Source organism: Streptomyces sp. NPDC002793, from assembly GCF_040295485.1.
Classification (GTDB): Bacteria; Actinomycetota; Actinomycetes; order Streptomycetales; family Streptomycetaceae; genus Streptomyces.
This window is the reverse complement of record NZ_JBEOVL010000043.1, coordinates 1-57,671: the sequence shown is the minus strand read 5'-3', so window position 1 is coordinate 57,671 and position 57,671 is coordinate 1. Positions and strand designations below refer to the sequence as shown.

Sequence of the window (57,671 nt, the reverse complement as noted above, 5' to 3'; positions counted from 1 at the left end):
CCTCGGTCTTGCGGACCTCGGCCTGGAGGTGCGAAAGCTTGCTGGTGATCTTCTGCGCCGCCTCCGGGTCGTCCCAGAGGGACGGCGCCGCCGCCTGCTCCTCGAGCGCGGCGATGTCAGCCCTCAGCGCATCGAGGTCCAGGACGGCCTCGATCGACCCCATGGTCGAGGAGAGGGACTTCAGCTCTTCGGAAATATCGACGACTGCCACGGGTCCAGCGTAACGGCTGGACGAGTGAACCTGCCCCTCCCCCGGACACCGGCCCCTGCCGGGCGCCTCTCAGGGGCCCGCGGGCGCCGAATTCCGGGTGTCCTCGGGCGTGGCGCCCTCGTCGTCGCCGCTCAGGGCGAGCCAGCCGCCCACCCCTGTCGCCGCGCAGAGGACGACCGCGGCGAGGCCCACCGTGATCCGGCGCTTGCGGACGGCCGCCGACTTGTTCCGGGCCGAGCCGGGGCGCGGCCTGCCGGGGGCGCGGGGGGCGCGGGCCGTGCCGAGCGGGCCTCCGGAGAGTTCGTCGGGGGCGGGGACGCGCATGCTCGTGTGGGTGTCCCGGTTGGAGTCCGGGGAGGAGCCGGGCACCAGGGGGACCGCGCCGCGGCGACGACGGGGCTCTTCGGGGGCCGGGGTGTACTGCTGCTCGTCGTACTCCTGCGCTTCGGCCTCGCCGTCCGGCTCGTCGACCTCCAGCGGGGGTATCCCGGACAGGAGCGGCAGCAGCTCCCGAAGCCGGTTCGCGAGCTCCGAGGCACGCAGCCGGGAGGCCGGTGCCTTGGCCAGGCACTGGACCAGGAGCTGCCAGAGCTCCTCGGGGATGCCGGGGAGCGGGACGACCCTCTCGGTCACATGGCGACGCAGGACGGCCCCGGGGTGGCCGCCGCCGAAGGGGGTGAAGCCGGCGAGGAGCTCGTAGAACACCGTCGCGAGGGCGTAGATGTCCACGGCGGCACGCGGCGGGAGGCCTTCGACGATCTCGGGGGCCAGGTAGTCCGGCGTACCGATGATCTTGGTGGCCTTGGTGCGGCGCGGGGTGTCGATCAGCTTGGCGACGCCGAAGTCGGTGAGCAGCGCGGGGTGCGAACCGCCGGGGCCGAGCGGTCCCTCCATGTCGAGCAGGATGTTCTCCGGCTTGACGTCGCGGTGGACCACTCCGGCGCGGTGCGCGGCGGCGAGACCGTCGGCGACGTCCGCGATGATCGCCGCGGCGGCCTCGGGCGCGAGGCGGCGTTCCCGGTCCAGCCGGGTGCGCAGGTCGGTGCCCCGCACGAGGTCCATCACGAGCGCCAGGTCGGTGCCGTCCACCACGAGGTCGCGGACGGCGACGACGTGCGGATGACCGAGCCCGAGCAGCGCGGTGCGTTCCTGTACGAAGCGGCCCACGAGCTCCTGGTCGGACGCGAGGTCCTCGCGGAGCAGCTTGATGGCGACCGGGCCCTCGGGCCCCTCGCCGAGCCACACCGTGCCGGCGCTGCCGCGCCCCAGGATCTGGTGGGCGGTGTACCGGCTGCCGATATTCCGTGCCAAGACTGCTCCCTCAGCGGCTGGCGTTGACCCCCGGTCGACAAAGTTACGCGGCGAACGGGGCGTTGCGTGCCCTGGACGGCGCCAACCTTCACTTCTGCGGGCGAATTGGGCCCGCGGAAGTCGACAAAGGCACGGAGTGGGGCAGGTTACTGGCCGGTCGTACCGTCGGAACCGCTCCCGCCGATCTCCTCGAACCAGTCGGTGACGTTGGTGATCCCGTCCCCTATGGCGTCCCAGAAGCTCTTGCCCTGGGCGACCCAGTCCTGAAGCGGCGTCAGTTCCCAGATGAGCCAGCCGGCGACGATCAGCAACACCACCGAGAACAGACACCCCTTGAGGCATCCGAGGCCGGGGATGCGCATCGGGTTGGCGCTGCGCTGCCTCGGCTGCCGCGGAGCCGGCGGCTGGGGTGCCGGCTGCTGCGGGGGCGCGTACTGCTGGCGCTGCGGCTGCGGGGGCGGCTGCTGACGCTGGGGCTGCTGCGGGGGCCGCTGGGGCTGTTGCTGCTGCTGGTAGCGCTGCGGCTGCTGCTGGTACTGCGGGGCCTGCTGCGGCTGCCGGCTCTGGGGCTGCTGACCCTGCGGCGGCTGCTGGCGCTGCGGACGGCGGCGCAGCGGGTCCTGGCTCGGGTCGAGGTACTGGACCTGGGTCTGCTCGTTGCGGTCCCGGGCGGCCCGCAGCTGGGACTGCCAGGGGTGCGGGTCGTCGGGCTGCGGAGCGCCGTCGGGGCGCGGCGGTACGGGCGGCATCATCGCGGTGGGGTCGGCCCCGCCGCCCCCGCCCGGGGTCTGCGGCAGCACGCTGGTCGGGGCGGCCGGATCGTACGAGCCCGCGTTGCTCGGCAGCACCTGGGTCGCATCGGCCGCGCCGGGGGTCTCCGGGACGGCGGCGGGCGCCGGATCGGGGGCGAGCAGGGCGCCCACGCCCTCGGCCGCCGCGATCTGCGCGGAGTTCGCGTGCACGCCGACACCCGCGCCGACGGTACGCAGCGCACGGGCGAGGTTCACGGCGCTGGGCCGCTGGTCCGGGTCCTTGCGCAGGCAGCGCTCTATGACCGTCCACAGCGGCTCGGGGACGGAGCCGGGGCGCTGGGGGTCCTCGCTGAGGTGCCGGTGCAGGACCTCCAGCGCGGTGCCGCCCGCGAACGGCGGACGGCCGGTGACCAGCTCGTACAGCAGGATGCCCGCGCCGTAGATGTCCACGGCCGAGGTCTGCGGACGGCCCTCGGCGGATTCGGGCGCCACATAGGCGGGCGTGCCGACGAACTCATGGGTCCGGGTCAGCCCCGGGGAGTCCGCGAGGCGGGCGATGCCGAAGTCGGTGAGCATCGGGTGCATCTCGCCGTCGCGCTCGTCGACCAGCACGTTGGCGGGCTTCAGGTCACGGTGCACGACTCCGTCGGCGTGGCTCGCGGCCAGCGCGTCCGCGATCTGGGCGGTGAGCAGCGCGGCGGCGACGGGGGTGAGCGGACCGTTCTCACGCAGGTAGCGGTGCAGGTCGGGGCCGTCGATCAGGTCCATCACCAGGGCGAGGAGATCGCCCTCGACGACGAGGTCCCGGGTGCGCACGATGTTCGGGTGGGTGAGCCGCAGCAGGACGGAGCGCTCACGCAGGAACCGCATCACGACATCCGCGTCGTTGGCGAGCTCCTCCTTGAGCACCTTGATCGCAACGGTCTCGCCGGGCTGCCCGGCGACGGCCGCCTCGGCGCCCGCGGTCTCCCGCTGGCGGGCTCGCCAGACGGTGCCCGTGGCGCCGCGTCCGAGCGGCTCCTCGAGCAGGTACTTGCTGCCGACTGGCCGCACGTCACGCGCTCCCTGCTGATCGTTGTGCTTCGCGGTTCCCGGGGGCCGCCCGGGCGTTCCGGCCCACTCTAGTGCCGCCGTACGGGGTACAGGTCTGCCGACTTCCGGTCGTGTTGCCACCGTGTCCACGAGTGTGCCCACGGGAAGACGCGAACACGAAAGGGTTGGTTGCCGAACGAGTGTGCAGTACGTACCCGGCAGGGCCAAGCAGGCACTTTTGCACGCACACTCGGCCATTCATGATCACTTAGCGGCCACCCCCGGGCGTGTTGTCAGCGGCAGGTGCGAGGATGCCTCCAGCACAGAACCGTGAGGTAGGGAGCCTCACGTTCCGTGACGACCTGTACCGGACGACGCGTCCGTGCCGGGTGGGGGGAATCACAGGGCATTTCCCCTGCCGGGCACCCCGCGCAGAAGGGACCGCTGACGGCGATGCAGATCCGGCTGACCGTCCTCGCGCCGCCCAGCGGCCAGACCCCGGCGCGCACCTGCGACGTGCTCGTGACCGCCCCCGCCGGGACGGCCCTCGCTGCCGTCGCCTCCGCCCTGGCCACCGCGGTGTGCGGCCCGGAAGGATCCCTGGGCGGCGGCGCCCCCGTGCTGTACGCCGGGCGTGAGCGCCTCGACCCGCAGCGCTGCGCCCTCGGCGAACCGCCCCTGGTGGACGGCACGGTGCTCTCGCTCCAGGTGCCCGGCGACGACGAGGTGACCGACGACGCCGTACCGGCGCGGCTGCACGTGATCGCGGGCCCCGACGCCGGCGGGGTCCATCTGCTGCACGGCGGACAGATCCGGATCGGCCGCTCCGCCGAGGCCGACGTCCCGCTCGACGACCCCGACGTGTCGCGGCTGCACTGCGCGGTGACCGTCTCCGACGACGGCCGGGTCTCCGTCGCCGACCTGAACTCCACCAACGGCACCTCGCTGGACGGACAGGACGTCCACGACCGCCCGGTGCGACTGGCCCCGGGCGCCCTCCTGCGGCTGGGCGAGTCCACGCTCCGCCTCACACCGGGCGACCGCGAGCCCACGCTGACCACGACGCCGGACGGCGAGGGGCACCTGCGGGTGGCCCGCGCGGACGCGGCGGGCGCTCCCCCGGGACGGGCCGGGGAGCCGGGCACCGGACCGGCCGGCACCGAGGGGCACGGCCACGCCTACAGCCCCGCCCCCACCGCGCACGGCACCCACGACACGTACGACGGCACGCTCGACACGTACGACGGCCCGTCCGGCCACGACGCGCACCGGAGTGACGCCTTCCCGCAGGCCACCACCCACGGCCGCGGCGCCGTCCTCAGCCCTGGTGGGGATGCCCCCAGACGCGGCATAGGCGCCTGGGCGCGGCGGCTGGCCGGTGGCAAGGGGGAACAGCCGCACGGAGTCCCCGCCCCTGGCGGCGCGCCGACGGCCGGACCGGATCCCGAAGCCGCCCCGCACGCCCCCTCCGCACCCTTCCGCGCCCCCTCCGCCCCTGCCGGTACCTGGCCGGACCCCGCGACGGTGCTCCTCACCGCGCTGGGCCCCGGCCCCCGGCTCTGGGAGCGCGACACCACGCACCCCGAGGCCCTGGTCGTACGCCTCGGCACGACGGAGCGGGCCGACCTGCCCGCCGTGCCGGTCACCGTGGGACTCCGGGAGGCCGGTTCGCTCGGGCTCGCGGGACCGCGGGACCGGCTGTCCGGACTCGCCCGCTCGACCGTGGCGCAGCTCGCCGCTCTGCACTCCCCCTTCGACCTGGAGATCGTGCTGATCAGCACGGACCGGGCCCGGAGCCTGGAGGAACGGCGGCGCGAGTGGTCCTGGCTCGGCTGGCTGCCCCATCTGCGCCCCATGCACGGCCAGGACTGCCGCCTCCTCCTCGCGTACGACCGTGAGCAGGCGGGCGCCAGGGCGGCCGAGCTGGTGCGCCGCATGGAGGAAGGGCCGCTGGGCCCCGGCTGGGCGAGCGCCGACCGGTCCGCCGTGGCCGACGCGGCCCGCCGCCACGACGGGCCGTACACCGTGGTGCTCGTCGACGGCGATCCCGGCTCCTCCGCCCTGCGCGAGACCACCGCGGGGCTGGCCACCGCCGGAGCCGCCGCCGGAATCCACCTGATCTGCCTGGCCGAGACCCCGGCCGCCTCCCCGACCTCGCCCGTCGCCGCGACGTACGACACGGCGTGCCGGGCCTCGATCGCCTTCCGCGAGTGCGGAGCGGTCGCCATGCTGAGCGGCGATGTGGCCACCGCGCTGCGGCTGCTGCGCACGGCGGGCGGCCAGGCCGCCGGCCACGGCACCGTCGCCGCGGTCGACGCCGTGTCGGCGGCCTGGGCCGAGCGGTTCGGCCGCGCCCTCGCCCCGCTCCGCGACGAGGGCTCGGCGGCCCTGTCCGGCCGTCCCATGGCGGCTGCCCTGCCTCCGTCCGCCCGGCTGCTGGACGAGTTGGGCCTCGCCAGGGCCACCCCCGCCTCCCTGATGGCCCGCTGGGCCTCCACGGCCGAGGACCAGCCCGGCGCGACGGTGCGCACGCCCACGCCCGACACCGCGGACCCGGACAAGGCGGGCTCCGGCCGCACCGTGAGCACCGGACCCCGGGTGGGCGCGCAGCGCGAGTCCCCCGACTCCGGCAACACCCCCTTCCGGGGCAGCGGACCGACCAGCTCCGGCTCGGGCCTCTCCGCCTACACCCCCATGGCCGGGGGCGGCTCGCCCCGGATCGGCGCGCAGCGGCGGGACAGCGGAGCACCGGAGACCGGGCCCACCGGAGCGTCCTCCGGTTACCCGGGGCGGCCGGTGATCGTGCTCGGCGCCGGTCCCCGCGGCCCGCTCTCCGTGGACCTGGCCGACGAAGGACCGCATCTGCTGGTGGAGGGCCCGGCGGGCAGCGGCCGTACGGAGCTGCTGCGCGCCGTCGCCGCCTCCCTGGCCTCCGCCGCCCGCCCCGACAGGCTCGGCATCCTCCTCATCGACGGTGCGGGCGGCGAGCACGGTGAGCGCGGCGAGGGACTGCGCCCCTGCACGGAACTGCCGCACGTCTACACCCACCTGGTGGCCTCCGACCCCGTACGGATGCGGGAGTTCGCCCAAGCGCTCGGCGGTGAGCTGAAGCGCCGGGCGGAGCTCATCGGCACGCTGGACTTCACCGAATGGCACACCAGATACGAGCAGTCCCAGGAGCTCACCGGCCGCCGCCCGTCCGGCGCGGCCGAGCAGCGCGGTGACCTCGAATCGCCCCCCAGCGGCACCCTGCGCCTGCGCACCACCGCGGCCCGTCCGGCGGACCCCGGCCCCTCGCCGCTCCCCCGGCTGGTCGTCCTGGCCGACGACTTCGACGCCCTGGTCGCCCCGGCGCTCGGCAGCCCCGGCCGGCCGTCCGCCGGGTCCGTCGTCCGGGTGCTGGAGGCCGTGGCCAGGGACGGCGGGCGTCTGGGCGTCCACCTGGTCGCCACGTCCGGCCGCCCGGACCGCACCGAGGACACCGAGCTGGCCCGGGGCGCGCGGCTGCGCATCGTGCTCGACGCGCCCGTCGTCCCCCCGTCCCCGGACGAGGCCGCCCCCGGCCGGGGCAGGCTGGGGCATCCGGACGGCCGGGTGACGCCGTTCCAGGGCGGCCGGGTCACCGGACGCATCCCGCGCACGGCGACCCTGCGCCCCACCGTCGTACCGCTGGAGTGGGAGCGGATGGGGGACCCGCCGACCCGCCGGCCGGTCCGCGAGCTGGGCAACGGGCCCACCGACCTGGCCCTGCTGGCCAGCGCCCTGGAACGGGCCGCTCGTTCGGTGAACGCGGAGCCGCTCCCTCCGCTGATTCCCTGATCCTCGGCGCACCGGCGGCCGTCGGCCTGACGGGACGTCACGAGCCCATCACGATCATGTAGTTGACGTGGGCGACGGTATTGCGGCCCCGGTGCGCCGGGCATAGGACTGTGCGCACGGACGACGTGAACCGCACGATGTGAGACGTGAGCGGCACCGCAGGGCCCCACCGTTGGTGCCGGTCCGCGCTCACGCGCGCGCAGGAGAGACGGGGCAGGGAATGCGCAGAACCCTTCGCATGCGTAGGGCCGCACTGGTGTTCACCGCGATCGGGGCGCTGGCCCTCACCGGGTGCGGTGGCGACGGTGGCAAGGACAAGCCCGGCAACGACACCGGCAAGGACGAGGAAAGCGCGTCGAGCGTCGAACTGCCGAAGCTCGAAGGCGAGAAGATATCGGTGGCCGCGGTCTGGACCGGCCCGGAGCAGGCCAACTTCACGAAGGTCCTCGACGAGTTCGAGAAGCGCACCGGAGCCACGGTCACCTTCGTCCCGGCACAGGACCCGATCGTCAACTTCCTCGGTACGAAGATCGCGGGCGGCCAGCCCCCGGACGTCGCCATGATCCCGCAGGTGGGGGCCATCCAGCAGGCCGTGGCCAAGAAGTGGGCCAAACCGGTCGGCCCGGAGGCCCGGGCACAGCTCGGCCAGAACTACGCGAAGGTCTGGCAGGACCTCGGAGCGGTCGACGGCACCCAGTACGGCGTCTACTTCAAGGCCGCCAACAAGTCCCTGATCTGGTACAACGCCAAGGCGTTCGAGAACGCGGGCGCGAGCGAGCCGAAGACCTGGAAGGACTTCCTCGCCACGGCCGAGACGATCTCCGCCTCCGGGGTCACCCCGGTCTCCGTCGGCGGCGCGGACGGCTGGACTCTCACCGACTGGTTCGAGAACGTCTATCTCTCCCAGGCCGGCCCGGAGAAGTACGACCAGCTGGCCGAGCACGAGATCAAGTGGACGGACCCGTCCGTCAAGGACGCCCTCACCACGCTCGCCGAGCTCTTCGGCAAGCCGAACCTGATCTCCGGTGGCGCGGACGGCGCCCTGCAGACCGAGTTCCCCACGTCCGTCACCCAGACGTTCACCGGCGGGGACCAGCCCAAGGGCGCGATGGTCTTCGAGGGCGACTTCGTCTCCGTCAACATCGCACAGACCGAGGCGAAGATCGGCACGGACGCCAAGGTGTTCCCGTTCCCCGCCGTCGGCACGAACTCCCCCGTGGTGACGGGCGGCGACGCGGCCGTGGCGCTGAAGGACACCAAGGGCGCCCAGGCGCTGCTGACCTGGCTCGCGTCGAAGGACTCGGCGAAGATCTGGGCGGAGGCGGGCGGATTCATCTCGCCCAACAAGTCGCTGGACGCGGCCGCCTACCCGAACGACGTGCAGCGCACGATCGCCGAGGCGCTGATCGACGCCGGTGACGACGTACGGTTCGACATGTCCGACCAGGCCCCGCAGTCGTTCGGCGGGACGCCCGGCAAGGGTGAGTGGAAGACCCTCCAGGACTTCCTGAAGAACCCGAAGGACATCGCGGGGACTCAAGCGAAACTGGAGTCCGACGCGGCCAAGGCGTTCACGAGCTGACGGGATGACCACTGCGACAGCGGGGGGCGCCGGCAGCGCGCCCCCCGCCGACAAGCGTCCTGGCACGGGCAAGCGCCCACGCGGAAGCGTGACCGGCACCCGGAGGGTCATCGCGGCGGCGTTCCTGCTGCCGGCCCTGGTGCTGCTCGGCTCACTCGTCGTCTATCCGATCGTCTACTCCGTCTACCGCTCGTTCCTCGACCAGTCCGGGACCGGCTTCGTCGGCCTCGACAACTACAGGGCGCTGTTCACGGACGACACCATCCGTACGGCGGTCAAGAACAACGCGATCTGGGTGGTGTTCGCACCGACGGTCGCCACCGTGCTCGGGCTGATCTTCGCGGTGCTCACCGAGCGGATCCGCTGGGGTACGGCCTTCAAACTGATCGTCTTCATGCCCATGGCGATCTCCATGCTGGCTGCCGGGATCATCTTCCGGCTCGTGTACGAACAGGCGCCGGAACGCGGGGTCGCCAACGCCGTCGCGGTGGGGGTGCACGACACGTTCGCGCAGTCCTCGGGCTTCCCCAAGGCACACCCGCTGCCCGTCCATCCGCTGAAGGAGGGCGGCGGCGGTTCCTTCGTCACGAAGGAGACCGTGCGCGCCGGGGAGCCGGTGAGCCTGCCGCTGGTCGGCGTGGTCCCGGCGAAGATGCCGGACGACGCGTCGCCCGCGAAGGCACCCGCCGCGTCCGGTGACGGGATCACCGGGACGGCCTGGCTCGACTTCACCAAGGGCGGCGGCGGCAGACCGAACGTCGTCGATCCGAAGGAGCTCGGCCTCAAGGGCATCACCGTGGAGGCGGTGAAGGACGGCAAGGTCGTCGCCTCGGCGACAGCCGGAGCGGACGGGGTCTTCACTCTGCCCGCCTCGGCGGACGGATCCCTGCTCCGGCTCCCCGCCGACAACTTCCGGGAGCCGTACAACGGTGTCGACTGGCTCGGGCCGTCCCTCGTGACGCCGGGGATCATCGGCAGCTACGTCTGGATGTGGGCCGGCTTCGCGATGGTGCTGATCGCGGCGGGCCTGGCGGGTCTGCCGCGCGAACTCCTGGAAGCGGCACGCGTGGACGGCGCGAACGAGTGGCAGGTGTTCCGCCGGATCACGGTGCCGATGCTGGCACCGGTACTGGCGGTGGTCCTGGTCACCCTGATGATCAACGTCCTGAAGATCTTCGACCTGGTCTTCATCATCGCGCCGGGCTCCTCCCAGGACGACGCGAACGTCCTGGCCCTCCAGCTGTACCGCTCCTCGTTCGGCACGGACGCGGACCTCGGGGTCGGCAGCGCCATCGCCGTACTCCTGCTGCTGCTGGTGATCCCGGTGATGCTGTTCAACATCCGCCGTATGCGGAAGGAGGGGCGCCGGTGACCCCCCAGGTCCAGCCCGCACCAGCCTCCTGCCGGGGGTCCGGGGGTCGCCCCCCGGGAAGACACAGCAACATCCGCCGTATGCGGAAGGAGGGGCGCCGGTGACGACGACCGGAAGCACAGAGGCAAAGCAGTCCCTCGCCGCGCGGATCGCCGCCCGGGCGGGCGGCGGCGCCATGCGGGTCTTCCTCATCCTGGTGGCCCTGTTCTGGCTGATGCCGACCATCGGGCTGCTGCTCTCCTCGCTGCGCGGACCGGAGGACATCGCGGCGAGCGGCTGGTGGAAGGTCTTCACCGCCCCCTCCGAGCTGACCTTCGACAACTACCAGCGCCTGCTGGACAACTCGACCATCACCGGTTCCCTCCTCAGCACCGTCATGATCACGGTCCCGGCCACGTTCCTGGTGGTCGTCATCGGCTCGCTCGCCGGTTACGCCTTCGCCTGGATGGAGTTCCCCGGCCGTGACTGGTGGTTCCTGGTGGTCGTGGGGCTGCTGGTGGTCCCCGTACAGGTCGCCCTGATCCCGGTGTCCGAGCTCTTCGGCACCATCGGGATCTTCGAGACCACCTTCGGTGTGATCATGTTCCACACGGCGTTCGGCCTGCCGTTCGCCATCTTCCTTCTGCGGAACTTCTTCGCCGAGATCCCACGCGAACTCCTGGAGGCCGCACGGCTCGACGGCGCGGGCGAGATCCGGGTGTTCACCCGGGTCGTCATGCCGCTCGGCGGACCCGCGATCGCCTCGCTCGGGATCTTCCAGTTCCTCTGGGTGTGGAACGACATGCTGGTCGCGCTGATCTTCGCGGACTCGGAGTCCCCGCCGATCACCGTGGCCCTGCAACAGCAGGTACGGCAGTTCGGCAACAACATCGACGTGCTGGCACCCGGCGCCTTCGTGTCCATGGTGATTCCGCTGGCGGTGTTCTTCGCCTTCCAGCGCCAGTTCGTCTCCGGCGTGATGGCGGGCGCCGTCAAGTAGAACGAGGCGGCACAGCACACACGTTCGTCAATACCAGGGCGGCCCGTTCATTCTCGACCGGGCCGCCCTACCTCGCATTTCCCCCGGATGCCACATCCCGCGTAACCAAGTCACTCCATCGGCCGTTTGCGGGCCACCTGCCCGCCCGCGAGCCACCCCTGGATGTGTTGTGCCCCGGTTCAGTGTCATCGTGCCCGCGTACCGGGTCCAGGCGTATCTGCACGCGTGTCTCGACTCCGTGCTGGACCAGTCCTTCAAGGACTACGAGATCATCGTGGTCGACGACTGTTCACCGGACGCCTGTGGCCCCATCGCCGACGAGTACGCCGTACGCGACCCCCGCGTCAGCGCCGTCCACCTGCCGCGCAACCGCGGCCTCGGGCCCGCCCGCAACGCCGGCGTCGCCAGGGCGACAGGTGACTACCTGCTCTTCCTCGACGGTGACGACACCTTCACCCCTGAGGCGCTCCAGACGATCGCCGACCGTCTGGAGGCCACCGACGACCCCGACGTCCTGGTCTACGACTACGCCCGTACGTACTGGTCGGGCGAGAGCGTGCGCAACACCTTCTCCCGCTACCTCGCCGAGACCGGTCCCGCCACCTTCCGGCTCGGCGAGCGGCCCGAGCTGCTCAAGGTCCTGATGGTCGTCTGGAACAAGGCCTACCGACGGGAGTTCGTCGAGGCCGAGGGCTTCACCTTCCCGCCCGGCTACTACGAGGACACCCCCTGGACCTACCCGGTCCTGATGGCCGCCGGGTCGATCGCCGTGCTGGACACCGTCTGCGTGGGGTACCGCCAGCGGCGGCGGGGCAACATCCTCTCCACCACCACCCACCGGCACTTCGACGTCTTCGACCAGTACGACCGGGTCTTCGCCTTCATCGACGCCCGCCCCGAACTCGCCGCCTGGCGCCCGGTGATGTTCCGCCGGATGCTCGACCACTTCTCGACCCTCTTCACCTCCCGGGGCAGGCTGCCGCACGGCACCCGCGCCCAGTTCTTCCGCCGCGCCCGCGCCCACTGCCGCCGCTACCGCACCCCCGGCGCCCCCGTGCCCCGCCGCACCCGGCTGCGGCACGCCCTGTTCCGGCTGGGCGCCCACCGCACCTACCGCGCCCTGTGGGCCGCCCAGCGGCTGCGCGGGCGGCTCGCGCGTACCGCCACGGCGGTGCACCGGCTGGTGCGCGGGGCGGCGCTCCAGCTGCACTACCGCGTCCAGCTGCGGCTGCCCGTCCGGAGCGGGGACGCCGTGTTCGCCGCCTACTGGCACCGGGGCTACACCTGCAGCCCCGCGGCGCTGGAGGCCACGGCCAGGGCCCTGGTGCCCGGGCTGCGCACCTCCTGGATCTGCCGCCCGGAGGACGCGCACACCGTGCCGGGCGCGACCCGCGTGCTGCACCCGGGCACGGCCGCCTACTGGACGGCCCTGGCGCGCTCCAAGTACCTCGTGAACAACGTCAACTTCGACCGCCGACTCGTGAAGAGACGAGGCCAGGTACTGCTCCAGACCCACCACGGGACCCCGCTGAAGACCATGGGCATCGACCTCGTGCACCGCCCCGCCGCGGCCGGCTCCATGGACTTCGACCAGCTGCTGCGCAACGTCGACAAGTGGGACTTCTCCCTCTCCGCCAACCAGCACTCCACCCTCGTGTGGGAACGCACCTACCCCTCCGGCTACACCACCCTGGAGTACGGCAGCCCCCGCAACGACGTCTTCCGCCGCACCGGCCCCGAGGAGACCGCGCGGCTGCGCGAACGCCTGGGTGTCCCGGACGGCAGCACCGCCCTGCTGTACGCGCCGACCCACCGGGACTACCGGCGGGCCCAGCAGCACTCCCTGGACCTGGAACAGCTGGTCCGCGTCCTGGGCCCGCACTTCGTGATCCTGGCCCGCTCCCACTACCTGGACGCGACGGCCCGGGCCACCGCCGGCCACACCCGGCACCCGAGGATCATCGACGTCAGCCGCCACCCGTCCGTCGAGGAGCTCTGCCTCGCCTCCGACGGCCTGATCACGGACTACTCGTCGCTGATGTTCGACTACGTCAACCTGGACCGGCCGGTCGTCCTGCACCTGGAGGACGCGCAGGCGTACGAGAGCGCCCGGGGCACGTACTTCGACCCGGCTGCCTTCCCTCCCGGGGCGGTCGCCCGTGACCAGGAGGAGCTGCACGAGATCTTCGCCACCGACCACTGGCGCGGGCCGCGTTCCACGCAGCGCCGGGCGGCGTTCCGGGCCCGCTTCTGCCCGTACGACGACGGGCACGCGGCGGAGCGGGTGGTGCGCCGTGTCTTCCTGAACGACATGTCGGGCCTGCCGCTGCCCGCCCCGCTGACGGGCCGGGGGCCCACCGGGGTCCCGCGTCAGGTGCCGGTGCGGGAGTACACGAACGGGTGAGGCCCACGGCCCCGGGTGCCGGGCACCCGGGGCCTCCGGCGCTCCTGTTCAGCGCTCCAGGAACGCGAACAGCTCTTCCCAGCGGACCATGATCTCCGCCTCGGAGAACCGCTGGACGTTGGTCCGCGCCCGGTCACCCATCGCGTCCCGCATCCGGGGGTTGCCGGTGAGCCGGAGCAGCCGGTCGGCCAGCGCCCCGATGTCGCCCGCCGGAGCGAGCAGGCCGTCCTCCCCGTCGCGCACGATCTCCCGTACGCCGGGCGCGCAGTCGAACGCCGCACACGGCACCCCGCTCGCCATGGCCTCCAGCAGCGCGAGCGGGAAGCCCTCGCCCCGGGAGGACTGGACGAAGACGGACGAGCCGGCGAGCGCGCCGGGGACGTCGTCCGTACGCCCCCGCCACTCGACCGAGGGGTCCAGTCCCAGAGCGGTGCACCGCGCCCTGAGGTCCGCCTCGTCCTCGCCCGTCCCGTACACGTCCAGCCGCCAGTCGGGCCGCTGCGGAGCCACCAGCGCCCAGACGTCCAGGAGCATGTCGATGCCCTTCTGGTCGGTGAGCCGGCCGATGCTCGCGACGGACTTCTCACGGCGCGGGGAGGGCACCTCGGGCAGCGCGGCCAGGGCGTTGGGCATGAAACCGACGTTGTTCATCCCGTCGCCCGCCCACTGGTCGGCGTCCTCCTCGGTGAGGACCAGCCACCGGTCGAGAGCCGGGTAGTGGTTCTTGATCCAGCGGTAGCGGTGGCTCGCCCGGGAGTAGTCGTAGGACTCGTGGCTCATCCCGATGACCCGCAGACCGGTGGTGTCCGCCTCGCCGACCCACTCCATCGCCCAGACCTGGCTGACGATGACCACCCCGCCGGGCCGGGCGGCCCGGAAGATCTCCGACAGCCGCTCGACGGCACGCCGCTTCCGGGCCACCCGGTCGGCCTCGGCGCGCCGGGAGGGGATCCGGAAGCGGTCCCGCAGGCCCTTGGGCGCCCAGGGGGTCGGTGGGTGCCGCGGATACAGGGCGGTCACGGGGTAGCCGGGCTGATCGGGCAGGGCCATCGTGCGCTCGGCTGCGTGGACACCGATGGCGTGCACCTGGTGGCCCGCCTCCTGGAACAGCTGGGCGGTGCGGTGCATCCAGCCGGTCACACCACCGAGCTCGTCGGTGCTGTTGGAGACGATGAAGACGTCACGGTCACGGCTCATCGGCCGGCCTCCCCGGTACGGGCGGTACGGGACGGGACGAGGTGCCGGGCGAACACGGTGTCGACGACGGTCCGCGCCGCGTCCCCGCGGTCGTAACCGCCGAACTCCTCGGCGAAGGCGGCCCGTCGCTCCTGGAATCCGGTGTCCGCGGTCTTCAGCCGTGCCAGCGCGTCGAACAGCTCGTCCTCCGTCTCCGTCACCGGCCCCGGCGCCTTCTCCCGCAGGTCGAAGTAGCTGCCCCGCTCGGCGGCGTAGGCGTCGAGGTCGGGGGCGAACAGCACGATCGGGCGGTCCAGGAGCGCGTAGTCGAACATGATCGACGAGTAGTCGGTGACCAGGACGTCGGCGAGTGCGAGCAGTTCGCTGACGTCGTGATGGCGCGAGACGTCCACGACCGTCCCCGGCGGGCAGACGGGCAGGCTCGCCGTCTCCAGGTAGTGCGCCCGCACCAGCAGTGTGTACGTGTCGCCGAAGCGTTCCGCGAAGCGCGCCGCGTCGAACAGGAGCCGCTGCCGCTTCCGCCTGCCGGGCCCGCCCCGGAAGGTCGGCGCGTACAGCACGACCTTGCGGTGGTCGGGCAGGTCCAGTGCCGCGCGGGGCAGCCGCCCCTCGGTCTCGTCCCGGGCGCGCGCGACCGCAAGGGCGTCGTTGCGCGGGTAGCCGGTGCGCAGCAGGGTCTCCTCGGGCAGCCGGTAGGCGCGGGCCAGGGTGCGTTCGTCGTGCTCGGAGCGTACGAGGAAGTGGTCGAAGCGCCCCACGGCCCGCTGGAGCCGTTCCCGCTGCGGGGCGTTCTGCAGGCGGACCCGGGTCTCGTCGAAACCCATGCGCTTGTACGCCGATCCGTGCCAGGTCTGCAGGTACGTCGTGCCGGAGGGCTTGTCGAGGTGGAGCGGGAAACCCTGGTTGTCGACCCAGTACTCCGCGCGGGCCAGGGCCCACAGATAGCGCCAGGACCAGCGGCGCACGAGCGTGGCGTCCGTCGGGAAACCGGCCGGGGAATCGGCGTACGACCAGACGCAGCGCAGCGGGAGTCCCCGGGCGCGCACCTCCTCGTGGACCGCCCGGGGGCTGTCGCCGTAGCAGCTGCCCATGTGGCTCTCGAAGACCACGGAGCCCTTGCGCACGGGCAGTCGGAGCAGCCAGGAGCGGTAGACGGAGACCTTGAAGCCCCTGCTGTGCAGCCGGTCCCGGCGCTTGCGCACGGCCCTCAGCAGGAGTTTGGCCCGGCGGGCGGGACGGAAGTGGGTGGCGTAGTGGACCAGCCGACGGGCCGTGCGGGCGGGCCTGCGGCGGGCTTCGAGCCGGAGCGCCAGGTGGTCCCGGAGCGTGACGTAGGGCTGCCAGGTGTCCCCGGCCACCCTGCCCAGCCGGGGCAGCGCCGGTGAACGGTCTCCCGGGCCGACGAGGTCGTGGGGGGCGAAGAGGTCGCTCACCGAGCGGGTCCTGCCGTCCTCCACCACCAGCCGCACGTCCCACACGGTGTCGCGGGGTCCGAGGGGACGCAGCAGCCGGGTGAGCTCGGCTCGGGCCGACCAGCTGATCCCGGTGGCGTCGGGCCGCACCACGTCGACCGGGGCGTGGAAGGCGCGGGAGCCGTCGCGTACGCGGAACTCCAGGTGGGCCGTGAGGGGGCCGTCCGAGTCGGGCCCGGTGTGGGCGGGCAGGACGAGGCGGCCCGCGAGCAGGACCCAGCGGCCGTCGGCCTCGTAGCGGGTGAGCCTGTTCATCAGCTTCAGCTCGCCGAACGTGCGGTACCTGTGGCCCAGTTCGGTGACGTCCAGCACGGGGTCGGGACCGCCGGGCCAGTACACCCGCCCGTCGTCCGCCGTCATGAGGGGCGCCGCCACGACACCCCTCCTGCGCAGCGCGTACGCCGCCGTGAGTACCGCGTCCGCGCTGCCCCGCTCCAGCAGCCGGACCCCCACCCGCTCGACGGGCGGGAGGCTGAGCAGGGCCGGTTCCGGCACGCAGCCGGGCAGGACCCGGGCCGCCGTCGCCGCGATGCGCTCGCGTTCGGCGGCGGGCCGCTCGGGGAAGGTGCGCACCAGCGGCACGAGATGATCCAGCGGGAAGGCACGGTCCCGCTGCTCGCGCAGCTCCGTCAGCCCTTGGGCCACCAGCACGTGGCCCACGCGCCGGTGCGCCTCCACCAGCCCGGCGAGGTCACGCCCGGCGTCCGGCACGGCCCGCCCGGAGACGATCCGACGGCGCACGAGTGCGATCCGGCCGACCACGGCCGCCGCCAGGAGGCCGAACAGGATCCCGCTGTGGGTGAGGTCCTCGTCGTAGCGCAGCGCGTGTCGCTCCACCGCCGCGCGGCGCAGGCAGAATCCGGTCACCAGGGCGTCGTGCACCGCGAGTTCGGGCGCCTCGTCGAAGCGGCGGACCGTGCGGGAACGGAGGAAGAGCGGCTGCTGCCAGGCCGGTTCCCGTTCCTTGGACCCGTTCCCGGTCAACCGGCTCCAGCGTCCGGCGACCAGGTCGGCGCGGGTCCGCGACCCGGCTTCCCAGAGGTTGCGGCAGGCGTGCCGCTGGAGGCGCTCGCCGGTGTCGAGGACGAGGACGTACGTGCCGCGCGCCGCGTCCAGGCCGGCGTTGCGCAGCACCGCGACGGTGTCCCGGCCCGGGGCGAGGACCTCGGGGAGATCAAGGACCCGGACGCGGTCCGCGGAGCGCCGGGCGAGCGCTCCCGCCGTCTCCCGCAGGACGGCGGGTGCCGCGGCGGGCAGGACGACGAGGGCTTCGACGGCACGAAGACTCTGGTCGAGCACGGACTCCACGGACGCCGTCAGCGCGTCCTCGCCGCCCTCCGCGGCGGTGACCACACAGCTGAAGTCGAACGTGCTCATGACCGCACCCCCCGCAGCATCCGGTCCACGACCCGGGCCGCCGCCGTCCCGTCGTCGACGTCGCAGAACGCCTCACGGAAGGCGGCGTACGCCTCGCGGTGGCCCGCCGTCGCGGTCTCCGGATCGCGCAGCGCCTCGATGACGGCGGCCGAATCGGTGATCAGAGGGCCGGGTGCCCGGTTCTCGAAGTCGAAGCAGAAGCCGCGGAGGGTGTCGCGGTAGTGCTCCAGGTCGTAGGTGTGGAAGAGCATGGGCCGTCCCGTCTGCGCGAAGTCGAACATCAGGGACGAGTAGTCCGTGACCAGCACATCGCTGATCAGCATCAGTTCGCCGACGTCGGGATGGCGCGACACGTCCCGGACGAAGTCGCTCTCCGGGATGCTCCCGCCGACCAGGTAGTGGCGGCGCACCAGCAGGACGTGGTCGTCACCGAGCGCCTTGCGCGCCTGTCGCAGGTCGAGTTGGAGGTCCAGCCCGTACAGTCCGCTCCGCTTGGGCAGGTCCTCGCGCCAGGTCGGGGCGTACAGGACGACCCGCTTGCCGTCGGGGACGCCGAGCGACCGCCGGACGGTCTCGGCGACCTTCGCCCGGTCGGGGGCGTACAGCAGGTCGTTGCGCGGGTAGCCGCATTCGAGCACCTCGCCCGTGTGCCCGAACGCGCGGCGCAGGATGGGCGTGGAGAAGGTGTTCGGCGAGACGAGCACGCTCCACTGGGCGGCCCGCCGGGGCATCGAGTCCATGTACGCGGTGTCCGCGAACGCGGTGCCCGCCAGGTCGCGGCCGATGCGCTTGAGCGGGGTGCCGTGCCAGGTCTGGACGACGCACTGCCCCTCGGACCGCTCGAACCACTCGGGCAGCTGGGTGTTGGTGACGATCCACCGGCTGCGGGCCAGGGCCTCGTACCACTCGGTGCTGTGCAGGGCCACGGCGCGGACCCCGGTCGGCACGGCTGCCTGCTGGTCCCGCACCACCCAGAGGTGCTCGACCGCGGTGCCGCGCCCGGCCAGCTCCTCGTGGACGGCGCGGGGCGAGTCCGAGTACTGGCGTCCGTCGAAGCTGGAGTACAGGACGGTGTCCCACAGCTCCCGGCCCCGGAGGCCCGCATACCGCTCACGCAGCCGGCGCTGCCCGTACGCGCCCCGCTCCCCGGGGGCCAGGGCGCTGGCGGACCGCAGGACGAGCCGGTCGTGGAAGCGCCGCTCCAGGGTGAAGGCGCGCCCTCCCGCCTCGCGTCCCGTCGGGAGGCCCGCGTGCAGCTGGTGCACCACGCGCAGGGGGACGCAGCGCTCCGGGTCGGTCTCGCCCCGCCCCCGGAGGAAGGGGTACCACCGGCCCTCGGCGAGCGGCAGCGTCCCTCCGGCCCCGTCGACGGCCCCGGGGCACAGCACCGCGCGGAAGCCGGTGCCCGTGCGCTCCACGGCGAAGGTCTTCTCCTCCTGGTGGCCGCTGTGGCGCAGGACCAGCTCGACCGGCCGGTCCTGGACGGCCGGGAAGGTCCCCTCCAGGGCCAGGCCTCTGTCGTCCGTCCACGACACCGAGGTGACGACGGGCCGCACCTCACGGTCGGTGAGCACCAGGTCCCCGGAGGGGTTGGCGGCGGCGTAGACCTCACGGCCGCCGGGCAGCGGATACCGCGCGGCGTCGGTCTCCGGGCGGGCGGCGACCGCCGGCCGGCGTGAGCCGGCGACCAGTTGGACACCCCAGTCGCCGTCGGAGCCCCGGAAGGTCACCAGCGGCACCTCGGCGACGAGGGTGCGGCCGTCCGCTCCCCCTGCCGCGTCCTCGTCCGCCGTCAGGGGGAACTCGCGGTTCTCCTTCGTGCGCCACTCCTGGATCCGCAGAGCCGTCGGCGCGTCCCCGCCCAGCCACCGCACCGCGATCCGGATCGCGTCGCCGGTCGGCGCGTGACCGGCGAGCACCGCGTCGACCCGCTCGGCGCGCAGCTCCAGCTTGTTCCCGGCGAGCAGCGGGACGACCCGGGTGCGCTCGTCGACGTACCGCACGGCGGGCGGGGCCGGATTGCCGAGCAGCCGCATCGGCCCCCGGCGTGGCCGTCCCGCGCCGACGACGAAGGACTCCAGCTTCCACAGGGTGCGGGCGCCCCGCGCCGTGCCCCGGGTGACGAGCCGGCGCGGGTCGACGACGGTCTCGAAGCCGGACCGTTCGTAGTGGTGCAGCGAGCCGGCCGATCCTGCCGTCGCCTCGTCCGTCACCGTCCTGCGCAGCCGGAGCGGGATCAGCCGACGGCCCGACCTCAGCCAGCCGGTCCCGGCGGATCCGCCGGGGGCGTTGCGGACGTACGCGTACCCCTTGAGGTGCAGCAACCCGTCCCGCCACACGGCCTCCGTGAGGTGGGCGTGGACGGGGAGGTCCTCGGCGGTGAGTGCGGTGACCTTGCGCGGGAGGGGGGCGGCGACACCCGGGTACGCGGCCCGGGGCCGCAGCCGTCCCCTCACGTGGAAGGTGTCACGGTCGGTGGACTCATGAGCCAGGAGCGCGAGCAGCTCCTCCGTCCTGCGCTCCCGGATGAGCTGCCACTTGACCCGCAGATGGAGGGGCAGCCCGTCGAGGACGGCCGGTTCGACGGTGTCGGCGAAGGCGTTGGCGTGGGTGAGGAAGGCCTCGTGGAAGTCCTCGTCGCCGTCCGGCAGCGCCTCGATGAACAGCCACAGGTCACCGGAGAGGGCGTGCGCGTCGTAGCGCCGCTTCGCCTCCGTCATCTCCCGGTCCGCGAGGAACCGGCTGACCGTGGTCACGGCGGTGACCCGGTCGCGGATGCCGCGCGCCACGGCACGCCGGGAGGTGATCGAGCCGTCGCGGTCACGCCAGTGGTAGACCGGCTCCTCCACGACGTCGACGCTGCGGGCCAGGAAGTGGGCCGGCAGGACCACGGAGATGTCCTCGTACAGGACACCCGTCGGGAAGGCGAAGGCGTGCAGGTCCCAGAAGGCCCTGCGGAACACCTTGTTGCACGCGATGCGGTCGCCCAGCAGGATCCAGTCCCGGGTGACATGGGTGGCCCGGCGGGCCTTCTCCATCGGCCTGCGGAACATCGGGGACTGTTCGAGCACCCCGTTCGCCCGGAGCCTGTGGACGTTGCCGGTCGCGAAGTCGGAGCCCGACGCGTCGAGTTCGCGGAGCATCCTGGCGAAGGCACCCGGCGGTACGACGTCGTCGCTGTCGACGAACGCCAGGAACCCGGCGTCCGGATGGGCCTGTGCGGCACCTGCGTTGCGTGCGGCCCCGAGCCCGGCGTTCTTCTGCCGGATCAGCCGGAAGCGCGGGTCGCGCCGGGAGAACTCCATCGCCACATCGGCGCTGCCGTCCGTCGAGCCGTCGTCGACCATGACGACTTCCAGGTCGGCCATGGTCTGCCCGGCGAGCGAGTCGAGGCAGGCTCCGAGGTACTCCTCGACGTTGTAGAGCGGGACGACGACGGTGAGACGGGGTGCCATGGCGCTGCGCACGATCCTTCCGGACGGACGAACGGACTTCCTCTGTATGGAACGAGCCCCGTGCCGGGGAGGCACGGGGCTCGCGGCGGGGCACTGCGCATCAGGGTTTGACGGCGATGCGGCCCTCGTCCATGCGCAGCAGCAGGAGTCGCTCGCCGGTCTCCTCCAGGAACTCGTCCACGGCCTGGCGCGAGCCCTGCCAGTAGCCGTAGTCGTCGATCAGCAGCACCCCGCCGCTCACCAGCCGCCCGTACAGGTGCTGGAGCTCGTGCTTGGTCGACGCGTACCAGTCGGTGTCCAGGCGGAGGATGGAGATCCGCTCCGGTGCCTGTTCCGGGACGGTGTCCTCGACCTTGCCCCGCACGTAGTGGATGCGGTCCTTCGGGTACGGCACCTGTTCGAACCCCGCCTGTACGTCCTCCAGGGAGGCCACAGCCCAGATGGGGCGGTCCTTGCCCTGTGCGTCCAGCAGTTCCTGGGCCGGCCTGCCGTCCCGCCGGAGGTCCTCGGCGGTGGGCGGCGTCATCCCCTCGTACGTGTCGAAGAGGTGGAGCTCGCGGTCCGTCTCACCGAGCGACAGCAGCGTCCTGGCGCAGGCCTGCATGGAACCGCCGCGCCAGACACCGCACTCGACGATGTCCCCCGGGATGCCGTGCCTGACGACGTACCGGGTCGCGAGGACGAAGGCGTTGAGCCGCTCCGGGGAGGTCATCGTGTACGGCTTGACCGCGCGGATGACGTCCTTCGCCTCGTCGTCGTAATCGGCGGGGAACTGCGGGGTCTTCGCCGCGGCCGGCTTCGGCGCCGCGTTCTTCTCCGCCACGTTCTTCGTCACCGCCGGCGGCTCCGCGGGGGCCGAGCGGGGGGCGGGCAGAGCCGCGCGCCTGAGCTGGTACCCGGTGAGTTGCTGAAGGACGCCGTTGACGGCGTTGCGCCAAGCCATGGGGCCGGACAGTACGCGCGCTTTGTGGCTCATGTCATCTTTCGTCAACCTTTGGTTGATGCGACCGTACGACTGTCCGGCCGCCCGCACCGGCCCCTGCCGTCCAGTGGGCGCGGCAGCGGCACCCGGTCCACTCCACCGGCCCGGTTGGCCCACCACACCGCCGTCTCCCGCACGGCGAGGTCGGCCAGCGTGTTCTTCAGCCGTGTCACCGGCCGCCGATGGGGCTGCGGCTTGCGGAAGACGCCCACCGAGTCGCCCCAGTAGGCGGCCTTGGCGTCGATGGAGGCGTAGTCGTGCCAGATGCCCTTGGCCGGCGGGAAGTCCGTGTACGCCTCGCGGAGTTCGAGGCGGGAGTGGGCGGCCATCGCCCGGAAACCGTCCGGGTAGTAGCGCCAGCAGTCCTGCGCGTCGTGGGCGTGGCCGCGCGAGGGCGCGGTGATGAAGGCGTAACCGCCGGGCCTGAGCACCCGGGCGATCTCCATCATCGACACCCAGAAGAAGGGGATGTGCTCGAACGCCTGCCCGGAAAGCACCACATCGGCGCTGCGCGACTTCACGGGGATCCGGTAGGGCCTGGTCATGACCGCGTCGACATTGGGGCCGTCGAGGACGTCGACCCCGACGTAGTCGATGTCGTGGTCCGCCAGCAGCCCGCGGTGGGTGCGGGTCTGCTTGCCCGAGATCCGCGAGCCGAGGTCCACGACACGGTGCCTGCGGGTCCTGGGCAGGTACTCCTCGACACAGAGCTGCATCTGCTCGTAGGCCGACCGGTGCATGAGCTTCTCCCGACGTTGCCGTGTGCGCTGTTGAGCACAACGACGGCGGGGTGCGGAGGGCTCGCCCCGTACGGGTGACACGCGCTCCGGTTCAGTCGGACGGCACCGGGAAGACCCGCCGCACCACGCGCTCCGCCGCGTTCCCGTCGTCGTACGGGCAGAAGCGGCTGCGGAAGGCGGCGCGCAGCGCGTCGGCCTCCGGGGACCTCCAGGCGCCGCTCAGCAGCACCTCGCGCAGTCCGTCCTCCGTGGTGGCGACCGCGCCGGGGGTGTCGCCGGGGCGGCCGGACAGCAGGTCGAAGTAGGTGCCGCGGGAGGCGCGGTAGGCCTCCCAGTCCGGTGCGTAGACGACGATCGGGCGGTCCAGGCACGCGTAGTCGAACATCAGGGACGAGTAGTCGGTGATCAACGCGTCCGCGGCCAGGAAGAGTTCCTCGACGACGGGGTGGCCGGTGACGTCGACGATCCGGCCCCCCGCCGCCGACCCCGCCGAACGCCCGTAGAAGTAGTGGGCGCGCATCAGCAGCACCCAGTCCGGGCCCAGGTCGCCGGTGAGGCGCTCCAGGTCGAGCCGGGGCAGGAAACCCCTGCGATAGTCGCGGTGGGTCGGCGCGTACAGCACCACGGTCGCCCCGGGTGCGATGGAGAGCTCCGCGCGGATCTTGTCGGTCCGCTCCGGGGTGGCGGTGCACAGGATGTCGTTGCGCGGGTAGCCGTACGGGAGTTGCTCGTACGAGGAGGGGTAGACCCGGTCCCAGACCTCGCTGCTGTGCGGATTGGCGGAGAGGCTGAAGTCCCACTGGTCGGCGTGCGCGACGACGCGTTCGAGACTGACACCGTTGGTGAGGGCGGGGTAGGGGAGCTGGTCCAGGCCCATCGTCTTCAGCGGGGTGCCGTGATGGGTCTGCAGATAGATCTGGCCGGGCCGTTTGGTGAAGCCGCCGGGAAAGCTCGAGTTGTTGACGAGGTACGTCGCGGTGGCCATGGCCCGCCAGTAGGCGCGGGAACCCTCGATGACGTACGGCACACCGGCCGGCATCCGGTCGCGGTGCCGGGAGGAGACGGCCCAGACGCCCCGGATGTGCGGGACCAGCTCGCGGGCCTTGGCGTGGACGGCCGCCGGATTGCAGGCGACGCCCCTGTTCCAGTAGGCCCCGTAGACCGCGAGACGGGGATCCAGAGGCCGGCGCAGGTCGACGCGGTACACCGCCCGCATCACGCGGGCGCGCAGCGACCTCCTGCCCGCGCGCGCGACGGCACGCGCCCGGGTGCGCGCGGCGCGGACGGCCTCCCTGATCCGGTGCGTGGCGTACCGGCCGGGAAGCCCCGCCGCACGGAAGAAGGCGGCGCGGTCGCCCGGGGCGATCCGGTTTGGGTCGCCGAGCACGGCCGTCAGGTGCGCGGTGCGCACGGCGGCGACCCTCGGATCACCACCGGTCCCGGCGGCCAGCCGCTCGTACGCGTCGACGACGGCGAAGTGCGTGCGGCCCGGCGCCGTGGCGGACGTGCCGGAGCGGCGCAGCCGGTGGCGTACGCAGACGCGGTCGAGCGAGGCCAGGGTGCCCGCGTCGGAGGCGAGGAATGCCGCGCGGTGGACGGGCACGACGTCGCCGTACGGGCCTTCGGTGAAGCGGAGCCGGTGGGCGTCCCGGAAGGCGCGGCGGAGCAGCTGGTTCCGCGCGGCCGGCAGGGTGTCACCCGGCCGGACCGTGCCCCACCAGTCGACCTGGTCATGGCCCAGGCACAGCACATCGGGCCGGCCCTCCGACAGCCGTACGGAGATCTCCGCGAACGCCCGGGGGAGGAGCAGGTCGTCCCCGTCGAGGAAGAGCAGATAGGTCCCACGCGCCGCCGCCGCACCGGCGTTGCGGGCCGCGCCCGGGTCCCAGGGGCCGTCGTGCACGAGCACGCGCACCCGGGGGTCGCGCGCGGCGCACTCCCCCGCGACGGCGAGCTCCGGCCCGTCGTCCGACGCGCCGACGACGATCAGCTCCAGGTCCGCCGGGCCGTCCTCCGGCGGTGGCCGCCGCTGCTCGGTCACGGACTCCAGGGCCGCCCTCAGGTACCCCTGAACGCGGTGGGCGGACACGACGACACTGAGGAGCATGGCAGCCGAGCGTAACGGTGACCGTGCCGCCCACCCCAGGAGTCTTCACCCGTTCGGGTCGGCGGCGTGACCCGTGGCGCTCCCCCGGGTTGAGCCGTCCATGAAGCCACTCCTCAGCGTCGTCGTCCCGGTGCACAACGTCGAGGACTATCTGGAGGAGTGCCTGGCCTCGCTGGCGGGACAGTCCCTGAAGGACATCGAGGTGGTGCTCGTCGACGACGGCTCGACGGACGGGAGCGGCAGGATCGCCGACGAGTTCGCCGCCCGGGACGACCGCTTCCGCTGTGTCCACCAGGCCAACGCGGGCCTGAGCGCGGCCCGCAACACGGGGGTCGCCCACACCACGGCCGGTGTCCCGTACCTGGCGTTCGCCGACAGCGACGACGTGGTGGTCCCGGACGCGTACGAACGGATGCTGGCGTCCCTGGAGTCGACCGGATCGGACCTGGTGACGGGCAATGTGTGGCGTGTCGACGAGCGGGGAAGGCGGCAGGCCTGGCAGTACCGCTGGCTGACCTCCGACCGGCTCCGCACGCACATCACCCGCGACCCCCGGCTGCTGGCCGACCGGGTCGCCTGGAACAAGGTGTTCCGGCGCTCCTTCTGGGACCGGCACGCCTTCACCTTCCCCGTGGGCAAGCTCTACGAGGACACGCCGGTGATGATCCCGGCGCACTACCTGGCCGAGTCGGTGGACGTGCTGCACGGACACGTCTACCACTGGCGGGTGCGGGAGGGATCGATCACCCGGCGGCGTACGGACGTACGGGGGGTGCGGGACCGGATCGCGGCCTGTGAACAGGTCAGCGCCTTCCTCGCGGACCGTGACGCCGCGCAGCGACCGCGCTACGACACCTCGTGCCTGCGCGACGACTTCGTGTACTTCCTGGAGGGGCTGCCCATGGGCGGGCCCGACTACCGCTCGGCGTTCATGGCGGACGCGGGCGCCTTCCTCGACCGGGTGGGCGACGCGGCCCTGGCCGGGCTCCCGGCCGAGGCGCGCGTCCGCTGGCAGCTGGTGCGCGAGCGCAGGGCCGGTGAACTGCTGGCCCTGCTGAAGTTCGAACGGGCCAACGGGACGGGCACGTTCACCGTCGCGGGCCCCCCGGGCCGGCGGCGCGCCGTGCACCCCGGCGTCGTGGCGGGCCCCGGGGTGCGGCTCGGCAAGGGTGACCTGCCCGCCGTGGCACGGCTGGTGGAGGCGTCGTGGGGCGAGGACGGCAGGCTGCGGCTGCGCGGATACGCGTACATCCGCAACCTCCCGGCGCGGGCGGCCCGGCACTCGCTGAAGGCCGGCCTGGTGCGGGAGGCGGCCGGCGGACGGCCGCGGGCCGTGCCGGTGCGCACGGTCCGGACGGACCGCGCCACCGTGGACTCCGGCCAGGAGCTGCACGACTACGGCTACGCGGGCTTCGAGATGGTCCTCGACCCGGAGCGGCTGGGTCCGGGCGCCTGGCTGGTGGGCGTGGTGGTGGCCGGACACGGCGTCGTACGACGGGCCGCGCTGCGCGCCGTGGAGGCCGCGGCCTCGCAGCCGCTGGTCCACGACCTGGGCGAAGGGCTGCGCGCGGTGCTCGGCTACCAGGACGGCAGGCTGCGACTGACCGTGACCCGGCTGCCCGCGGTGGCCACCGGCCACGACCTCGGGCCGGACTCCCTGGAGCTGACCGGCCGGCTGTACGGGGACGCCGCCCGGCCGACGGCCCTCGTGCTGAGCCGTGACGGGGCCGAGGAGCACGTCTGCCCGGTGCGCTGCGACGGCGGGGACGGCTTCGGCACCCGGATCCCGCTCGCCGCGCTCGCCACGCCCGCCTCCGCGCACGGTCCCGGGGCCCGGTGGCGGGCCTCGCTCCTGGCCGACGGTGTCCGCGTACCGCTCGCCGCGTCCCCGGAGCTGCCGCCGCCCGCCTTCGCGGACGCCGGGGGCCGACTGGTGGTGGACGTCTCCGGCGAACCGCTCGTGGACCGCGCGAGGCCCGCACCGGACGGCGGGCTGCGGATCGAGGGGGCGGGGTCCGGCGCACTCGTGCTGCGGCACAGCACCCTCGGCGAGACGCTGCCACTCCCTGTCGTACGTCAGGCCGACCGCTTCGCGGCCGTGCTCGCCCGGCCTCCCCGTGACGGCGACTGGGAGGTGCTCCTGGACGGCCGCCCGGTGCGCGTCGGCACGGCGCTCGCCGCCGCCCTGCCGATGAGCGCGGGGAGCACCGTCGGCGCCCGCTTCCGCCTCGACCGCCGTCACGGTGACCGGCTGACCGTGCACAGCGCGCCTCCGCTCGACGACACCGAGCGGAGCGCGTACCGCCAGGGCCGGCTCCGGACGGCGCACTACCCGGCGCAGCGCCGGCTGCCGCTCCGGGACGCGGTGCTCTACACCGGTGAGGGCTCCCCGCGCGCCGTGCACGCCGAGCTCGTGCGCCGGAGCACGGAGGTCGAGCACCTCTGGGTCACCGACGGGTCCGAGGGCGCCACGACCCGTGTCCCGCCCACCGCCGTCCCCGTCGTGGCGCACAGCACCGCCTGGTACGAGGCGCTGGCGCGGGCCCGCCGGATCGTCGCTGCCGGGCAGCTGCCCGTCTGGTTCGAGCGCCGGCCGGACCAGACCGTCGTACAGACCTGGCACGGCTCCCCGCTCGGCCGGTTCGGTCTGGACCTGACCGGGACCCTGTACGCCGATCACCAGGACCTCGCCACCCTCGCGCACCGCTCCGCCCAGTGGTCGCTGCTGCTCTCCCCCAGCGCCTTCGCCACCCCGCTCCTCCGCCGCGCGCTGGCCTACCGCGGCGAGGTGCTGGAGGCGGGCTGCCCGGCCGACGACCTGCTGTCCGCACCCGGCCGGGAGAAGACGGCCGAGCGGGTACGCCGTGGGCTTGGCATCCCGGACGGCCACCGCGTGGTGCTGTACGCGCCGACGTACCGTGATCACCTCGCGCACCCGCCGTCCGCCGGGACCGGCGGATCCGACCCGCTGTACCGCTGGGACCCGGCGCTCGACCTGCCCGCACTGGCCCGGTCCCTGGACGGCCGCACCACCGTGCTGGTGCGCAGGCACCCCCTGGTGACCGGCAGCGTGCCGGTGCACCCCGCCCTGCGCGACGCGTCGGCGCACCCGGACGCCACCGAACTCCTGCTGATCGCCGACGTCCTGGTCACCGACTACTCGGGCCTCATGTTCGGATTCGCGCACACCGGCCGCCCGATGCTCTTCCACACGTACGACCTGGAGCACTACAGGGACACCGTGCGCGGCTTCTGCCTGGACTTCGAGACCCGCGCCCCGGGACCGCTGCTCGTCACCACCGATGAGGTGGCGCAGGCCCTGCGAGGCACACCGGCGTCGAGGGAGCTGCACGCGGAGGCGTACGAGAGCTTCCGGCGGGACCACTGCGGTCCCGCCGACGGCGGAGCGGCCCGCCGCGTCGTTGACCGGCTGCTGTCCCCGGGCCCCGTCAGGCCTTGAGCGCCCGGACCGCCGAGGCCGCGAGGTCGTCCAGGTACCCCTTGGGGAGATCGCCGCGGACCACGACGAGGCGCCAGTACAGCGGTCCGACGATGAGGTCCAGCGCACGGTCGGGGTCACTGCCCTCGGGCAGCTCGCCGCGCGCCACCGCCGCCCGTACGACCACGGCGGCCACCCCCTGCTGCTGATCCAGCAGGGCGGCCTTGATGGCTTCGGAGATCTCCGGGTTGCGGGCCGCCTCGACCAGCAGGTCGGGGATCACCTGCGAGGCGACGGGGTGGCGCAGGGCGTACGCCGCCAGTTCGAGGACGGCGCGCACATCCCCGTACAGCGACCCGGTCGCCGGGGCCGGCATGCCCTGCGCCGCGACGGCCGCGACCAGGTCCAGGACGAGGTGCAGCTTGGACTTCCAGCGGCGGTACACGGCCGTCTTGCCCACCCCCGCGCGCCGGGCGATGCCCTCGATCGACATCCGCGCGAAACCCACGGCGGCCAGCTCCTCGAAGACGGCGCCGCGGATCGCGTCGGTCACGTCCTCCCGCAGCACCGCGGCACCTGCCGGGGTGCGGCGCCCGGTTCGCCGTTCGGTGGTCATGGCCCGAATGATAGACCGTAACGACGAAACGGTTGCGTTGCGACGCACAAACGTCCTACTGTCAGCGTTGCGACGATACGGTGCCGTCCCATCCGGACGGCCCGTTCGCCCCGATCCCCCCGCCTCCCGTCGAAAGCGACCGTGGTGAGCCAGACAGCAGCCCCGCCGGCCCCGGTGGACACCGCATCTCCCGCCCTCCTCCCCTCGTACGAACCAGGCGAGCTGGCCGCGCTCGCGGCCCGGCACGGGCTGACGGTCAGCGGGGCCCGGCCCACGCTCGGTGCGTACGTGCGGCAGCTCTGGGGGCGCAGGCACTTCATCACCGCCTTCGCCACGGCCAAGCTGACCGCGCAGTACAGCCAGGCGAAGCTCGGCCAGATCTGGCAGATCATGACCCCGCTACTCAACGCGACGGTCTACTACTTCATCTTCGGCGTCCTGATGAACACCAAGCACGGAGTCCCCGACTACGTGCCCTTCCTCGTCACCGGGGTCTTCATCTGGACCTTCACCGCCAGCTCCATCACGGCCGGCACCCGGGCCATCAGCGGCAACACCGGACTCGTCCGGGCCCTGCACTTCCCCCGCGCGTCCCTGCCGATCGCGCTGGCCATCCAGCAGCTCCAGCAACTGATGTTCTCCCTGGGCGCGCTGTTCCTGATCCTCCTCGTGTTCGGCCAGTACCCGAGGCCGTCCTGGCTGCTGGCGATCCCCGCGCTCGCCCTGCAGGCCCTGTTCAACACCGGCATCTCGATGGTCATGGCCCGGCTGGCCGCCAAGACCCCCGACATCGCCCAGCTGACCCCCTTCGTCCTGCGCACCTGGATGTACGCCTCGGGCGTCATGTGGAGCCTCGACACCCTCCTCACCACCGACCGGGTGCCCCGCCTGGTCCTGCTGGCGCTGGAGTGCAACCCGGCAGCCGTCTACATCGACCTGGTGCGCTACGCCCTGATCGACAGCTTCACCGGCGCGCAGCTGCCCCCGCACGTGTGGGCCGTCGCGACGGGCTGGGCGCTCGTCTGCGGCATCGGCGGATTCGTGTACTTCTGGAAGGCCGAGGAGCGGTACGGACGTGGCTGACACCCCCGACATGCGTGTACCCACCGTCGTCGTCGACGACGTCCACATCACCTACACGGTCAACGGCGCCCGCACCGGCAGGGGCAGCGCCACCTCCGCCCTGAACCGGATCGTGTCCCGCCGACAGCCACGGGGCGCACGCCAGGTGCACGCCGTGAAGGGCGTCAGCTTCGCCGCGTACAAGGGCGAGGCCATCGGCCTGATCGGCTCCAACGGCTCCGGGAAGTCGACGCTCCTCAAGGCGATCGCGGGGCTGCTGCCCCCGTCGAAGGGCCGGGTCCACACCCAGGGCCAGCCCTCGCTGCTCGGCGTGAACGCCGCCCTGATGAGCGACCTCACCGGGGAGCGGAACGTGGTGCTCGGCGGCCTCGCCATGGGCATGACGCGCGAACAGATCCGCGAGCGCTACCAGGACATCGTCGACTTCTCCGGCATCAACGAGAAGGGCGACTTCATCACCCTGCCCATGCGCACCTACTCCTCCGGCATGGGGGCCAGGCTGCGCTTCTCCATCGCGGCCGCCAAGAGCCATGACGTCCTGCTGATCGACGAGGCGCTGTCCACGGGCGACGCGAAGTTCCAGCGGCGCAGCAAGGACCGGATCATGGAGCTCCGTGAGGAGGCCGGCACGGTGTTCCTGGTCAGCCACAGCAACAGGTCGATCACCGACACCTGTGACCGGGCGATATGGCTGGAGGCGGGCACCCTGCGGATGGACGGCCCTGCCAAGGAGGTCGTGGCCGCGTACGAGGAGTTCACCGGGCCCGCGAAGGCCAAGAACCCCAAGAAGTGACGCGGTGAGAGCCGTCCGCCGGACGGGCCCGGTCGGCCCGTCCGGCGGACGGCTCTGTGCTGTCGCGGCTCGCTCGGCCGCGTCGGGTCAGGCGTGCGTACGCAGCAGGGTCCGCATCGTCCGCATGGCCACCGACAGGTTCGCCAGGTCGAAGGAGTCCGAGCTCCGGATCTCCTCCAGTGTGGAACGCGAACGCGCCAGGATCGCCGCGTTCTTCTCCTCCCAGGCCTTGAAGCGCTGCTCGGGCGAAGACGTGCCGTTACCGACGGACAGCACGTCCGACGTCAGCGCGGCGTGCGCGGCGTACAGGTCCTCGCGGATGGAGGCGCGGGCCATGGACTGCCAGCGGTCGGCCCGCGGCAGCTCGATGATCCGGTCCATCAGCTGGGTGATCCCCAGCCGGTCGGCGAGGTCGTAGTACACCTCGGCGACGGCCAGCGGGTCCTTGTCCGTACGGTCCGCGATCGCCACGATGTCCAGCGCCGGGAAGGCCGACGAGAAGCCCGCCACCCGCCCCGCCAGCTCGTCGGGGACGCCGGCCGAGGTGAGCTCGTCGAGGATCGACTGGTACCACTCGATGTCGGCGCCCCTGAGCAGCTTGGGCAGCTCGTTCCAGACGCGTTCGACCCCGTCGCGGAAGAACTCGATGGTCTCCGCGATCCCGACCGGCTGCGGCCGGTTGCCGAGCAGCCAGCGCGAGCCCCGCTCGACGAGCCGGCGCGAGTGCAGCCGGAGCCGGGTCTGCACATCCGCGGCCACCGTGTTGTCGAGCGCCTCCACGGCGTCCCACACCTTGGAGAGGCCGAAGATCTCGCGGGCGGCGAACTGGGCCCGCACGATCTCCTCCAGGGAGGCGCCCGTCTCCTCCCGCAGCCGGTGCAGGAACGTCGAACCACCCGTGTTCACCGTGTCGTTGACGAGCACCGTCGTGATGATCTCGCGGCGCAGGGCGTGCCCGTCGACCGCCTCGGGGAACCGCTCGCTCAGCTGCTTCGGGAAGTAGGCGTGCACCAACTCCTGCAGATGCGCGTCGTCCGGCAGGCTGGTGGAGATCAGCTCCTCCGCTGCCGTGATCTTGGTGTAGGCGAGCAGCACGGCCAGCTCGGGCTGGCTGAGGCCCTTGCCGTGGTTCAGCAGCTCACGGATCTGGCGGTCGTTCGGGAGGAACTCCAGCGCACGGTCCAGGTGCCCCTCGCGGCCGAGCCGGCGCATGAAGCGCTGGTGGGCGTGGAGGAGTGACGGCGCCTGGGCGCAGGCGTTGGAGAGCGCGACGTTCTGCGCGTAGTTGTTGCGCAGGACGAGCTGTCCGACCTCGTCGGTCATCTCCGCGAGCACCTTGTTGCGCTGCTTGACGGTCATGTCGCCGTCCCGGACCAGACCGTTGAGCAGGATCTTGATGTTCACCTCGTGGTCGGAGGTGTCCACACCGGCGCTGTTGTCGATCGCGTCGGTGTTGATCCGGCCGCCCGCCCGGGCGAACTCGATCCGGCCGAGCTGGGTGGCGCCGAGGTTGCCGCCCTCACCGACGACACGGGCCCGCAGGTCCGCCCCGTTGACGCGGATCGAGTCGTTGGCCTTGTCGCCGACATCGGCGTTCGATTCGGCCGTCGACTTGATGTACGTACCGATGCCGCCGTTCCACACGAGGTCGACCGACGCCTTGAGGATGTTCTGCATCAGCTCGGCGGGCGTCATCTTCGTGACCTTCGAGTCGATGCCGAGCGCCGCGCGGATGTGCGCGTTGACCGGGATCGACTTGGCGGAACGCGGGTGGATGCCGCCGCCCGCGGACAGCAGGTCCTTGTTGTAGTCCGCCCAGGAGCTGCGCGGCAGGTCGAACAGCCGGCGCCGCTCGGCGAACGAGGTCGCGGCATCCGGATTCGGGTCGATGAAGATGTGCCGGTGGTCGAAGGCCGCGACGAGCCGGATGTGCTCGGAGAGCAGCATGCCGTTGCCGAAGACGTCACCGGACATGTCGCCGACACCGACGACGGTGAAGTCCTCGGTCTGGGTGTCGTGGCCCAGCTCGCGGAAGTGCCGCTTCACGGACTCCCAGGCACCGCGGGCCGTGATGCCCATGCCCTTGTGGTCGTAACCGGCCGAGCCTCCGGAGGCGAAGGCGTCGCCGAGCCAGAAGCCGTACGCGACGGCGACGTCGTTGGCGATGTCGGAGAAGCTCGCGGTCCCCTTGTCGGCGGCGACGACGAGGTAGGTGTCGTCCTCGTCGTGCCGGACGACCTCGGCGGGGTGCACGACCTCACCCGTCACCATGTTGTCGGTGATGTCGAGCAGCGCCGAGATGAAGATCTTGTAGCAGGCGATGCCCTCGGCGAGCCAGGCGTCACGGTCCACCGCCGGGTCGGGCAGCTGCTTGGCGACGAAGCCGCCCTTGGCGCCCACCGGCACGATCACGGTGTTCTTGACCATCTGCGCCTTGACCAGGCCGAGGATCTCCGTACGGAAGTCCTCCCTCCGGTCCGACCAGCGCAGCCCGCCGCGGGCGACCTTGCCGAAGCGCAGGTGGACGCCCTCGACGCGCGGCGAGTAGACCCAGATCTCGTACGCCGGGCGCGGTGCCGGGAGGTCCGGGATGGCCTGCGGGTCGAACTTCATCGAGACGTAGCCGTGCGGCTCGTGGTCGTCGGCCAGCTGGAAGTAGTTGGTCCGCAGCGTGGCCTTGATGACGGTGAGGAAGGACCGCAGGATCCGGTCCTCGTCCAGCGAGGCGACCTGGTCGAGGGCTCCGTCCAGCTCCTCCAGCAGCCCGTCCGTCAGCTCCGTACCCGCCTTCTGCCGGGCCGGGGACATCCGGGCCTCGAAGAGGGAGACCAGCAGCCGGGTGGTGTGGACGTTGTTGCGGAGGGTGTCCTCCATGTAGTCCTGGCTGAAGGTCGAACCAGCCTGGCGCAGGTACTTCGCGTAGGCGCGCAGCACCATGGCCTGCCGCCAGTCGAGACCGGCGCCCAGGACCAGGGAGTTGAAGCCGTCGTTCTCCGCCTCGCCCGTCCAGATGGCCGCGAACGCCTCCTGGAAACGGTCCCGGGCGTCATCGGCCAGGTGGTCGCCGCTGCCCGCGGTCTTCTTCGGCAGACGCAGCCCGAAGTCGTAGATCCAGGCGTGCGTGCGGTCGGCGCAGCGCAGCTCGTACGGGCGTTCGTCGACGACCTCGACACCGAGCCGCTGGAGCGCGGGGAGGACGGCGGACAGCGAGACCTGCTCGCCGGTCCGGTAGATCTTGAACCGGCGCTCGGCGGGCGCCGCGCCGACCGGCTCGTACAGGCTGAGCGCGAAGTCCTTGCCCTCGCTCTTGAGTTCCTCCAGGTGGACCAGGTCGGCCACGGCTGCGCGCGGCGAGTGATCCGCCTTGTAGCCCTCGGGGAACGAGTGTCCGTAACGGCGCAGCAGCTCTGCGGCACGCTCCTCGCCGCACTCCGCGTTCAGCGCCTCCTGGAAACCGTCGGCCCAGGAGCGGGCGGCCTCGACGAGGCGCGCCTCGATGCGGTCCGCGTCCGCGTCGGTGAGGTGCGACAGCTCGGTGCCCGGCGGGACCCGGACGACGAAGTGCAGCCGGGAGAGGATCGACTCCGTGTTCCAGGCCGTGAAGTCGACGCTGGTGCCGCCCAGTTCCTCCTTGAGGATGTCGATCAGGCGGAGCCTCACGCCGGTGGTGTAGCGGTCACGCGGCAGGTAGACGAGCGCGGAGTAGTAGCGCCCGTACTCGTCCTGCCGCAGGTAGAGCCGCAGCCGGCGGCGCTCCTGGAGGTACAGCACGGAGGTGACGATGGAACGCAGCTGGTCGACGGGCGTCTGAAAGAGCTCGTCGCGCGGGTACGTCTCCAGGATCTGGAGCAGGTCGCGGCCGTCGTGGCTGTTGGGCGTGAAGCCCGCACCCTCCAGCACCTCGGCGACCTTGCGGCGCACCACGGGCACCCGGCGCACCGACTCGGTGTACGCGGCGGAGGAGAACAGTCCGAGGAAGCGCCGCTCGCCCACGACGTTGCCGTCGGCGTCGAACTTCTTCACCCCGACGTAGTCCAGGTAGCTGGGGCGGTGCACGGTCGCCCTGCTGTTCGCCTTCGTCAGGACGAGGAGCTTGTGCTCCCTCGCCTTGGCCCTGGCGTCGGCGGGCAGCCGGTCGAAGGACGGGCTCACCGGGTGCGCCTCGTCCTCGCTGTGCTTCGGGTCGGAGCGCAGAATGCCGAGACCGGTACCGGGAACGGCCGTCAGAGCGTCGGAGTCACGGAGCTCGTACTCCCGGTACCCGAGGAAGGTGAAGTGGTCGGCTGCGAGCCAGCGCAGCAGCTCACGGGCCTCCTCGACCTCCTCGTCCCCCAGGTCGTCGAGCGGCTCCGACGGGAGGTCGTCGGCGATCCGCAGGGCGGCGTCGCGCATCTTCTCCCAGTCCTCGACGGTCTCCCGCACGTCGGACAGGACGCGCAGCAGATCGGCGGTGATCTGCTTCAGGTCCGCGCGGTCCGTCTCCCGGTCGATCTCGACGTGGATCCAGGACTCGACGAGCGCGTCGTGCGGCAGCGCGGCCCCGGCCGCCTTACGGCCGCCCGACCGCTTCCCGCCGGGGCTCCTGGCGGGGTCGTCGGCGAACACCTCGATCAGCTTGCCGGCGACGTCGCGGCGGACGACGACCTGCGGATGGATCACGAGGTGGATGCCGCGGCCCTGCCGGGACAGTTCGTTGGTGACCGAATCGACCAGGAAGGGCATGTCGTCGGTGACGACCTCGACGACGGAGTGGCTGCTCGTCCAGCCGTTCTCCTCGACGGTCGGGGTGTGCACCCGGACGTTCGCGGTGCCCTGCGGGCGGTTCTCGGCGAGACGGTAGTGCGAGGAAGCGGCCCCGAAGACGTCGACCGGGTCCCGGTCGGTGATGTCCTCCGGAGCGGTGTGCAGGTAGTAGCGCTGGAAATAGGCGAGCAGCGTCTCCCGGCCCGGCTGTTCCTGCCGGCCGGCCCCGGTGCCGTCCTCCGCTTCGGTGCCGGCGCCTTCGGCGAGGTGCACCCGGAGGCCACCTCCCGGCCCGCCGACACCACCGCCCGGACTGTTGTCAGCTACCCGGGCCGCCCGTGCGAGCAGCTCGGCCTTGGCTTCGTCCAGCTTGGTCTGCATGTCCTCTGGCTCCTGTCGCGCGCCGTTGCGTGACGTAGGTGAGAAAGACGGCGTACCGCCACGACGCGGGGTATCCGGTCGAGGTCGACGCTATGCCGCCTGGGGAGATGCCCGGGGCCGTATCCGCCATTTTCGACAGAAGGCCCGGGACGTGGAGATCACGCATCGCCCGGGTGCTGTGGCACTCCGGGCGCAGGCCGGGGGCTTCGCTGCCCCCGAGGCGTATCGCGCTGATCACGGCACCAGGCTATCCCTCTTGCACCCACAACCGTCATGAGCTGCATATGTACAAAAGAAGACCTCGAAGTTTGACACTGTGGACATCGCAACGAATCGTTCCCGCAACGTAGGGTCACGCGCCCGGGCAGATGTGCTCAGCCGTACGCCGCCCGGTCCTCAGTCCGCCATCAGTTCGGCCAGGGCGACGGCCTCCGCCAGGGTGTCCACCACGGGCACACCGGCGGCCTCAAGGCTGCTGCGGCTGTGCGAACCGCCGGTGTAGAGCACGGCGCGCGCACCCACGTGGGCCGCGGCCACGGCGTCGTCCACCGCGTCACCGATGACCACCGCGGACTCGGGAGCGATGTCCCCGAGCACCGCGAAGTGACGCTCCATGTGCTGCGCCTTGCTCCCGCCGGAAGGACCCGTGCGGCCGTCGACGCGTACGAAATGACGCTCGATGCCGTAGCCACGCACCACCGGGACCAGCTGCTCATGGCCGTACATGCTCAGCAACGACTGGCTGCGGCCGCCGGTCACCCACCGGGCCAGCAGCTCCTCGACACCCTCGGTCAGCCCACAGGCAACCCGCTGCTCCGTGTAGTGCCGGTGGAAGAGGCCGTCCATCCGCTCCCACTCGGCGGGAGTGGGCAGCCTGCCCATGAGCCGCTCGTAGAACCTGGGTATCGGCACGCAGTACGTCTCGCGGTACTGCTCCAGGGTGAGCGGCTCCAGGTCGACCTCCGCGAAGGCGGCGTTCGTCGCCCCGAGGACCGCGTGGATGTCGTCGAGCAGGGTGCCGTTCCAGTCCCAGACCAGATGTGTGCGGTGCTTCCCGGATGTCGCCATGGACAGAAAATACCCGCCGGGTACGACAGCCACCCGGACACGGCATCAGCACCGGCCCGCAGGACGCCAGGCGATCAGGCGATCAGGCCGGGGATCTCCTGGATTCCGAACCACAGCAGCTCGTGGTCCTCCGCGCCGTCCACGGTGAACTGGGCGTCACCGTCGCCCTGGTCAGCCGCACCCAGCGCCGCGGCCGCCGCGGCGACGTCCTTCTCGGCGTCGTCGGCGTCCACGTGGACCGCGGCGGCCTTCGCTAGCGCCACCGCGTCCGCGATCCGCACCTCGCCGAGCGACGACGCGTCCAGGGCGTGGTCCGGATCGGCGACCGCCGATCCGTCCGGCACGTCGAGGGCGACGACGACCCTGCGCCGGGGCTCCTCGGGACGGCCCGCGATCAGCCGCAGGGAGGCGGAGGCGGCCCGGTTCAGCGCCGCGTACTCCAGCTCCTCGATGTCGTCGGAGACGTACCACTCGCGCAGACCGGGCGTCACCGCGTAGGCGGTCAACGGCCCCGGACCGACCTGGCCCGCCCCGTGCGCCGTGGCGAGACCGGAGAGGGTCAGGGGGACGTACACACGCATGGCTGACCGCTTTCGTAGTCGATGACGCCCTCAGGATACGTGCGACGTCCCCCTTCGGGGTTGCCGATCCACCCGGCACCGTCCACCCCGTGACGGCCGTCACCCCCGCTGTTCCCTTGCGGCGTGGGCCCGAGCACCCGGATAGGTGAACACGCCGCGTGCCCGAAGGGCGCCCACCGCCGCTTGCGGGCCCGAGGACCGGACCCGTAGAAGATCCCCAGCAAAAGTTACCGCCCGGTACTCGCCGGGCGGCCGAACCGCAGCCACGGGGGCTACCAGCATGAGCACGGACAGGACGAGGCCGGCCGGCCGACGCGACCGCAGCAGGCCGGGCACCGTACCGGCGCAACGGCCCCGGCTGCCGCTGCGGCCGCACCAGTGGTTCGCCGAGCGCCTGCTCGCCGTCCTCAGCGGCCAGCGCCCGGTGCACTGGATGCTCGGCCACACGATCGGCGAGGCCTACGACCAGCTCGCCGAGCTCGCCCCTGACGCACCACTCGGCGCGGGCTGCAGGCGCCCGGCCGTACGCACCTGCCACGGCACGCAGCCAGCCACCGGCGTGGTCGAGGCCTTCGCCAGCATCGCCACGGGCGGGCAGGTCCGCGCCATGGCCTTCCGCCTGGAACAGGGCCCCGACCTCCGCTGGCGCTGCGCCGCGATCGACCTGGGCGGCGAACGCCTTCCGGCCGTCAGATGACCGGGCAGCCGCCGCACGGCCCCCGCACGAGCCAGCAGGGCCGGCCCGCCGCGGACATACCCCGCAAGGGCCGCACAACGGCCCCAGCGGGCCGCAGCCGCCGCCCCCCACCCGGGAGGCGCCCACCGCTCTCCCGGGCCCTGAGAGGCCCGGGAAACGCGCCTGGCCCGGACACCCTTCGGTGTCCGGGCCAGGCCCTGGTCAGACGTGCCGCTACTTCTTCCGGCGCCGCCCACCGGTGCTCTTCTGCGCCTTGCGGCGCTCCGCACGCGTCATGCCGTCCGCCTCGGACCGCGCACCGTCACCGTTGGCGAAGTCGCCCTCGACGACGCCGCCCTCCCCGTCCACGGTGGGAGCCGAGAAGTGCAGCCGGTCCGGACGCTGCGGCGCGTCCAGCCCCTTCGCCCGGATCTCCGGGCGCCCGCCCGAGGCGGCCGCCACCGGCGCGTCCTGCTTCTCGAGCGAGGTGCGCTCCGCGCCCTCCGGCACCGGAACCTCCTCGACCTGCTGCTCGACCTGGACCTCCAGGTTGAACAGGTAGCCGACGGACTCCTCCTTGATGCCCTCCATCATGGCGTTGAACATGTCGAAGCCCTCGCGCTGGTACTCGACCAGCGGGTCCTTCTGCGCCATGGCCCGCAGGCCGATGCCCTCCTGGAGGTAGTCCATCTCGTACAGGTGCTCACGCCACTTGCGGTCCAGGACGGACAGGACCACGCGCCGCTCCAGCTCACGCATGATGTCCGAGCCGAGCGTCTTCTCGCGCTCCGCGTACTGCTCGTGGATGTCGTCCTTGACCGACTCGGCGATGAAGTCGGCGGTCACACCGGCCAGGTCGCCGGCGGCCTCCTCGAGCTCCTCGACCGTGACCTTCACCGGGTAGAGCTGCTTGAACGCGCCCCACAGCCGGTCGAGGTCCCACTCCTCGGCGAAGCCCTCGGCCGTCTCCTGCCGGATGTAGTCGTCGATCGTGTCGTCCATGAAGTGACGGATCTGGTCCTGCAGATCCTCACCCTCCAGGACGCGGCGGCGCTCGCCGTAGATGACCTCACGCTGCCGGTTGAGCACCTCGTCGTACTTCAGGACGTTCTTACGCGTCTCGAAGTTCTGCTGCTCGACCTGCGACTGCGCGGAGGCGATCGCCCGGGTCACCATCTTGTTCTCGATGGGGACGTCGTCGGGAACGTTCGCCATCGACATGACGCGCTCGACCATCTGCGCCTTGAACAGCCGCATCAGGTCGTCGCCCAGCGAGAGGTAGAACCGGGACTCGCCCGGGTCGCCCTGACGGCCGGAACGACCGCGCAGCTGGTTGTCGATGCGCCGCGACTCGTGCCGCTCCGTGCCCAGCACGTACAGCCCGCCGAGGTCCTTGACCTCTTCGAACTCCGCCTTCACGGCCTGCTCGGCCTTCTCCAGCGCGGCGGGCAGCGCGGCCGCCCACTGCTCGACGTGCTCCACGGGGTCGAGGCCGCGCTGGCGCAGCTCCGCCTCGGCGAGGTCGTCCGGGTTGCCGCCGAGCTTGATGTCGGTGCCTCGGCCGGCCATGTTCGTGGCGACCGTGACGGCGCCCTTGCGGCCGGCCTGGGCGACGATCGTCGCCTCACGGTCGTGCTGCTTGGCGTTCAGGACCTCGTGCTGGACACCGCGCTTGGACAGCTGCTGCGAGAGGTACTCGGACTTCTCGACCGAGGTCGTGCCGACCAGGATCGGCTGCCCCTTCTCGTGCTTCTCGGCGATGTCGTCGACGACCGCGGCGAACTTCGCGACCTCGGTGCGGTAGATCAGGTCCGACTGGTCGGCGCGGACCATGGGCCGGTTCGTCGGGATCGGCACGACGCCGAGCTTGTAGATCTGCTGGAACTCGGCGGCCTCGGTCATCGCCGTACCGGTCATGCCGGAGAGCTTGCCGTACAGGCGGAAGAAGTTCTGCAGGGTGATCGTGGCGAGCGTCTGGTTCTCGTCCTTGATGTCCACCCCTTCCTTCGCCTCGATGGCCTGGTGCATGCCCTCGTTGTAACGGCGGCCGGCGAGGATACGGCCGGTGTGCTCGTCGACGATCATGACCTCGCCGTCGATGACGACGTAGTCCTTGTCCTTCTTGAAGAGTTCCTTGGCCTTGATCGCGTTGTTCAGGTAACCGACGAGCGGCGTGTTCACCGACTCGTAGAGGTTGTCGATCCCGAGCCAGTCCTCGACCTTCGCGACACCGGGCTCATGGATGGCCACGGTCCGCTTCTTCTCGTCGACCTCGTAGTCGCCGGTCTCCTCGATGCCCTTCAGCGGGTTGCCCGCCTCACCCCTGGTGAGACGCGTGACCAGCTTGGCGAAGTCGCCGTACCACTTGGTGGCCTGGTCGGCGGGGCCGGAGATGATCAGCGGCGTACGCGCCTCGTCGACGAGGATCGAGTCGACCTCGTCGACGATGGCGAAGTTGTGGCCACGCTGGACGAGCTCGTCCTGCGACCACGCCATGTTGTCGCGGAGGTAGTCGAAACCGAACTCGTTGTTCGTGCCGTACGTGATGTCGCAGGCGTACTGCTCACGGCGCTGCGCCGGGGTCATGTTGGCGATGATGCAGCCGACCTCGAGACCGAGGAACTTGTGCACCCGGCCCATCATCTCGGAGTCACGCTCGGCCAGGTAGTCGTTGACCGTGATCAGGTGCACGCCCTTGCCGGAGAGCGCGTTGAGATACGCGGGCAGGGTACCGACGAGGGTCTTGCCCTCGCCGGTCTTCATCTCGGCCACGTAGCCGAGGTGCAGGGCGGCTCCACCCATCATCTGAACGTCGTAGTGGCGCTGTCCGAGGACGCGCTTCGCGGCCTCACGGACCGTCGCGAATGCCTCGGGGAGCAGGTCGTCCAGGCTCTCGCCGTCCGCGTACCGTTCCTTGTACTCGTCGGTGAGCGCCCGCAGCTCGGCGTCGGAGAGGTTGACGAAGTCCTCTTCGATGGAGCTGACCTGGTCCGCGATGCGGTGCAGTTTGCGCAGGATCTTGCCTTCGCCTGCACGCATGAGCTTGTTGAAGACGGACACTGAGGCTGGTCTCCTTGCCGGTCGGGCCTGGCACTGGGTCGTGTGATGGACTCTGGCGCGGGCACGGCAGGTGGACCCCACCGCAACGGCCATCGTAAGCGAGGACACCGCCACGTCGGGAGGGCTGTCACCGCGTTCTCCCCACCGCACCCTTCCAGGACAACGGCCGGAGGGGACGGAAGGTGCCGGGAAGCGCCGAAAAGCACTCGCGTCCCGCGCTCCCTGTCACCAGAATCCCGGCATGGAATCCCTGACGCTCACCACGGAACGCCTGATCATGCGGCCCTTCACCCCGGAGGACACGGAGGCGGTGTACGCCGCCTGCCAGGATCCGGACATCCAGCGCTGGACAGTTGTCCCGTCGCCGTACACCCGTGCCGACGCGGAGCTCTTCACAGGAGAACTCTGCCCCTCGGGCTGGCAGGACGACACCATGTACAACTTCGCGGTGGTGCTGCGCGACGGCGGGCAGCTCGTGGGTGCGCTCGGCGTCAACAGCCGCGTCCTGCCGGGCACGTACGAGGTGGGTTACTGGACGGCGAGGGAGCACCGGGGCTCCGGTTACATGACGGAGGCGGTGCGCGCGGCGGCCCGCTGGGCGTTCACCGCCCTCGCGGCGGACCGCTTCGAGTGGCGGGCGGAGATCGGCAACACCCCGTCCAGGGCGGTCGCCCTGCGTGCCGGTTTCCGCATGGAGGGTGAGCAGCGCTCGGCCCTGTTGAACAAGGGGGTGCTGTACGACACCTGGAACGGCGCACTGCTCCCGGCAGATCTGGGGCTGCCCGGCACCCGTCCCTACCGGCCGGCCCTGGATGTCAGTGGCGCGCTCTAGGGTTCGACGCATGACGTCTGTGCCACCGCCCGTCCTGGAACTCTCCGCCGACCAGGCGCGCCGCATCGCCCTGCGCGCCCAGGGCCTCCTGGGCGCTCCGGACCGCCGGGGCGGGGTCCCGGGGGTGCTGCGCCGTCTCGGATCCGTCCAGCTCGACACCATCTCGGTCCTGGCCCGGTCGCACGAGCTCGTACCGTACGCCCGTCTCGGCGCGCTCGGCCGCCGCGCGGTCGACGACGCCTACTGGTCGGGGGGCAGCTCGTTCGAGTACTGGTCGCACGCCGCCTGCGTCCTGCCGGTCGAGGAGTGGCCTCACTTCGCGTTCCGCCGCCGCGCCTACCGCTCCCGGCCGCACTGGCACCACGACCTGCCCGACGGGGTCTACGACACGGTCATCGCACAGTTGCGCGCCGAGGGCCCGCTGACGGCGACGGAGCTCGGCGGCGCGAAGAACGGCGGCGAGTGGTGGGACTGGTCCGCCTCCAAGGTCGCCGTCGAGCGCGCCCTGATGTACGGCGAGGTGGTGTGCACCGAGCGGCGCGGCTGGAAGCGGGTCTACGACCTCGCCGAGCGTGCGATCCCGGACTCCGTGCTCCACGACGACCTGGACGACACGGAGTGCCTGCGGCGGCTGGTGGCCCTGGCCGGGCGTTCGCTGGGCGTCGGCACCCGGACGGACATCGCCGACTACCACCGCCTCAAGGCCGAGCAGTTCGACGCCGTCGTGGCGGACTCGGGACTCGTCCCGGTGTCGGTGCGGGGCTGGGCGAAGCCTGCCTGGGCACATCCTGAGGCCCTGGCCTCGGAGCCGCGCGGACGGCACCGGACGACGCTGCTGTCGCCGTTCGACTCACTCATCTGGGAACGGGCCCGCACGGAACGGATCTTCGGCTTCACCCATCGCCTGGAGGCCTACGTCCCCCGGCCCAAGCGGGTCCATGGCTACTTCGCGATGCCGCTGCTGGCGGGCGGCAGGCTGCGGGGCCGGGTCGACCCTGCCAGGGAAGGGACCACGCTGGTCGCCCGGCAGGTCTCCCTGGACGGCGGGAAGTCGGTGGCGCCCATGGCCGAGGCCCTCGTGGAGGCGGCTTCCTGGGTGGGCTGCACGGACGTACGGCTGGAGCGTGTGGACGCGCCGGAGCTGCGCGAGCCACTCATGGCGGAGATCTCCCGCGTCCTTCGGTAGTCCTTCGCCGGTCCCCCGGTTGTCCCCCGGTTGTCCGCCGGGGCCTACCTGATCTCGAGGATCTTCTCCCGCATGGCATAGACCACGGCTTCCATCCGGGAGTGCAGCTGGAGCTTCTCCAGAATATTGCGGACGTGGTTCTTCACCGTGTTCTCGGAGATGAACAATTCCTTGGCGATATCACGGTTGTTCATGCCGGTGGCCACGAGTTTGAGCACTTCCAGCTCCCGCTCGGTGAGTCGCGGCGCGGGGACGAGCCGACGCTCGTCGGTGCGCTGGATCATCGACTTGAACTCGGTGAGCAGTTTGGAGGCCATCGACGGGCTGATCTGGGACTGGCCGTCCGCCACCGCGCGAATGGCCGTGGCGACCTCGTCGGTCGAGATCTCCTTGAGGAGATAACCGGTGGCGCCCGCCTTGATCGCCTCGTAGAGGTCGGCTTCCTCGTCGCTGATCGTCAGCATGATGATCTTCGCGCTGGGGGCCACCTCCTTGATGGAGGTGCATGCCTCGATGCCACCGCGCTTGGGCATCCGTACGTCCATCAGCACGATGTCGGGCAACAGGTCCGCAGCCTTGTCGACCGCCTCCGCCCCGTCCCCGGCCTCGCCGACGACCTGGATGTCCTCCTCCTGCGCGAGGACGATCTCCAGACCCCTGCGGAAGAGCGCGTGATCGTCCACCACGAGAACCCTGATGGGCTCCTTGCGTGAACTTCCGTCGTCCGCGACGGAATCCGCACCGGCAGCGCTGTCGGCATCGTTCGTCCCGCGTACGGGACCGAAGGTGTCCGCCATCGTTCCTCCCCCTGAAGGCCACTGCCTGAGGTCACAGGCTGTCCGCCAACGCCAGTGCGCAGAGCACTGATTGGCCTGGAACGCCATGCTTTCATGCCCGGCCGCCGAAGCGGTGCCCTCTGCGGTCGCGCGCGGTGCCCCCGGGGGCGCACAGGCGCTTCCCGGGGGCACCGCGTACCGGCTGTGGGTGGCGGGTGTCAGCCGCCGAGCGCACCGCCCGCGCCGCCGGCCCCGTCGGAGGCCAGCGGGTCGGTCCTCAGGTGGATGACACCGTAGTCATAAGCGTGACGCCGGTAGACGACACTGGGCTCCTTGGTCTCGGAGTCGACGAACAGGTAGAAGTCGTGACCGACCAGCTCCATCTCGTAGAGCGCCTGGTCGAGCGTCATCGGCGCCGCGACATGCGTCTTCTCGCGCACCACGAGCGGTCCTTCGCCCTGGACCTCCAGCGAGCCGATCCTGGTGGTCGGCACGGACGGCTCCGGCTCCTCGGGAATGAGCTCGCCGTCCCCGTTGAACGAGGCGACGCCCGGCACGACCTCGCCGACCTCCGCTGCGGAAAGCCGGCCGCTGCCGCGCCTGCTGTAGCGCTTGTCGTGCTCCTTGCGCAGCTGTGTGTCCAGCTTGTCGGTGGCCAGGTCAAGCGCTGCGTACGGGTCGCCTGCCGCTGCTTCCGCCCGGACGACCGGCCCACGTGAGCGGAGTGTGATCTCCACCCGTGCCGCACGGTCGGCCTGACGGGGATTCGGCTCCTTGGACACCTCGACGTCGAGGCTGATCACCTTGCCGTCGAACTTCTGGATCTTGTCCAGCTTCAGCTTCTCGGCCACGTGCTTGCGGAACCGCTCGGGCACCTCGGTCTTGCGGCCCTTGACGACGATGTCCACGCAGAACTCCGTTCCCGGATCGCTCCGCTTCGACGGCGGAGCGTCTCCCTTTCGCACCAGGCTCCGGTGATCGCCGGAGCCGCGGACTCGGTGGCTTTCACCTCCTCCTCCCCCATCGGCGGGGTTTCCACCCCACCGATTCCCACGCTTCCGGCGTACCGGAACGTACCGGTGTGTTACCTGCCCGAAACCTGGTGGCGCATTCGTCGAGGTGCGGAATTCACCGTCCCTCACAACCGAACATAGCCTGCCCACCACCGAGTCGGCACCCGCTACTCACGCGTACCTCCGATCGGGCCCCTTTACCCACTCACTACCTGCAACGATGGAAGTTATCTGTCAGTTCCGGTTTATTCGGAAAGATGACGGAGAAGCCGCGACGACAGCAGCGCGGAGCCCTTCTGCCGTCCCCCTGCCGGCCTGACGGGCGGCGCGGACGGCACGTGCCGCCTCCGCCAGCGTCGCACCCGTCGTCAGCAGGTCGTCGACCAGTACGACCCGGCCCCCGTCGAGCAACTTCCGGCCGCCTTCCGCGACGACGAGCGCGCCCGCCAGATTCGTCCGCCGCGCCCGGGCCCCCAGCCCTGCCTGGTCCGCGACGGCCCGCCGCTGCCGCAGCACCGCGAGCACCCGGGCACGCGTACCCCCACGCCGCAGCTCGGCCGCGGCGTGAGCCGCGATCCTGCGCACCGGATCATGCCCGCGCCCGGCCGTGGCCCGTCGCGCGGACGGCACCGGAACCACCAGCAGCGGACCCGCATCACCCCCGTGCCCCGCTCCGGCCCGTACAGCGGCCGCCAGCGCCCCGCCGAGCACTCCGGCGAGGCCGAGTGCCCCTCGCTCCTTGTGGGCCAGCAGCATCGCGCGTACAGCGTTCTCGTACGGTGCGGTCGCGTGGACCACAGGAAGACCTGCGGGCTCGGGCGCCGGACGCACACGGCGCGGCCGTGCCGCGAGCCCGGCGGCACACTCCTCGCACAGCTCCGTACGCGGCCTGCCGCAGCCACCGCAGGCCACGGGCAGCACCAGCCCGACGATCTCCGGCCACCAACCCCGCACAGCCCCACTGTGCCCCGAGACCGGGCACCGGGCCATCCCTGTGGAAAACCCCTGTGGACAACCGGGAGGCCGGGCCGGCGGAAGGCCGCCACCGAGCAGCCGGGGATCCGGGCGGGCCGGGATCCAGGCGGGGATCCGGGCGGGCGAACCACCGCACGGGCCGGTGCTCAGCCCGGGTAGACCAGCGAAGAACCGTCCTTGAGGACCGTCTGCCAGTTGTCCCCCGGCGACAGCTTCACGATCCCGTCGCTCTCGGTGTCCGCCATCAGAGGCAGCTGGTCGTCGTCCGCTGCCGCGACCGCCGTCACCTGGTTCACACCCGGCAGGACCCCCGACGACGACGTGGATCCGTCGGCCTGCACGTAACGCACCTGCTGCACACCGCCCTCCTCCTTGCCGACCACCACGAGACGGCTGCGACCGGACCAGGAGACGGCCGACACATCGGCCAGCTGCGGTGCGGCCTGACGCAGATCCTCCACCGAGACCTGCTCGGCCTCTCCCGAGCCGTGACGCTCGACCCGGCCGATGTGCAGGGTCGTCAGCCCGTTATCCGACACCCGCAGAGCGATCCGCACCCCGTCGGCCGACATCCGCAGCGCCTCGATCCGCCCGCCGTTCAAGCCGGGTACCGAAACCTCCTGCGGTTCTCCGGCACCGTCCACCAGGCGCAGCAGCTTCGGGTCCTGCGGATCACGGTCGGCGACCCACAGATCACCCCGGCCGTCCCAGCTCGGTGCCGACAGCCGGTCGGAGGCCTTCTCCGCACGGCTGGTCACCGCCGGGGGGGCCGGCTCGCTCTCCTCGGCGAGGGAGGACACGTAGAGGAACTGCTGATTCGCCGAGACCGCGGCGGCCTGCTGTTCGTCCCTGGCCACGCCCACGGCGCTCATGGCCTCCGTCCCGCTGCCCAGCGGACCGATCACCGGCTCCGGATCGCCGCTGCCCCTGCTGCTCCCGGGGATGCGCTGCACATGCCCCTTGTCGTCGACGAAGTACTGACTGTCGGGACTGCCCGAGCCGTTGTCCGCGGTGTAGTCCTCGGCCTCGTCGGCCCCGAGGGAGCACAGCGGACCCCGCTCCCCCTGCAGTTCCACCTGCCCCACCCGCGCGGACGTCAGGTCACGCAACGTGAAGAGCACCTGCGCCGCCATCATCCGGCACTCTCCCTGTCCCGCCTGGTCGGCCTCCTTGTTGAGCGGGACCTTCAGCACGTTCTGGTCGTCCGGCGCCAGCGAGGTGACCCCGGTCTTCAGCGCCGTACCGACGGGAAAACGCGAATCGACCACCGGCCGCAGCCAGTTGGACGGGCCCTCCAGCAGCGTCCGAACCGTCTGGGTGGCCGTGTCCATCCGTGTGACGGGGTCCGTGCGGTTCCGTACGTAGACGGGGTCGGCGACCAGCGCGGGCTCGTCGTCCGCCGGCCCGGCGGCGAAGTAGTACTTGTTGACGGACCGGTAGAGACGCTTGAAGTCGGACTGACCGAGCACCAGCCCGTCGGGAACGATGTCGATGCGCCACTCCTGCCTGCCGTCCGCCACCTTCTCCCGGACCAGATGAAGCATCTGGGAGTACTCGGAGGGGGCCAGCGGACGGTAGGAACTCTGTGCGTCGACAGCCGCCACCTGTTCGCCGGTCAGGGTGTAGGTCGTCTCGGTGTTCTTGTCCTGCTTGCCGAGGACCGTGGGTCCGTTGCGGCTGGGCGCCTGTGCGAGCACCGTGGTGCCCTCGCCCGGCTGCCAGCGGTGCGCGGCTTCCGCGGTCAGATAGGTGCGGGTCGTGCGGAAGTCGGGGTCGTCGCTGGTCATCGACTCCAGGAAGCCGTCGACCACCTCGCTGGGCGCGGCGCCCTCCCTCGGCGGCACGGCATACACCTGGACCTGGGAATCGCCCGGCTGCGAGGCGTCGACCGCCTTCACGTCGCCGGTGACCGGCATCGCTCCGCACCCGGCGAGCACCACGACGCCGCAAGCGAGCAGCGCGGACAACCGCGCCGCCCGGCCACGGCCGCCCCGACGGCGGTCAGTGTCCACGAGTCGTGTCCTCCTGCTCCGGGTCCTGTGTCTCCGGGGCGGCGCCCGGACGCGACACCACACGTGCTCCGCTGCCCGGCAGGGCGGCCGGGTGGACCGACGCCGGCGTACGCTGCGCCGTCGGCCCGTGCCCCGGCACGCCCAGGTGCGGACGTGTCACGGAACCTGTCTGATTCGGTACGGACATCAGCCGCTGGTCGCCCGCCGGCGCCGCCTCCGCCCGCTGACGGTCCTCCCTGTTGCGCCGGGAGTCCTCCGGTTCCAGTGGTATCGGTGAGCCACGCAGCGGCTCGTCCGCCGTGCGCGGCAGCGTCAGCCGGAACTGCGAGCCGCCACCTGGCTCGCCCCATGCCTGCAGCCAGCCTCCGTGCAGCCGCGCGTCCTCGACGGCGATCGACAGTCCCAGGCCGGTGCCACCGGTGGTGCGGGCTCGCGCCGGGTCCGCCCGCCAGAAGCGGTTGAAGACCCGGGTCGCCTCACCCGGCTTGAGGCCCACTCCGTAGTCCCTGACCGCCACCGCCACGGCGCCCTGGGCGACGCCCATCCGCACGATGACATCCCGGCCCTCGCCGTGCTCGACCGCGTTGACGACGAGGTTGCGCAGGACCCGCTCGACACGGCGCGCGTCGGCTTCCGCGACCACCGGCTGTTCGTCACCCAGCACCAGGATCCGGCTGCCCTTGCGCTCCGCCAGCGGCTCGGCACCGCCGATCACCCGCCGGACGACCATGCGCAGGTCTATCGGTTCGGCCTCCAGGGCCGCGGCCCCCGCGTCGAACCTGCTGATCTCCAGCAGATCGGACAGGAGCGACTCGAAGCGGTCCAGCTGGTCGCCCAGCAGCTCCGCGGACCGGGCCGTGACCGGGTCGAAGTCGACGCGCGCCTCGTGGATGACGTCGGCGGCCATCCGCACCGTCGTCAGCGGGGTGCGCAGCTCATGGCTGACGTCCGAGACGAAACGCCGCTGCATGCGGGAGAGCTCCTCCAGCTGCTGGATCTTCAGCTGAAGGTTCTGCGCCATCTTGTTGAAGGCCTCACCGAGCCGGGCGATGTCGTCCTCACCGGTGACCTTCATCCGCTCCTGGAGACGGCCCGCGGAGAGTCTCTCGGCGATCCCGGCCGCCATCCGTACGGGAGTGACGACCTGGCGCACCACGAACCAGGCGATGGCACCGAGCAGCGCGACCACGAACAGACCGGCCGTGGCCAGGGTCGTCGTGACCAGGGTCAGCGACTTCTCCTCCTGCGTGAGCGGGAAGAGGTAGTACAGCTCGTACGGATTGTGGTCGACGTCGTAGAGCCGCTTGCCCACGACGAGCCCGGGCTCCGGCTCCTTCCCGTGCGAGTACCGGATCAGCGAGTAGGTCTGGAAGGCACCCGCCCCTTCGCCCACGTCGTCCCGCAGCCGCTGCGGGATGCTGGACGCCTCCACGCTGCCCGAGCCGCGGGGGGCGCGGCTGGTGCCGTGGCCGACGGAGTCGGCGCTGAGCGCCACCACGTTGAACGCATTCGTGCCACCGCTGGCGAGCTGGTCGACGAGCTCGGTGCGCCAGGAGGTACTGGCCGTAATGCCGTCGGCGCCCTCCTCGCTCTGGTCCCCCGGAACGAGCGGCGCGTTCGCGTTCGCCTGGGCGGCCGCGAAGCCGCCGGCCGCCTGAGTCTGGGCGGCCTTGCCCTTCGCCTCGAGCAGGCCGTTGCGGACCTGCCCGATCACGACGAAGCCGAGAAGCAGCACCACGGCGATCGACATCAGCAACGTGCCCGCCACGACGCGCAACTGCAGGTTGCGTCGCCACAGCCGGACAGCCGGCAGCAGCGGTCCGCGGATCCACCGCATCAGCAGCCGGGGCACGGGGCCGCCGGGCGTCCGGTCGCGGAACAACCGGCCGCCCAACGGGGTCCGGCCGAAGCGGGAAGTGCTCCGTGCCGGACCGGCAGCCCGCTCCGTACGGGCCCCGGGCACCCCGGGTGGCGGAGCAGCGCTGCCCAGGGTCATGTCAGCTCGGTCCGGCCTTGTAGCCGACACCGCGGACGGTCACGACGATCTCCGGCCGCTCCGGGTCCTTCTCCACCTTCGAGCGGAGCCGCTGGACATGCACGTTCACCAGTCGGGTGTCGGCGGCATGGCGATAGCCCCACACCTGTTCGAGCAGCACCTCACGGGTGAAGACCTGCCACGGCTTACGGGCGAGGGCCACCAGCAGGTCGAACTCCAGCGGAGTGAGGGCGATGGACTGCCCCTCCCGCTTCACCGAGTGACCGGCCACGTCGATGACCAGATCCCCGATCGCCAGCTGTTCCGGCGCGGGCTCTTCGGACCTCCGCAAACGCGCCCTGATCCGGGCGACCAACTCCTTCGGTTTGAACGGCTTGACGATGTAGTCGTCGGCCCCGGATTCCAGGCCCACCACCACATCCACCGTGTCGCTCTTGGCAGTGAGCATGACGATCGGTACGCCTGACTCGGCCCTGATCAGCCTGCAGACCTCGATGCCGTCCCGTCCGGGAAGCATGAGGTCCAGCAGCACCAGGTCCGGCTTGGCCTCTCGAAATGCAGCCAGTGCCTTGTCGCCGTCCGCTACGAACGACGGTTCGAAACCTTCTCCCCGCAGCACAATGCCGAGCATCTCGGCCAGTGCGGTGTCGTCGTCGACGACAAGGACGCGTCCCTTCATAAACGACATCATCCCATTAGCTAATCGTTACCTGCGATGACCTGGCACACAGCTCTGCCAGTCCGACCCCCGTGACCGGGGAAATGACCCCCTCCTCCGTGACGATCGCCGTGACCAGTTCGGGCGGCGTGATGTCGAATGCGGGGTTGTACACCTGGGTTCCCGGCGGCGCGACGACCGCCACGCCCCCAGCACCTCCGGCCGGGGCGGCCGGCTTCAATGTGAGCTCCGTCACTTCCGCGCCGGAGCGCTGCTCCACGACGATCGATGCACCGTCCGCCGTCTCCGGATCGACCGTGGTCGTCGGCGCCACGACGAGAAACGGCACATGGTGATACTTCGCGAGCACCGCCAACGGATAGCTCCCCACCTTGTTGGCCACCGAGCCGTCCGCGGCAATGCGGTCCGCTCCGATGATTACGGCATCCACCTCCCCCGCCGCAAACAACGAACCCGCCGCACTGTCCGTGAGCAGGCTGTACGGCATGCCGTTGCGCGCCGCCTCGTACGCCGTCAGCCTGGCCCCCTGGAGCAGAGGCCGGGTCTCGTCCACCCACAGCTGCCGCAGACTGCCCTCGCGGTGCGCCCGGAGAGCCACCGCGAAGGCCGTACCCGCACCGCCGGACACGAGCGCCCCCGTGTTGCAGTGGGTCAGCAGCCGGTACCCGCCACCTCCCGGCAGGAGCTCCTCCAGCAGTTCCAGACCGTACTGCGCCATCCGCACACTGGCCGCCGCATCCTCCTGATGCAGGGCCCGCGCCTCGGACAGGGCCACCGCGGCAGCCCGCCCGGGGGCTGCCCCGCCCTCTACAGCCGTCCGGTACGCGCCGGCCACCCGCCGCGCCCCGTAGCCGAGGTTCACCGCGGTGGGCCGCGCCTCCTCCAACACCTCCGCGGCCTTCGCCACGTCCTCACCCCGGGCGGCGGCCAGTGCCACCCCGTACCCCCCGGCGATGCCCAGCAACGGCGCCCCCCGTACCGCCAGCGTCCGGATCGCCCGCACCAGCGCGGGCACATCGGCGCACACCAGCTCGGCCTCCTCGGCGGGCAGCCGCGTCTGGTCGAGAAGCACCACCGCGGGGCCTTCCGGTGGCTCGTCCCAGCGGAGTACTGCGAGGGGCGGAGGCTCGATACCCGCCGGCGTCTGTGCGTCCTGATCAGCCATCTGCCCAGTCTGCCCGCTGAACCGCCCACGCACGAAGGCAAGCACGAAGACAAGGATGGAGACACAGCGCCGGGTCCACCCCGGACCAACGCGTGGCACGATGGCTGGCAACCTGCCGCCCCGATGAGCGGACAGGACTGTGAAGGAGCGCGACGATGAACGACTCTCCGGGCTGGGCCTCGCCCGGATCCGCCCCCTCCGACGGCCAGGAGACGGGAATCCCCAAACCCTCCCCGCCCGTCGACGGAAGCGGACCCGCCGGACAGTGGTCTCCCGCACAGCCCCCGCCGGGGCAGTGGTCCCCGCCGAGCGCCCCCGGCAGCGGTCCGGGCGCACCCCCACCCACTCCCGGTTGGGGCGGCATGCCGCAGGGATCCGGATGGGGCCGCCCGCCCACGGCCGCCAAGCCAGGCGTCATCCCGCTCCGCCCCCTGGGAGTCGGCGAGATCCTCGACGGCGCGGTCTCCACCATGCGCACCCACTGGCGCACGGTGCTCGGCATCAGCCTCACCGTCTCCGTGATCGCCGAGATCGTGATCATCCTCCTGCACCGCTACGTCCTGCCCCAGCAGGTGTCGATCGACCCGAACGCCACCGGCGCCGAGGCACTCCGCCAGGCCACGGACTCGGCGCAGTCGCAACTGATCTCCACCGCCCCTGACACCCTCATCGCGCTGATCGCCACACTCATCACCACCTCGGTCCTCACCATGGTGATCAGCCGCTCCGTGCTGGGCCGTGGCGTGACCCTCTCCGAAGCGTGGTCCGAGGCCCGCCCCCGGCTCCTCCCACTGCTCGGACTGACTCTCCTGCTGAGCCTGCTGAGCCTCGCGATCATGGTCGTGGGCCTGCTCCCGGGCCTCGCCCTGGGCGGCGGCGCGGCTGGGGTCACGCTGACCTTCCTCGGCCTCATCGCCTCCAGCGGCGTCGTTCTCTGGCTGATGATCCGCTTCACGCTCGCGGCGCCGGCACTGATGCTCGAACGCCAATCCGTGCTCACCTCGCTGCGCCGGTCCGCCAAACTGGTCAGGGGCAACTGGTGGCGGACGTTCGGCATTCTGGCGCTCACCTACCTGCTGGTCATCATCCTGACCTTCATCATCGCGATCCCGTTCGGCATCATCGCCGTGTCCGTGGACAGCAACGGCCTCAGCGAATTCCTCAACAGCAGCTCGACGGATTTCGGCTGGCCCTTCCTCATCGTCACGGGCATCGGCGATGTGATCATCTCGACGCTCGCCTACCCCTTCACCGCGGGAGTGATGGCCCTGCTCTACGTCGACCAGCGGATCCGCCGTGAGGCGCTCGACCTCGACCTCGCCCGGGCCGCAGGCGTCCCCGGCTACGACACCCCCAAGAGCTGATGCGGTGACGGAGCCGGGGGGCACCACCGCAGCAGTACGGCTCATCCGGTCGGGCGACGACATTCCCGTGGACACCCCACGCGTCCCCGCCCGGGAAGCGGCGCGAGACGAGCTGTCCGACCCGATGTACCACGAGCACGATCCGAACCTCCTCGAACGCGGCCTCGACCGCTTCTGGGACTGGATCGGCGGCCTCCTCGCAGACGCCGCCGGAGCGGCCCCCGGCGGCCCGCTCGGGCTCGTCGTGCTCGCCCTGGCCGTCGTCGGCCTGGGCGCCGCCCTGTGGTGGAGGCTCGGCACACCGCAGCGCACCGTCCACTCGCCCGAAGCGCTCCTCGGCGGCACCGCCCGCAGCACGGCCGACCACCGCGCCACCGCCGCCGCACATGCGGAAGCCCGCCGCTGGACCGAGGCCGTCCAGGAACGGATGCGTGCTCTCGTCCGCTCCCTGGAGGACCGCGCCGTACTCGACCCACGCCCCGGCCGCACCGCCGACGAGGCAGCCGCCGAGGCCGGGCGGCTCATGCCCGCACACGCCGACCGGCTCCGCGCCGCCGCCCGGGTCTTCGACGACGTCACATACGGTGGCCGCACCGCCGACGAGGCCGCATACCTGACGCTGTGCACGCTCGATCTGGATCTCGAGGCAGCCAAGACCGTGCTGACCACCGGCACGACGCAGGGGGCCGCCGGATGACCGTCACCGCGGCTGTTCCCACCTCCTCGCAATCCCGCACCCCCCGCCAGGTCTGGCACCGTGTCCGGGGACTGCTGCTCGCCGTCCTCGTCCTGGTCGTCGCCGGGGTCGCCCTCGCCGCCGCCCGCTCCGGTGGCCAGCACGGCCGGCTCGATCCTCGCTCCGCGGACCCCCACGGAAGCCGTGCGGTCGCCGAACTCCTCAGGGACCGCGGAGTATCCGTCGATCTCGTGACCACGCTCGACGAAGCTGCCGGTGCGACTGGCTCCGACACCACCCTGCTGGTCGCCGGCCCCAACATGCTCACCGCGCACCAACAGCGGCGACTCCACGCCGTGACCGCCGGCTCCGCGGGCCGTACCGTCCTCGTCGCTCCAGGCGGCCCCTCCGTGGCCCGCCTCGCCCCCGGCGTACGCCAGGAAGCCCACGGCCCGGTCACCGCACGTCCCCCGCGCTGCGAACTCCCCGCAGCCCGCGCCGCGGGAACCACCGACCTGGGCGGCATCCACTACGGGACGGACGCGCCCGAAGCCACCGCCTGCTATCCCGACGCCGATTCCGCCTCTCTCCTCGTCCTGCCGGGGCAAGAAGCCGGAGACACCGTGCTGGCCGGTTCTCCCGACTTCCTCTACAACGACCGTCTCGACCAGCAGGGCAATGCCTCGCTGGGCCTTCAACTTCTCGGCTCGCGCCCGCATCTCGTCTGGTACCTCCCCTCGCTCGACGATCCCTCCGCGGCTGCGGGCAGCACGGACAGTCGGGACAACAGCAGTGACAGCGGCGGCGAAGGAGAGAGCGGATTCATCGAGCTCATCCCCTCGGGCTGGCTCTGGGGCACCCTCCAACTGGCTCTCGCCGCCGTCCTCGCCGCCATCTGGCGTGGCCGCCGCTTGGGCCCCCTGGTCACCGAGCGTCTACCGGTGGCCATCCGAGCCTCCGAATCGGCCGAAGGACGGGCCCGCCTCTACCGCAAGGCCGACGCTCGCGACCGCGCGGCCGACGCCCTGCGCTCCGCCACACGGGCCCGCCTCTCCCCACTCCTCGGGGTGCCCCTCCGTGACGCCGACTCCCCCGCCGTGCTGCTGCCCGCTGTCGCCGCACGCATCAGCCTCCGGGGCAGCGACCTCGCCACGCTCCTCTTCGGCCCGGCTCCGGCCGATGACGCCGCGCTTGTCCACTTGACCGATCAACTCGACGCCCTCGAAAGAGAGGTACGCACTTCATGAGCGCCCCGACCCCGGAGACCGCTGAACTTGCGGCACCCGCAGGGACCCCTGAGGCCCCCGTGCACTCCGACAGCGCCCGCGCGTCCCTGGAAGCTCTGCGTTCCGAGATCGCCAAGGCTGTGGTCGGCCAGGACCCGGCCGTCACGGGCCTGGTCGTCGCTCTCCTCTGCCGAGGTCATGTCCTCCTGGAGGGTGTACCCGGAGTCGCGAAGACCCTCCTGGTCCGTGCACTTGCCGCCTCTCTCGAACTGGACACCAAGCGCGTCCAGTTCACCCCCGACCTGATGCCGAGCGACGTCACGGGCTCGCTCGTCTACGACGCACACACCTCAGAGTTCTCCTTTCAGCCCGGGCCGGTGTTCACCAATCTCCTGCTCGCCGACGAAATCAACCGCACCCCTCCCAAAACGCAGTCCTCCCTGCTGGAGGCCATGGAAGAACGCCAGGTCACCATCGACGGATCTCCCCGGCCGCTCCCCGACCCCTTCCTCGTCGCGGCCACCCAGAACCCGGTCGAATACGAGGGCACCTATCCACTGCCCGAAGCCCAGCTGGACCGCTTCCTCCTCAAGCTGACGGTCCCGCTCCCCTCACGCGAGGACGAGATCAACGTGCTCACCCGTCACGCGGACGGGTTCGACCCCCGCGATCTGAAGGCAGCAGGCATACGTCCCGTCGCCGGCCCCGCCGATCTCGAAGCAGCACGCGCCGCTGTCGCCAAGACCTCTGTCTCCCCCGAGATCGCCGCCTATGTCGTCGATATCTGCCGTGCCACGCGTGAATCCCCCTCGCTCAACCTCGGTGCCTCCCCCCGAGGGGCCACCGCACTGCTCTCCACCGCACGTGCATGGGCCTGGCTCACCGGCCGGGACTATGTCATCCCGGACGATGTGAAGGCCCTCGCTCTACCCACGCTCCGACACCGCATACAGCTGCGGCCCGAAGCCGAGATGGAGGGAGTCACCGCGGACTCCGTCATCACCGCAGTCCTCGCCCACGTCCCCGTCCCCCGGTGAGGCGGTGACCATGGCCCTCACCGGACGGGCCGCCTTGGTGGCGGCTTTGGGGTCACTCCCCGTAGGCATCGTGGCCCCGAGCTGGACGGGCCTGCTCGCGGTCAATGTCCCGCTCTCACTGGCAATTCTGTGCGACTATGCCCTGGCTGCGCCAGTGCGTACGCTGCAGTTCACTCGATCCGGTGATACATCCGTTCGACTCGGTGACACCGCAGCAGTGCAACTCACCGTGACCAACCCGTCCCGGCGGCCACTCCGTGCCCGGCTCCGTGATGGCTGGCCGCCGAGCAGTTGGACCTCCGAGAACGAACAGGGCTCGTCCCGGCACCGGTTCACCGTGCCCGCACGCGAGCGCCGCCGCCTCACCACGCTCCTCCGCCCGTCGCGGCGTGGAGACCGTGAGGCAGATCGCGTCACCGTGCGGTCGTTCGGCCCCCTCGGTCTCGCGGCCCGCCAGGGATATCACCGGGTGCCCTGGGTTGTCCGGGTGCTGCCTCCCTTCACCAGCCGGAAGCATCTTCCCTCCCGGCTGGCACGGCTGCGCGAACTCGACGGCCGGACCAGCGTGCTGACGCGCGGGGAGGGCACCGAGTTCGACAGCCTGCGTGCCTACGTTCCGGGCGACGACACCCGCTCCATCGACTGGCGGGCCACCGCACGCCAGTCCGCAGTCGCGGTCCGCACCTGGCGCCCCGAACGCGATCGCCACATCCTCGTCGTCCTCGACACCGGCCGCACCTCCGCAGGCCGGGTGGGCGACGTGCCGCGCCTCGACGCTGCCATGGACGCGACTCTGCTCCTCACCGCCCTTGCCACCCGCGCGGGCGACCGCGTGAACCTGATCGCCTACGACCGACGTATCCGGGCGCAGGTGCAGGGAAGAACTGCGGGTGGGGACGTCCTGTCGAAGCTCGTCAGCACGCTGGCGACTTTGGAGCCGGAACTCGTGGAGACCGATGCACTCGGTCTCACCACGGCTGCGCTGGCCAACGCTCCGCACCGCTCCCTGATCGTCCTGCTCACCAGCCTGGACGCCGCCCCTGTCGAAGAGGGCCTCCTGCCGGTGCTCCCTCAACTCACCCAGCGCCACACGGTGCTGGTCGCCGCTGTAGCGGACCCTCATGTCGAGGCGATGGCCCGTGCGCGGGGCACCGTGGAAGCGGTCTACGAGGCCGCAGCCGGCACGCAGGCGCAGGCCCAACGCCGTCGCACCGCGGACCAGCTCCGGCGGTACGGCGTCACGGTCGTCGACGCCACGCCCGACGAACTGGCCCCCGCTCTGGCAGATGCCTACCTCGCGCTGAAATCGGCCGGTCGTCTGTAGGGAGGGCGCCCTCTCTGTGGACAGGGCGCCCTCTCAGGAGCCCCTCCTTGAGGGGTTCCGGGCAGTCGACGAGTCAGCCTGTCCGCTGTGAACGCAGAAAAGCCCCGTGCCACAAGGGCACGGGGCTTTCCCGGAATAATTGTTCGGCGGCGTCCTACTCTCCCACAGGGTCCCCCCT

At 71.6% G+C, this 57,671-nt stretch carries 37 protein-coding genes (1 of these 37 running past the window's edge); 16 read left to right on the top strand and 21 right to left on the bottom strand.

Going from position 1 to position 57,671, the window contains the following annotated elements:
- From prfB to ABT001_RS29830, 3 genes are all read right to left on the bottom strand, one after another.
- Nucleotides 1–211, bottom strand: the beginning of a protein-coding gene (prfB, locus tag ABT001_RS29840) for a peptide chain release factor 2 (protein WP_351283836.1). 896 nt of this gene lie to the left of the window's left edge; 211 of the gene's 1,107 nt are visible here — the first part of the coding sequence; it begins with the start codon at nucleotides 209–211; its stop codon lies off the left edge, out of view.
- A 69-nt stretch (nucleotides 212–280) separates the two neighbouring features.
- On the bottom strand, nucleotides 281–1,522 hold the full coding sequence (locus tag ABT001_RS29835) for a serine/threonine-protein kinase (protein ID WP_351283833.1): 1,242 nt from the start codon (nucleotides 1,520–1,522) through the stop codon (nucleotides 281–283).
- Between the two features lie 146 nt (nucleotides 1,523–1,668).
- Nucleotides 1,669–3,327, bottom strand: coding sequence for a serine/threonine-protein kinase (locus ABT001_RS29830; protein ID WP_351283831.1), 1,659 nt, complete (start codon nucleotides 3,325–3,327; stop codon nucleotides 1,669–1,671).
- A gap of 432 nt (nucleotides 3,328–3,759) precedes the next feature.
- Between ABT001_RS29830 and ABT001_RS29825 the strand changes: the two genes are divergently transcribed.
- The 5 genes from ABT001_RS29825 to ABT001_RS29805 all read left to right on the top strand — a co-directional run bounded on the left by ABT001_RS29825 (nucleotide 3,760) and on the right by ABT001_RS29805 (nucleotide 13,462).
- Complete coding sequence (locus ABT001_RS29825) at nucleotides 3,760–7,125, top strand: FHA domain-containing protein (protein WP_351283828.1); 3,366 nt, start codon at nucleotides 3,760–3,762, stop codon at nucleotides 7,123–7,125.
- A gap of 220 nt (nucleotides 7,126–7,345) precedes the next feature.
- Complete coding sequence (locus tag ABT001_RS29820; RefSeq protein WP_351283825.1) at nucleotides 7,346–8,707, top strand: ABC transporter substrate-binding protein; 1,362 nt, start codon at nucleotides 7,346–7,348, stop codon at nucleotides 8,705–8,707.
- Between the two features lie 4 nt (nucleotides 8,708–8,711).
- Nucleotides 8,712–10,079, top strand: a complete 1,368-nt coding sequence (locus ABT001_RS29815; protein WP_351283824.1) for a carbohydrate ABC transporter permease — start codon at nucleotides 8,712–8,714, stop codon at nucleotides 10,077–10,079.
- Between the two features lie 100 nt (nucleotides 10,080–10,179).
- A complete protein-coding gene (locus tag ABT001_RS29810; RefSeq protein ID WP_351283821.1) occupies nucleotides 10,180–11,058 on the top strand; it encodes a carbohydrate ABC transporter permease in 879 nt (292 codons plus the stop codon).
- A gap of 169 nt (nucleotides 11,059–11,227) precedes the next feature.
- On the top strand, nucleotides 11,228–13,462 hold the full coding sequence (locus tag ABT001_RS29805) for a bifunctional glycosyltransferase/CDP-glycerol:glycerophosphate glycerophosphotransferase (protein ID WP_351283819.1): 2,235 nt from the start codon (nucleotides 11,228–11,230) through the stop codon (nucleotides 13,460–13,462).
- A gap of 48 nt (nucleotides 13,463–13,510) precedes the next feature.
- Here the strand turns inward: ABT001_RS29805 and ABT001_RS29800 are convergent, their stop codons facing one another.
- The 6 genes from ABT001_RS29800 to ABT001_RS29775 all read right to left on the bottom strand — a co-directional run bounded on the left by ABT001_RS29800 (nucleotide 13,511) and on the right by ABT001_RS29775 (nucleotide 24,792).
- Nucleotides 13,511–14,659 carry a glycosyltransferase gene (locus ABT001_RS29800; protein ID WP_351283816.1) on the bottom strand — a complete coding sequence of 383 codons (1,149 nt, stop codon included), beginning with the start codon at nucleotides 14,657–14,659 and terminating at the stop codon, nucleotides 13,511–13,513.
- Complete coding sequence (locus tag ABT001_RS29795) at nucleotides 14,656–17,508, bottom strand: bifunctional glycosyltransferase/CDP-glycerol:glycerophosphate glycerophosphotransferase (protein ID WP_351283813.1); 2,853 nt, start codon at nucleotides 17,506–17,508, stop codon at nucleotides 14,656–14,658. The genes ABT001_RS29800 and ABT001_RS29795 overlap by 4 nt, the downstream gene beginning before the upstream one ends.
- Nucleotides 17,505–20,963, bottom strand: a complete 3,459-nt coding sequence (locus tag ABT001_RS29790; RefSeq protein WP_351283811.1) for a CDP-glycerol glycerophosphotransferase family protein — start codon at nucleotides 20,961–20,963, stop codon at nucleotides 17,505–17,507. Before ABT001_RS29790 ends, ABT001_RS29795 begins: the two co-directional genes overlap by 4 nt.
- 100 nt (nucleotides 20,964–21,063) lie before the next feature.
- Nucleotides 21,064–21,939: a TylF/MycF/NovP-related O-methyltransferase gene (locus tag ABT001_RS29785; protein ID WP_351283808.1), complete on the bottom strand. Its 876-nt coding sequence runs from the start codon at nucleotides 21,937–21,939 to the stop codon at nucleotides 21,064–21,066.
- An 11-nt stretch (nucleotides 21,940–21,950) separates the two neighbouring features.
- Complete coding sequence (locus tag ABT001_RS29780; RefSeq protein ID WP_351283806.1) at nucleotides 21,951–22,685, bottom strand: methyltransferase domain-containing protein; 735 nt, start codon at nucleotides 22,683–22,685, stop codon at nucleotides 21,951–21,953.
- Nucleotides 22,686–22,776: 91 nt separating this feature from the next.
- Entirely contained in the window at nucleotides 22,777–24,792 is a 2,016-nt protein-coding gene (locus ABT001_RS29775) for a CDP-glycerol glycerophosphotransferase family protein (RefSeq protein ID WP_351283803.1), read from the bottom strand.
- Between the two features lie 100 nt (nucleotides 24,793–24,892).
- Here ABT001_RS29775 and ABT001_RS29770 point away from each other — a divergent pair, with 100 nt between their 5' ends.
- Nucleotides 24,893–28,252 carry a CDP-glycerol glycerophosphotransferase family protein gene (locus ABT001_RS29770; protein ID WP_351283800.1) on the top strand — a complete coding sequence of 1,120 codons (3,360 nt, stop codon included), beginning with the start codon at nucleotides 24,893–24,895 and terminating at the stop codon, nucleotides 28,250–28,252.
- On the opposite strand, the gene ABT001_RS29765 is transcribed toward ABT001_RS29770, so the two are convergent.
- Nucleotides 28,242–28,847 (bottom strand): TetR/AcrR family transcriptional regulator, encoded by a 606-nt coding sequence (locus tag ABT001_RS29765; protein WP_187281936.1) that lies wholly within the window; start codon nucleotides 28,845–28,847, stop codon nucleotides 28,242–28,244. The two genes, ABT001_RS29770 and ABT001_RS29765, sit on opposite strands and share 11 nt — an antisense overlap.
- A 141-nt stretch (nucleotides 28,848–28,988) precedes the next feature.
- Between ABT001_RS29765 and ABT001_RS29760 the strand changes: the two genes are divergently transcribed.
- Together ABT001_RS29760 and ABT001_RS29755 are read left to right on the top strand one after the other, a co-directional pair.
- Nucleotides 28,989–29,930 (top strand): ABC transporter permease, encoded by a 942-nt coding sequence (locus ABT001_RS29760; protein ID WP_351283797.1) that lies wholly within the window; start codon nucleotides 28,989–28,991, stop codon nucleotides 29,928–29,930.
- A 10-nt stretch (nucleotides 29,931–29,940) separates the two neighbouring features.
- On the top strand, nucleotides 29,941–30,723 hold the full coding sequence (locus tag ABT001_RS29755; protein ID WP_351283838.1) for an ABC transporter ATP-binding protein: 783 nt from the start codon (nucleotides 29,941–29,943) through the stop codon (nucleotides 30,721–30,723).
- 87 nt (nucleotides 30,724–30,810) lie between these two features.
- Here the strand turns inward: ABT001_RS29755 and ABT001_RS29750 are convergent, their stop codons facing one another.
- The 3 genes from ABT001_RS29750 to ABT001_RS29740 all read right to left on the bottom strand — a co-directional run bounded on the left by ABT001_RS29750 (nucleotide 30,811) and on the right by ABT001_RS29740 (nucleotide 37,496).
- Nucleotides 30,811–35,847 carry an NAD-glutamate dehydrogenase gene (locus ABT001_RS29750; RefSeq protein ID WP_351283795.1) on the bottom strand — a complete coding sequence of 1,679 codons (5,037 nt, stop codon included), beginning with the start codon at nucleotides 35,845–35,847 and terminating at the stop codon, nucleotides 30,811–30,813.
- A gap of 396 nt (nucleotides 35,848–36,243) precedes the next feature.
- Nucleotides 36,244–36,915, bottom strand: a complete 672-nt coding sequence (locus ABT001_RS29745; RefSeq protein ID WP_351283792.1) for an HAD family hydrolase — start codon at nucleotides 36,913–36,915, stop codon at nucleotides 36,244–36,246.
- A 74-nt stretch (nucleotides 36,916–36,989) separates the two neighbouring features.
- Nucleotides 36,990–37,496: a DUF6912 family protein gene (locus ABT001_RS29740; protein ID WP_351283789.1), complete on the bottom strand. Its 507-nt coding sequence runs from the start codon at nucleotides 37,494–37,496 to the stop codon at nucleotides 36,990–36,992.
- Between the two features lie 280 nt (nucleotides 37,497–37,776).
- Here ABT001_RS29740 and ABT001_RS29735 point away from each other — a divergent pair, with 280 nt between their 5' ends.
- Nucleotides 37,777–38,193: an Rv3235 family protein gene (locus ABT001_RS29735; protein WP_351283787.1), complete on the top strand. Its 417-nt coding sequence runs from the start codon at nucleotides 37,777–37,779 to the stop codon at nucleotides 38,191–38,193.
- Nucleotides 38,194–38,406: 213 nt separating this feature from the next.
- On the opposite strand, the gene secA is transcribed toward ABT001_RS29735, so the two are convergent.
- Entirely contained in the window at nucleotides 38,407–41,232 is a 2,826-nt protein-coding gene (secA, locus tag ABT001_RS29730; protein ID WP_351283784.1) for a preprotein translocase subunit SecA, read from the bottom strand.
- 241 nt (nucleotides 41,233–41,473) lie between these two features.
- Between secA and ABT001_RS29725 the strand changes: the two genes are divergently transcribed.
- Nucleotides 41,474–42,064, top strand: coding sequence for a GNAT family N-acetyltransferase (locus tag ABT001_RS29725; protein ID WP_351283781.1), 591 nt, complete (start codon nucleotides 41,474–41,476; stop codon nucleotides 42,062–42,064).
- 10 nt (nucleotides 42,065–42,074) lie between these two features.
- The gene (locus ABT001_RS29720) at nucleotides 42,075–43,250 is read left to right on the top strand and encodes a winged helix-turn-helix domain-containing protein (protein WP_351283778.1); all 1,176 of its coding nucleotides are present in this window, start codon (nucleotides 42,075–42,077) and stop codon (nucleotides 43,248–43,250) included.
- 44 nt (nucleotides 43,251–43,294) lie between these two features.
- Here the strand turns inward: ABT001_RS29720 and ABT001_RS29715 are convergent, their stop codons facing one another.
- From ABT001_RS29715 to mtnA, 7 genes are all read right to left on the bottom strand, one after another.
- Complete coding sequence (locus ABT001_RS29715; protein ID WP_099172962.1) at nucleotides 43,295–44,047, bottom strand: response regulator; 753 nt, start codon at nucleotides 44,045–44,047, stop codon at nucleotides 43,295–43,297.
- 197 nt (nucleotides 44,048–44,244) lie between these two features.
- Nucleotides 44,245–44,934 (bottom strand): ribosome hibernation-promoting factor, HPF/YfiA family, encoded by a 690-nt coding sequence (hpf, locus tag ABT001_RS29710; protein WP_351283776.1) that lies wholly within the window; start codon nucleotides 44,932–44,934, stop codon nucleotides 44,245–44,247.
- Between the two features lie 339 nt (nucleotides 44,935–45,273).
- A complete protein-coding gene (locus ABT001_RS29705) occupies nucleotides 45,274–45,993 on the bottom strand; it encodes a ComF family protein (protein ID WP_351283774.1) in 720 nt (239 codons plus the stop codon).
- Between the two features lie 167 nt (nucleotides 45,994–46,160).
- Nucleotides 46,161–48,026 carry an LpqB family beta-propeller domain-containing protein gene (locus tag ABT001_RS29700; protein ID WP_351283771.1) on the bottom strand — a complete coding sequence of 622 codons (1,866 nt, stop codon included), beginning with the start codon at nucleotides 48,024–48,026 and terminating at the stop codon, nucleotides 46,161–46,163.
- Complete coding sequence (mtrB, locus tag ABT001_RS29695; protein ID WP_351283769.1) at nucleotides 48,016–50,022, bottom strand: MtrAB system histidine kinase MtrB; 2,007 nt, start codon at nucleotides 50,020–50,022, stop codon at nucleotides 48,016–48,018. Before mtrB ends, ABT001_RS29700 begins: the two co-directional genes overlap by 11 nt.
- Nucleotide 50,023: 1 nt before the next feature.
- Nucleotides 50,024–50,713, bottom strand: a complete 690-nt coding sequence (mtrA, locus tag ABT001_RS29690) for a two-component system response regulator MtrA (RefSeq protein ID WP_187281934.1) — start codon at nucleotides 50,711–50,713, stop codon at nucleotides 50,024–50,026.
- A gap of 4 nt (nucleotides 50,714–50,717) precedes the next feature.
- Complete coding sequence (gene mtnA / locus ABT001_RS29685) at nucleotides 50,718–51,866, bottom strand: S-methyl-5-thioribose-1-phosphate isomerase (RefSeq protein WP_351283766.1); 1,149 nt, start codon at nucleotides 51,864–51,866, stop codon at nucleotides 50,718–50,720.
- 155 nt (nucleotides 51,867–52,021) lie between these two features.
- Here mtnA and ABT001_RS29680 point away from each other — a divergent pair, with 155 nt between their 5' ends.
- The 5 genes from ABT001_RS29680 to ABT001_RS29660 are packed head-to-tail and all read left to right on the top strand — an operon-like array spanning nucleotide 52,022 to nucleotide 57,493.
- Nucleotides 52,022–53,230: a DUF7847 domain-containing protein gene (locus ABT001_RS29680; protein WP_351283763.1), complete on the top strand. Its 1,209-nt coding sequence runs from the start codon at nucleotides 52,022–52,024 to the stop codon at nucleotides 53,228–53,230.
- A gap of 4 nt (nucleotides 53,231–53,234) precedes the next feature.
- Nucleotides 53,235–53,927, top strand: a complete 693-nt coding sequence (locus ABT001_RS29675) for a DUF4129 domain-containing protein (RefSeq protein WP_351283761.1) — start codon at nucleotides 53,235–53,237, stop codon at nucleotides 53,925–53,927.
- Nucleotides 53,924–55,153, top strand: coding sequence for a DUF4350 domain-containing protein (locus ABT001_RS29670; protein WP_351283758.1), 1,230 nt, complete (start codon nucleotides 53,924–53,926; stop codon nucleotides 55,151–55,153). The genes ABT001_RS29675 and ABT001_RS29670 overlap by 4 nt, the downstream gene beginning before the upstream one ends.
- Nucleotides 55,150–56,169 carry an AAA family ATPase gene (locus tag ABT001_RS29665; protein WP_351283755.1) on the top strand — a complete coding sequence of 340 codons (1,020 nt, stop codon included), beginning with the start codon at nucleotides 55,150–55,152 and terminating at the stop codon, nucleotides 56,167–56,169. The genes ABT001_RS29670 and ABT001_RS29665 overlap by 4 nt, the downstream gene beginning before the upstream one ends.
- Before the next feature lie 10 nt (nucleotides 56,170–56,179).
- Nucleotides 56,180–57,493 (top strand): DUF58 domain-containing protein, encoded by a 1,314-nt coding sequence (locus tag ABT001_RS29660; RefSeq protein ID WP_351283753.1) that lies wholly within the window; start codon nucleotides 56,180–56,182, stop codon nucleotides 57,491–57,493.
- Nucleotides 57,494–57,671 lie beyond the last annotated feature (178 nt).

Excerpts from the sequence above, each read along its gene's own strand:
- ABT001_RS29825 (WP_351283828.1), top strand. The coding sequence starts at position 3,760 with ATGCAGATCCGGCTGACCGTCCTCGCGCCGCCCAGCGGCCAGACCCCG.
- ABT001_RS29820 (WP_351283825.1), top strand. The coding sequence starts at position 7,346 with ATGCGCAGAACCCTTCGCATGCGTAGGGCCGCACTGGTGTTCACCGCG.
- ABT001_RS29815 (WP_351283824.1), top strand. The coding sequence starts at position 8,712 with ATGACCACTGCGACAGCGGGGGGCGCCGGCAGCGCGCCCCCCGCCGAC.
- ABT001_RS29800 (WP_351283816.1), bottom strand. The coding sequence starts at position 14,659 with ATGAGCCGTGACCGTGACGTCTTCATCGTCTCCAACAGCACCGACGAG.
- ABT001_RS29795 (WP_351283813.1), bottom strand. The coding sequence starts at position 17,508 with ATGAGCACGTTCGACTTCAGCTGTGTGGTCACCGCCGCGGAGGGCGGC.
- ABT001_RS29790 (WP_351283811.1), bottom strand. The coding sequence starts at position 20,963 with ATGGCACCCCGTCTCACCGTCGTCGTCCCGCTCTACAACGTCGAGGAG.
- ABT001_RS29785 (WP_351283808.1), bottom strand. The coding sequence starts at position 21,939 with ATGAGCCACAAAGCGCGCGTACTGTCCGGCCCCATGGCTTGGCGCAAC.
- ABT001_RS29780 (WP_351283806.1), bottom strand. The coding sequence starts at position 22,685 with ATGCACCGGTCGGCCTACGAGCAGATGCAGCTCTGTGTCGAGGAGTAC.
- ABT001_RS29775 (WP_351283803.1), bottom strand. The coding sequence starts at position 24,792 with ATGCTCCTCAGTGTCGTCGTGTCCGCCCACCGCGTTCAGGGGTACCTG.
- ABT001_RS29770 (WP_351283800.1), top strand. The coding sequence starts at position 24,893 with ATGAAGCCACTCCTCAGCGTCGTCGTCCCGGTGCACAACGTCGAGGAC.
- ABT001_RS29765 (WP_187281936.1), bottom strand. The coding sequence starts at position 28,847 with ATGACCACCGAACGGCGAACCGGGCGCCGCACCCCGGCAGGTGCCGCG.
- ABT001_RS29755 (WP_351283838.1), top strand. The coding sequence starts at position 29,941 with ATGCGTGTACCCACCGTCGTCGTCGACGACGTCCACATCACCTACACG.
- ABT001_RS29750 (WP_351283795.1), bottom strand. The coding sequence starts at position 35,847 with ATGCAGACCAAGCTGGACGAAGCCAAGGCCGAGCTGCTCGCACGGGCG.
- ABT001_RS29745 (WP_351283792.1), bottom strand. The coding sequence starts at position 36,915 with ATGGCGACATCCGGGAAGCACCGCACACATCTGGTCTGGGACTGGAAC.
- ABT001_RS29740 (WP_351283789.1), bottom strand. The coding sequence starts at position 37,496 with ATGCGTGTGTACGTCCCCCTGACCCTCTCCGGTCTCGCCACGGCGCAC.
- ABT001_RS29735 (WP_351283787.1), top strand. The coding sequence starts at position 37,777 with ATGAGCACGGACAGGACGAGGCCGGCCGGCCGACGCGACCGCAGCAGG.
- ABT001_RS29725 (WP_351283781.1), top strand. The coding sequence starts at position 41,474 with ATGGAATCCCTGACGCTCACCACGGAACGCCTGATCATGCGGCCCTTC.
- ABT001_RS29720 (WP_351283778.1), top strand. The coding sequence starts at position 42,075 with ATGACGTCTGTGCCACCGCCCGTCCTGGAACTCTCCGCCGACCAGGCG.
- ABT001_RS29715 (WP_099172962.1), bottom strand. The coding sequence starts at position 44,047 with ATGGCGGACACCTTCGGTCCCGTACGCGGGACGAACGATGCCGACAGC.
- mtrB (WP_351283769.1), bottom strand. The coding sequence starts at position 50,022 with ATGACCCTGGGCAGCGCTGCTCCGCCACCCGGGGTGCCCGGGGCCCGT.
- mtrA (WP_187281934.1), bottom strand. The coding sequence starts at position 50,713 with ATGATGTCGTTTATGAAGGGACGCGTCCTTGTCGTCGACGACGACACC.
- mtnA (WP_351283766.1), bottom strand. The coding sequence starts at position 51,866 with ATGGCTGATCAGGACGCACAGACGCCGGCGGGTATCGAGCCTCCGCCC.
- ABT001_RS29680 (WP_351283763.1), top strand. The coding sequence starts at position 52,022 with ATGAACGACTCTCCGGGCTGGGCCTCGCCCGGATCCGCCCCCTCCGAC.
- ABT001_RS29670 (WP_351283758.1), top strand. The coding sequence starts at position 53,924 with ATGACCGTCACCGCGGCTGTTCCCACCTCCTCGCAATCCCGCACCCCC.
- ABT001_RS29665 (WP_351283755.1), top strand. The coding sequence starts at position 55,150 with ATGAGCGCCCCGACCCCGGAGACCGCTGAACTTGCGGCACCCGCAGGG.
- ABT001_RS29660 (WP_351283753.1), top strand. The coding sequence starts at position 56,180 with ATGGCCCTCACCGGACGGGCCGCCTTGGTGGCGGCTTTGGGGTCACTC.